Source organism: Aliterella sp. E5.1 (assembly GCF_057473825.1).
This window is the reverse complement of sequence record NZ_JBYCCV010000014.1, coordinates 1-57,671: the sequence shown is the minus strand read 5'-3', so window position 1 is coordinate 57,671 and position 57,671 is coordinate 1. Positions and strand designations below refer to the sequence as shown.

Sequence of the window (57,671 nt, the reverse complement as noted above, 5' to 3'; positions counted from 1 at the left end):
CAAGCGCAGGTATTGCCCCCGCAGCGCCACCGATAACAATATTTTGGCTAGTGTGGCGTTTGAGCAAATGAGTGTAAATAGCAACGTAGAAAACGATGCCAGACATTGCGAGTAGAGCGGTAAGTAAGTTTGCTTTGGCTGTTAGTAAAGTAAAAGAAAGTATGCCAAGAGCGATCGCAAATATCAACGCATCTCGCGGCTGTACCTTCCCTGATGGCAAAGGACGGTGGCGGGTACGTTCCATCGCATAATCAATATCGCGATCGTAAATGCAGTTAATTGTTTGGGCAGCCGCCGCAGCCAATGTACCACCAATTAAAGTCACTAGCAGCAATAGAGGATCTACTTGTCCAGAGCTTGCAATCCACATACTACTAGCTGTCGTAATTAACAATAGCGGAATAATCCGAGGCTTTGTTAACTGGTAGTAACTGCGAATAACTTCGGAAAAATTTTCATGGCGGCGAGAGACGCTAGTCCCAATCATACTCACACTAAGTCCTTAATCATTGAAACAAAATAAATAAAAGGCAAAAAATAATTGGTACATTTCTTACTGCTTTGAGCAAGAAGTTGCCCAATTTAACGATTTGCTTCCACCAAAAAAGCGCGATCGCGCCATCCCAAAACTGTATAAGCTACAAGAGATCCCAGCAATGCTGCTCCTACAGCTTGATGAGCTACGGTGAGCGGTTCTATTTGGAGATGTAAGCGCAAGGTAGCAATCCCTAACAAAATTTGCAATAGTAATAACCCACCCGCCATATTTGCCAAAAGCCGCAAAGCCGGATGCAAAGCCGGAGTCCGCCAAGACATCCACACTACGGCAATAATTGCCAAACTAGGCAGCACTACGCCGCCAATGTGACTGTACATGACACTGCATAAAGCTTTCACTGCCAAGCACTGGTGCAGCGCCCATCGCGACGCAACCAAAGCGCCGAGCAAACTTTGCAAATATACTAAAATTGCCGCCGTCAAGCCGAGCCAAGGTAATTTACCCGCCGTCCCCGTGCCAGTATAGGGAGTAAGGGTTGTACCCATAACTAACAGCGTGCTAAAAAATAATAATGCCGTGCCTAAATGGGCAGTTACGATGTCAAAACGCAGCAATTGTGTAACGGTTAGCCCGCCCAATACGCCTTGAAATACAATTAACCCCAGGGCAAAAGTAGCCGCCCAAGGCAGCCAACTTGGTAATTGACGGCGATTCCACCAGGAGACAACAGCTAAAGAAATTGCTCCTACACCAATTAACGCCGCATCTAAGCGATGAAACCACTCTAAAAATACTTGCAGATTCATTTGCGCTCTTGGCACGAGCGTCCCGTAACACAAGGGCCAATCAGGACACGCCAAGCCTGCATTCATAACGCGGGTAGCGCTGCCAATTGCCATCAAAATTAAAGTAGCAATACACAATTTCCACACCCAGCGCCGGATTTGTTCTTGAGGCTGGGAGCGGTTTTGCGTAGCTATACTTGTTTGCTGAACAATAAATTCTGTCATGGACGACACCTTTTGCCCATCTAAATAAGCCACTAAAGTTGATTATTTTGTGAGTGCTGGCTTCCTTTTACCCTAGCGTATTGTAAACATTAGGGTATAAAAATTGTTTCTACTTTGGATGACCATAAGCTCTTATTTGCAATCGCTCGGCGTTTTTTAAGCTGTACTAATTAAATCGGCTTGCCTTGCTGAGCGCGTAAATAATCTTTACCTTTCTTAACAATAGCTCAAAGCCCGATTAAGCGAACAAGCAACAATCCCAAAGAAAATAAGTAAAAAGTATTTTAACCAACCCATTAAGCTCAATAGCTGCACTAACGTGGTAAGTGAGTAAGACTAGAAATAGTAGTAAATTCATAAACATACGCTGACCCGTGAAAATCCCAGGTTCTATTTGGACTTTACTTATCGGTATCGTACTGACCTTATTCAGCCTTTGGTACGGTCAAAATCATGGTCTATTGCCCGTCGCAGCTACCGATGAAGCCCTATTGGTAGACGGTTTATTTAATACGATGATGACCGTTTCTATAGGGTTGTTTTTGCTAGTTGAAGGCATTTTAATTTTTTCAGCATTCAAATTTCGCCGCCGCGTGGGGGACAACACCGACGCAGCGCCAGTATTTGGCAACGTACCATTAGAAATTCTCTGGACGGCAATCCCAGCGATTGTTGTACTAGGCATTTCAATTTATAGCTTTGAAGTTTACAACTCCATTGGTGGGTTCGATCCCCACGATATGCACGCAGCGATGCAGCCTCAAGCGATGAAAATGCCCGGAAGTGCGATCGCGGCAACTTTGAGCGACAACGTTAATCAACAAAAGTCTGACGAGGCGATGCAAGACCCAGCAACCGCAGCAGTTCGCAACTCAGACCAAATTCCTCAAAAAAATGATGCTCCAGGACTGGGAATTGTTTCGCCCACAATTGGCGCAAGCAAAGATAGAGAAGGAATGTCACCGGAATTTGCCGTTAACGTTACCGGAATGCAGTACGCCTGGATTTTTACTTATCCTGATACGGGAATAGTCTCTAGCGAATTGCACGTACCAATCGGGCGAGAAGTAATCGCCAACATGAGTGCCAACGATGTAATTCATGCGTTTTGGGTTCCAGAATTTCGTTTAAAGCAAGATGTGATCCCCGGTCGTCAAACCACAATTCGCTTTACTCCCCGCGTAGAAGGCACTTATCCGTTAATTTGCGCGGAACTATGCGGTCCCTATCATGGTGCAATGAATACTAAAGTAATTGTGGAAACACAGTCAGTTTTCGACCAGTGGGTGCAAGAGCAGCAAGTAGCCCAAGCAGATACATTAAATAGTGCGATCGCTCTCAACCCTAATGACAAGTCACCCAACGACTTTTTAGCTCCTTACACTAGCGACTTGGGCATTAACCCCCAAATACTAAACCAAGTTTCTAACCATCACCACTAAGCAAAAGCCCCCATTCTCTTTCCCTAATTTCTATGACTCAAGCACAGTTGCAAGAAAGAGCCAATATACCCGCTCATAACGAAGACGTGGCAAATAGAAATTGGCGCGATTTCTTTACCTTCAATACCGATCACAAAGTAATTGGCATTCAGTACATAGTTACAACGTTTGTTTTTTACTGTATTGGTGGAGTTATGGCGGACTTAGTTCGCACCGAACTAAAAACCCCAGACCTGGATTTTGTTAGCGCCGAAGTGTACAACAGCTTGTTTACACTCCACGCCACAGTGATGATTTTTCTGTGGATCGTACCAGCCGGAGCCGGATTTGCCAACTATTTGATCCCGCTCATGATTGGGGCGAAAGATATGGCATTTCCGAAGCTAAATGCTGTAGCTTTTTGGATGGTTCCCCCGGCGGGATTGTTGCTGATGGCGAGTTTAGCAATTGGCGATGCGCCCGACGCAGGATGGACTTCTTACCCGCCTTTGAGCTTAGTAACTGGGCAAGTAGGCGAAGCAATTTGGATTATGAGCTTGCTATTGCTGGGAACATCCTCAATTTTGGGCGCGTTAAACTTCCTAGTGACATTGCTGAAAATGCGGACTCCAGGAATGGGAGTGTTTCAAATGCCCTTGTTTTGTTGGGCAATGTTTGCGACTTCTGCCTTAGTTTTAGTGTCAACTCCGGTACTAGCTGGCGCTTTAATCTTGTTGGCGTTTGACTTGCTGGCGGGGACAATGTTTTTTAACCCTACTGGTGGCGGCGACCCGGTAGTATACCAACATATGTTTTGGTTTTACTCCCACCCCGCCGTTTACATCATGATTTTGCCGTTTTTTGGGGTAATTTCTGAAGTTATACCAGTCCACTCGCGTAAACCAGTATTTGGCTACAAAGCGATCGCTTATTCCAGTCTAGCAATTAGCTTCTTGGGCTTAATTGTCTGGGCGCACCATATGTTTACTAGCGGTATTCCTGGCTGGCTAAGGATGTTTTTCATGATTACCACCATGATTATTGCCGTACCTACAGGGATCAAGGTATTTAGCTGGCTAGCTACGTTATGGGGCGGCAAACTGCGTTTAAATAGTGCTTTGTTGTTTGCCATGGGTTTTGTGGGAACCTTTGTAATTGGCGGGATTAGTGGCGTAATGTTAGCTGCTGTCCCCTTTGATATCCACGTCCACGATACTTATTTTGTAGTCGCTCACTTGCACTACGTCTTATTTGGCGGTAGCGTATTAGGCATTTATTCGGGTTACTATCACTGGTTCCCTAAAGTAACAGGGCGAATGATTAACGAATTTTGGGGTAAAGTCCACTTTGCCTTAACAATTGTTGGTTTAAATCTTGCCTTCTTACCCATGCACAAATTGGGCATGATGGGTATGAACCGCCGAATTGCCATGTACGATCCCAAGTACGAAACGCTGAATTTTATCTGTACAATGGGCGCGTATTTACTCGCAATTTCGACTTTCCCCTTTATCATCAATGCCATTTGGAGTTGGCATTACGGACCAAAAGCTGGCGACAATCCTTGGGAAGCTTTAACCTTGGAGTGGATGACAACTTCACCTCCAGCCATTGAGAATTTTGACAAATTGCCTGTGTTGGCAACGGGTCCTTACGACTATGGTATGAATAACAAAAAAGATGTAGACGTACCTTTAGCTGATGAGCGAGAGCCAGCCTTAGCGGCGGGTCCAAGCTCTGTGCTACGTGCCGAGCCAGACCCCAACGTTGCTGCTAATCCAGAAGACCGCAAATAAACAAAGGCTAAAAGATGATTTGTGCAGAAAGCACTCATCTTTTAGCTTTTTGACTTAATTACTTTATTCTGTAAAAGATTCATGCAAATTCAAACTATAGATCCAGCTAAAACGGCGCTCAACCATCACCATCAGGCGGAAGTCGGAGGACATCACGAAGAACATCCCGACCACCGTATCTTTGGCTTAATTGTATTTTTAGTCGCTGAAGGGATGATTTTTCTGGGAATGTTTGGCGCTTACCTAGCTTTTCGGTCTGTATTACCTGTTTGGCCACCGGAAGGAACACCCCGGCTAGAATTATTACTACCCGGAGTCAACACCGTTTTGCTGATTTCTAGCAGCTTTGTCATGCACAATGCTGATGTAGCGGTGAAGAAAAACGATGTTAAGGGAATGCAAACTTGGTTAGCAATTACCGCCGCCATGGGAGCAATTTTCTTAGCTGGGCAACTTTACGAGTACAGCCATTTAGAATTTACCCTAACTACAAACTTGTTTGCTAGTGCCTTTTACGTGCTAACAGGTTTTCACGGATTGCACGTATTTATTGGTGTTACTGCAATTTTAGCCGTATTGTGGCGCAGTCGCACTACTGGGCATTACAGCAGCGAGAAGCACTTTGGCGTAGAAGCTGCCGAAATTTACTGGCACTTTGTGGACGTAGTGTGGATTATTTTGTTTGGCTTGTTGTACCTACTTTAAGTTTTTTCCTAGCTATGACAAAAGCCTCCAATTGGGGGCTTTTTTAAACCCATAAACCTATAAGAACTTAAAGAAGCTATTTTCAAGGATCTAAAGTTCTGAATCTAAGAAAAAAGGTATTGAAAAATGATGCTGCCTTAATCCGAGAGCAGTATCTTAAAAAGCCTGTTGGTCACTCCAATGTCGGGATCGCGGAACTACATCTTAAAGGAGACATAGCTTTTGGTGCAGGCGCAACCTCTAGAGGAGGTAAGAAAAGTCCAATCCCAGAAGATATACCAAAGTCGAAATCAGCAGGAGGGCAGTTTGAGCCAGCTATTGATACTCGAACACAGCGCCTCATGGATACTGATGCTGAGTACAAAGTTTTATCTGAAATTGCTGCTACCCTTGAAATGTTCTACGATCTTCAAGTACAGGGTAATCTCTACCTCTATACTGAGTTTCAGCCCTGTGAAAGTTGCGATAGTATTTTGAGGCAATTTAAGGAGAAGTTTCCACGTATAGAAATAGATGTTTTTTGGGATTATCCCTATCCACCCGCATCATTCTGAGGCAGAAGTCATGACAATAGCATGGAGCAGGTCGGCAAATAAGAATTTAGCTTTGTTAGATAACATACCTGACTATCTTAGAGTTAAACTAGCCGAGGTAGGGCGGAAGACTTATGCAGAGCTTTATGAACCCATAACAGACCAAGAAACTTCACTTCAAGAGGCATTAGAAGAAATCTTGGCATTATTTTCTGACGGCAACCAGACGGTTGGTCATATTCGTCATGTTTGGATGGCATTAATATTAGCTGTAGTAGTGAAACCGACAATAGAGCATTATCAACCTAACAACTCTCTTACAGATGAAACAATTTTAAAAATGTCACGATGGTTACTAGAAAATATGGAAGCGGCAATTAGTTCTAAAACGCCATCTGTCAAAATCAGTAATTTTGAGCAGCCAGATATATTTAGCTCTTTCTCAGAAAAGTTAGCAGGCTTTCAAATATTGTGTGAAGCTTTGGATGTTTATGTTAATGCAATTAAAACACTTAATAAAGACCAGTCATTAGAAGCATTAATAGATATTTTAGATGATTGTTTAGAAGGCTATGCAATTTTCCCTGGTTCTGATGGGAGACGCGACCTATTAAACTGGTGGTTGTTAGATGTTGTCCCCGCAACTTGGAATTTACTTCCTCCAAATTCTATCTATACAGTTAAGGGTCTACCAAACAAAGAGAAGATAGTATCAAATCAAAGAAAAATATTAGAGGAAATTAGCTCTGCAATGTATTTTTTTATTTTAGAAATTAATAAAAAAAGTAGTCAAAATTTAAAGTCCTTAAATAGAATAGAGTTTGACATTAAAGCGTATGATGAATTTAATTTAGGAAGCAAATTAAGTATCCGTAAAGATAGTATCAAGCAATTTACTCTATGTAGTTAAGACGTAATACAAATGAGCGAACAAGATTCTATAGCAGATTTTCTTGAAAAAGCTATTCAAAAAAATCTTCGGGAGAAAGATTCAAATAACGAAGAAGATAAGAATTATGGAGAAGAATACCTTTATCAACTTAAAACTGCTTGTAGCAGTCTTCTTAAGAAGGAACTTTTTGAAGTTGGACAGATTGTTAAGTGGAAGGAAGGTTTAAAAAATAGACGATTGCCCTACAAAAATCAGCCTGCTATTGTTGTTTCTATATTAGATGAACCTGTTATTAGTAATGAAGACGAATCTGGCAGTCCATATTTTTTAGAGACTTTAGATATTATTCTCGGAATAATTGATGACGGTACTTTTTTTACCTTTTATTACGACAGTAGAAGATTTGAAGCTTATTAACTTAAATATAAAACATATTATGGAGCAAAATCTGCAAGCATTTCTGTTTTGTATTGACTAGGCAACAAAAGTTGAATTTGTAAAACCAAGCAAGTTCAGAAATCTGATAAGTGTTTCTTTTAATCACGTTCAAAAAATTAAGCGGACGTAGCAAATCTATCCCAAACCCAAACAAATCCCGCTCCTACAACTTCCGCCAAAATACTAATTAGACGGTACAAAGCAACTACGCTTAAAATAAGTCCTGGAGAAAATAAAGCTCCAAGTAATGCGGTAGCTGTTGCTTCAAATACTCCAATTCCTCCCGGCGCTCCGGGTACAACTAAACCAAGCAACCAAGCTAGGCTAAAACTACTAATTAAAATAGGAATTTGACTGAGATTTACAGGGTGCAGTGCCAAAAATGTCAAGACAAATCCCGCCCCTCGCAGTCCCAAAAAGCCTAATTCACCTAATAAGGGGAAAAAAGGATAATGCTCGATCTTTTTGAGATTATTACCTTTATTTTTGAGCTTGCTAACTAACTTAATGCCTTGATTGAGAATTAGTGGATGAATCGCAATTAAAATGATCGCTAAACTAAAAAATTGCAACAGTCTATTTTGCGGCGTTCCGACTAAAGCCACAAGTAAAGCGGCGGTGGCGAGTAAAAGCGGTTCTAATAAAACGCTCAAAGTTGCGATGCTAGTAGGAATATCCGCATCCGTTGCTAAACGAATCCGTCCATAATAATGCCAAATATTGCCGGGAATATATTTAGCAATATTTGTTTTTAGGTAAACGCGGACTGCCCAAAAACCGCTAACTTTTTGATTGAGAGTCTGAAAAATCCAACTCCATACCCATCCCGTCCAGATATGGGCGATTAGCGTTACTCCTAAAGCGCTACCCAGGTAAACCCAACCTTGAGGACTAATTTGAATTTGCGCTACTTCTTGCCAATTGTCTTTAAGAGCTTTAGCTAAGAAAAATAGCACCCCGCCCAAAATTAGCCAGCGCACGTAAAACTTTAGCTTCATTAATTGCTCTGAAGACAGCGAATTGCGTCTATTAGACCTCTAGCTTTATTTAAGGTTTCTGCATATTCTTTTTGGGGGTCAGAATCTGCCACTATCCCCGCCCCGGCTTGGACGCTGACAGTGCGATCGCGCAGTACCATAGTCCGTATTGCGATCGCGCTATTTAACTGTCCTTCAAAGTCGTAGTAGCCGTAAACCCCCGAATATACACCGCGTCTGCTTGTTTCAAGTTCGTTAATAATTTCCATAGCTCTAATTTTCGGTGCGCCGCTCACTGTACCCGCCGGAAAGCAAGCTTTCAGCAAGTCCCAAGCGGTTTTATCGGGAGCTAGTTGTCCGACTACATTACTAACAATGTGCATAACGTGAGAATAGCGCTCGATTACCATCAATTCGTCAACTTTAACAGTGCCAAAAATACAGGCTCTACCCAAATCGTTGCGCCCCAAGTCAACTAACATCACGTGTTCGGCGATTTCTTTGGGATCTTGCAGCAATTCTTGAGCAAGTAGCACATCTTCCTGGGGTGTTTTGCCACGGGGACGAGTACCAGCAATGGGGCGCAGAGTGGCTAGAGTTCCTCCCATCGGGTCGATTTCAGCTTTTACCATTACTTCAGGACTAGAGCCGATAATCTGCCAAGATTGGAAATTAAAATAAGCCATGTAAGGCGAAGGATTAATTAGCCGTAAAGAGCGATAGAGATCGAAAGGTTCGCCCTCGTACCGTGCTTTTAGTTGCTGAGATAAAACAACTTGAAAAATATCTCCAGCTTTGATGTAATTTTTGGCAGTTTGGACATTGACACAAAAATCTGCTTCAGAAATATTACTAATGTACTCTAGAGGTTGAGAAGCACTTTGCGGCGGAGTCCAGTCTAAAACAGTATCTTGGCTATTTAGGGGCGATTGCAGCTTGTTAATTAGGGCGGTAACGCGATCGCACGCTTGCTTGTACGCCTGCTGCAAATCCACATTGGGATCGCGCAAATCCGCGTAAGAAATTGCCCAAATTTTCCGCTTTACCTGGTCAAAAATCAGTAATTGGTCGATTTGCATCCATAAGCCATCGGGCAAATCGTTTTCTGTCGCGGGATGAATGGGGACGCGATTTTCCATCCACTTAATTAATTCATAACCCCAAAAGCCAAACAAGCCCCCGATTCCGGGCGGTAGTTGCGGCAACTTAACTGGGTGAAAAGATTTGATACATTGCGCCAAAGTTACAAATGGATCGCCCGTAAACGTCTCCACAGAACCATCTCTATGAGTTTGCGTCGTGAATCCGCTTCTATTTTCTAAAATCCACAATGGATCGCAGCCCAAAAAACTGTAGCGCCCGATATTTTCCCCACCTTCTACCGATTCCAACAAAAAATTATAAGGCTGCCCAGCACAAACTTTATACCAAGCCGAAACCGGGGTATCCAAGTCGGCGACCCATTCTTGATACACAGGAATAAAGTTGCCTAAAGTAGCCAATTGTGAAAACTGAGAAAAATTAGGGAAAATCATGAGGTTTTTTGAATGCAAAAAATCCAATAATTACAAAAAAATCAGCCTCGGTAATAGAACACCGAGACTAATTTAAACTATCCAGGTATTTGCTACTAAAACTTTAGGAACCAGCTTTTTTAGCTTCTGGTGATTTTGGTAGTTCTACATCATAGTTATACATTCCGCTAAACTTCAACTTGGCTGGATCGGGATTTCTGCCAATATTGCGGTCTACGTAACGGACTTTTTCGCGACCTGGATTTACTTTCTCAGGGAATACACCATCTTTTGGATGTAAGTATTCCACTTCGCCGCTAGGATAAATCCGGTAGATTTTGTAGTCCGTAATTTTGAACTTTGTCCGCAATTGTTGACCGCCGAGCGCAATTCCATACTCCTTACGAGCCAAGTATAAAAGGTTTTTACCTTGCCGCATGATGGCAGAACCACCAGTCGGCATTTCAAATACTTGCTCTTTGGGGCTAGTCCAAGTGATAGCGTACTTTTCTTCTCTGTCCGCCTTAGTTAGCAAGCCGCCAGTGCTGCCGCCAAATATCGGAGTTTGTCCAGAAAGTTCTTCTGCCATAAATTACTCTCTCAAACCGTTTTAGGGCATCGTATCACCGCGATCGCGCTTATATTACGACTATGTTAGGAACTGTAACAGTTTGACCAATTACTTCCTCACTTTTTTGCTACTACGTGGCGTTGCGAGCTTAGTAATAGCAATCGGAATAGTAAAATGAAATTCACTGCCGCGATCTTTCCCCTCAGACTTTGCCCAAATTTGACCGCCCCACCCATTGACAATTTGGCGACAAATCGCCAATCCCAACCCTGTACCGCCTACAGTCCGGCGCAAAGAACCTTCTTCTTGATAAAAGCGATCGAATACAAGTTCTAGGCGCCCATTTTCAATGCCGCGTCCGGTATCGGTTACTGTAACTTCGAGGGTTTGCTCATCCCGGCAAGCGGCGCTAATAGTAATTTCTCCCTGGGGGGGAGTAAATTTACTAGCATTATCTAACAACTTAGATATTACTTCTACTAGCCAATCTCCATCGGCTCTAACTAAAGGCAAATCCTCTGATACTAAACTTGTAATTTTGGGTTGGGCTGCCATCGCCGCGCGGCTACGAGTCCGACTTAAGGCAAGTTCGACGCATTCTTCCAAAGACAACGATTCGGGATGCCACTGGACTTGTCCGCTTTCAAGAGACGAAAGAGTTAAAAAGTCCTGTACCAGTTTTCGCATCCGCTCCGAGTCCGATAAAGCGGTACTGAGCATGACTTGACGCAATTCCCAGGGCATATCTGGCTCGGTGGCGAGGCTTTCTAGGCAAACTTGAATTGTAGATAAAGGAGTACGCAATTCGTGACCTGTAATGGCTATTAAGTTGCTGCGAGTGCGATCAAGGGCTTCTAGTTGCCCGTTGAGGTCTTCTAAATTAGCATACGCCTCGGCTTGAATTAAGGCGGCTCCGATTTGAGTTGCAACTTTTTCTACTAATGCCACTTCATTTTCTTGCCAGGGGTAGGGCGGATCGCTGCAATGATGCAACTCTATTATTCCGAGTAGCTTAGACTGGTACAGCACGGGAACCATAAGCCAAGAACGAACGGCAAAGCGCTGGACAAGCCCTTGTAGAGCCACAGAATTGGTAGCGCGATCGTCGATTTGGGTATCGGAAATCGCAATACTTTCTTGTTGCTGGATTATTTCTTGAAATAAAGGGTGCTGTTGCAGTTGCAAAGCTTGCCCAGCAACGGATGGGACTGAAGAATTTAAAAACTCATGAGTAATAGTTGCTGTAGTTTCCGTTGCTCCCGCGCGGTAGATCAAACAGCGACACACCAACAGCGCTTGTCCTAATTCTTCCACCGCCACCGAGAGAATTTCTTGGGGATGCAAAGGTTGACCGTTGTTGCTTCCGCGCCGGATAGCTGCCGTAATTGAGTTGACTAGGCGCTCTTTACGTTCTTGCTCGGCGATGGAACCGTAAGCTTTTAATAACTTATATTGTCCTGCTTGCAGGTAAGTAACCAAACGCTGTACGAAGGGATCGGGGTCGATATTCGAGAACCCAAGTTCTGGTGCAGTTTTAGACAATAATGAGGCTTTATTAGAATTTCTTAGCGATTTACGCTTATTAGGACGCTCTAAACCAAAACTCTCCCGTACTTGCTCAACTTTGCTGGCTAATTCTGGTCGATAGCTCAATATTCTTGCTAATAATAATTCTGCGGCTTTAAAACTAACTTGGCGATCGCTCGTCCATATACCTTCAAATTGGCGCGAGGGATCGACATCAAAACTACCGGGCAAAGGCGACTTTTTTTTTGTCGGATTCATAAACCGCTCCCTGCATACCAAGCAAGTGGCGTATTGCTTACCAATTATGATCAAATGCCATTCTTGACTCAAAGCATCTTTCAAGTCAAAGGCGATCGTCTCATAAAAACCCGAAGCATTAGTAAAATCAGTTTCTAATGCTGATAGCACGTAAACTTGATCTGTTCTTTGGGCAATTCGCTTATAACGATGAGCTTCTTGGCGATAGTAACGTTCGCGTTGAAAACTCGCAATTACTAAAGGATGGTCTGTCGTAGCGGCTAACACCTGGTCTTCCATTGCATGGGAGAGAGCGGTTAAGGAAGCCTTGAAATAAAGCTGAGGTCGAAGTTGGGGTATGGCGTTTAGCAGATCGCTCAACACGGAAACCGTAGAAATGCTCATAGCTGTCTTTAATTCTTTGCATCTAACTACTTTCCAGTTGCCGATCGCGCCAAGTACAGCAAAGAACTTGCTTTACTTGTTATAGCCATCTGGAATCGGAAATCATGGCGGCTAGGAATACAAAACCGCCATAAATAATCTTCTTTATTTATCCTACCTAAGAAGCGTAAAGTCTTTTACCTTTGCTCCATAGGCAATAAATTCTCAAATTCAATCTAAAATCTATATTTGCTATACCCGTCAATGTTATATCTTCTGTAAGGAATTGCTGGCGATTAGCTTTTTGCGGGTAGCCAATTTTATTGACCCCCCCTTGCGAGTATTTGCGATCTCAAAAGAAACAGCTATAGCTTTAGTAAAGAGGGTTTCTCTAACCTAGGGCAACACTATCGCAGGCAGTTCACGATCAAAAGCAAGAGTTTTAGCTAAACAACTTTTGCTATTTTTTGTCTCTATTAAAATATGAAAATTGCTCAAATTGCTCCATTGTGGGAGCGCGTCCCTCCTTTTCGCTATGGCGGTATTGAACTGATTGTCAGTTTGCTTACCGATGAATTAGTCCGCCGGGGTCATGAAGTTACTTTGTTTGCTTCTGGAGACTCAATTACAACAAGCAAGCTCAAATCCGTCCACGAACAAGCTCTGAGGCTCGATCCTAGCATTAAAGAGCCAGGACTTTACGAACAAATGATGCTGTACGAAGTGTATAGACAAGCACATCACTTTGATATTATTCATTCCCATGTTGGCTGTGCGGCACTTCCCTATAGCAGTTTTGTCAAAACTCCTACGGTTCATACCATGCATGGTATATTTACCCCGGACAATGAAAAAATGTTTCGTCAGTTTGCATGGCAGCCTTATATCAGTATTAGCGAAGCACAAAGAGAACCTCGTCTGGGCTTAAACTATATTCATACGGTTTACAACGGCATTGATACTAAAGCTTATCCTTTTTCTCCCCAGCCTACCCAACCTGCCTATCTTGCTTTTGTAGGCAGGCTTTCGCCAGAAAAAGGACCTTTGCAAGCAATTGAAATTGCTCGTGCTAGTGGTCTGCCATTAAAAATGGCAGGTAAGATTGATGCAGTCGATCGCGTTTTTTACGCCGAACAGTTAGAATCGCACATTGACGGCGAGCAAATTCAGTATTTGGGGGAAGTTTCCCACGATGAAAAAGTTGCGCTTTTAAGCGGTGCTACGGCGACTTTGTTTCCAATTACCTGGCGCGAACCTTTTGGGCTGGTGATGATTGAATCGATGGCAACGGGTACGCCTGTAATTGGGATGGCGCTGGGTTCTGTTGCCGAAGTTATTGCCCACGAGAAGACAGGTTTTGTTTGTCATTCTCTAGAAAAAATGATTGAGTCCGTTCCCTTAGTTAGTAAAATAGATCGTCAAACTTGCCGGGATTATGTTGTCAATCATTTTAGTGTGGAATCGATGACTGACGAGTATATCAGAGCTTTTGGCATGGTACTAACTCCATCATCTAAAAACTAGAAAAGTAAGCTCAAAAAACAGGATATCTGTTTGAGCCTAGGAGTAGGAGCGAATCTATTACTATTCCCTACTCCTTACTTTGAACAGAGGTTAAAGCTAAGACTATTGCCAACTTTTGACTATTTGTAAAAAGTTGACAGGTTGTGTATAAATATTAAACATCTTTACAATAGTTTGTAAGCTTTAATTTAGAATGACGGACTGGCGTAGAGTAAAAGCTTCAGTACGTAAGAGAAATCAAGCTGGAGGTAGCCCAAAAAACTTAAAAACTTAACTTTTGATCATGAAAAAAAATGTAGATTTTTTACTTATCCTGATAAGAAGTAAAGATTACTAAACTTGGCACTTATCAAGATCTGAAGACAAGAATTTTACTTTCAATTTTTAAGTTGTTAACAGTGTAGAGCTTTGCTCCCCTAGTTCAGCGAAGGAAAAACCAACCCTAGAAAGCGGAAATCTTGGCAATGACAGCAGATACGCTCATGACACCAGAGAAAATTACTATTGACGGTCTTACTTTTGTCCCTGCTCAGGAAGCACCGATTACCGAGTGGCCCTGCGTAATCAGCGAACGACCGCAGCCGACACTGACAATCAAAGATGACGATATATTTTTAGTTACGGATACGCTAGGGAATATTTCTGGCTGTTTAATGGACGATCGCACCGCTAGTATGGGGCTATTTTGCAACGATACTAGGTTCCTTAGTCGATTGGAACTGCAAATAGAAGGGCGAAGTCCAGTATTGCTCAGCAGCACTGCCGAAAAAGGATTTTTACTATCGATTCTCTGTACAAATCCCCATATCGAAGATCGCTTAAAACCAGATACCCTAGGGATTCGCCGCGAAATTGCTGTTAGTGGAGCGCTATTTGAAGAAATAGAAGTTTCAAATTACAGTACAAGTCCAGTTAGCTTTGAAATTAGCATTAGTTTCAACGCCGATTTTGTTGATTTATTTGAAATTAGAGGCGCTCACCGAGAAAAACAAGGAAAACTCCTAAGAGCAGTCCCCCCAAGCTATGAAGACAACGGGCTGCCTAACCTTACAGAACTAAGGCTTGCTTATCAAGGCTTGGACAAATCGTTGATGCAATCAGTTGTTGAGTTTCAGCATCGCCCGCCCGATCTCTTTAAAGGCTATACAGCGCTGTGGCAAATTGAACTAGGTTCTCACGAAACGCAAAAATTGGGTTACAGATTGCGAATGTTACTCAATAATGCTTCCGCATCGACAATTGCGATCGCTCCTGTCACCCTAGGACAAGCTAAAGCGGCAGAATCTTTAGAAGAAAAGCATTGGGACGAACAAATTACGCAAATTCGCTCCGACAAAGCCACTTTTAACCGCGTAATTGAACGGGCAGAACAAGACTTGTATCTGCTGCGTCAAAGTTTTGGCAAACATAAAACCGTAGCCGCCGGAGTACCCTGGTATTCAACATTGTTTGGCAGGGATTCTTTAATCACCGCCTCGCAAACTTTGATGCTCAACCCAGAAATCGCCAAAGAAACTTTAACTCTATTAGCTGTTTATCAAGGCAAAGTAGAAGACGAGTGGCGCGAAGAAGAACCTGGTAAAATTCTTCACGAATTGCGCCAAGGAGAAATGGCGCGTTGCCAAGAGATTCCTCACACGCCCTATTACGGAACCATTGACGCTACTCCTTTGTGGTTGATGTTATACGCGGAGTATTACGCTTGGACCTATGACAAAGAGACTTTAGATAAGTTGTGGAGTAATGCAATTGCCGCCATGGACTGGATTGATCGCAATAGCAAAGAAACAGGCTACCTTGGCTACTTGCGTAAATCGCGGCGCGGACTTGCAAACCAAGGATGGAAAGATTCGGGAGACTGCATTGTCAATCGCCAAGGCGAACTTGCGACTGGACCAATTATCTTGTCTGAAGTGCAAGCTTATACCTATGCTGCCAAAGTTCGACTAGCAGAAATTGCCCGGATGAAAAAGCGCATCGACTTAGCTGATCGCTGGTTGGACGAAGCTAAAGAACTTAAAACCCGATTTAACCGTGACTTTTGGATGGAAGACCAACATTTTTGTGCGTTGGCTTTAGATGGAGAAGGACATCAAGTAGACAGTATTACATCAAATCCCGGTCACTGTTTGCACTTGGGCATTCTTACTGACGAAAGAGCGCGTAGCGTAGCTGAAAGACTAAGAGCGCCAGATATGTTTAATGGTTGGGGCATTCGGACGCTAAGTAGTTTGTCTCCAGCTTATAACCCCATGGGCTACCATATCGGTTCGGTATGGCCTCACGATAATTCCCTGATTGCAATGGGATTGCGGAGTTTAGGACTTATCGAACAAGCTTTAGAAGTATCGCAAGGATTGCTAGACATGACTTTAGCCCAGTCTTACGAGCGTCCTCCAGAATTATTTTGCGGCTACAAGCGTAACGGAGATAATACTCCCGTGCAGTATCCTGTTGCCTGCACTCCCCAAGCGTGGGCTACCGGGAGTATCTTTCAGTTGTTGCACATGATGGTGAACTTAGTGCCGGATGCGGTAAATAACTGCTTGCGGATTATTGACGCGGCGCTACCGGAATCGATCAATCAGTTGTCTGTACACAACTTGCGCGTTGGCAATACAATCCTTGACTTAGAATTTGAACGTTCCGGCAGCACCACCGCCTGTCGCGTTGCTAGAAAACGCGGAAACCTGCGCGTCGTCATTGAAGCCTAAAGAAAGAGCAGATAAAATTTCTCAAACCCTATCTGTTGCGTTTTGTAAACTTTTCGCAACAATAGGCAAGAAATTTAGCTTCGAGGGAATGCTAAAAAAGCAATCTTTACACTAAACAAATTACTTAGTGAGATATACAAGTCATGGATCGAAACGCTTGGAACGTCATTGAAACAGAATTTTCGTCATCAGAATTACACCATAAAGAAACGCTGTTTACTATTGGAAACGGCTACCTAGCAACGCGCGGTACTTTTGAGGAAGGCTATCCCGGCGCAAACGTTACTACATTTATTCATGGCGTGTACGATGACGTTCCTGTCGTTTATAGCGAGTTAGCTAATTGTCCTGACTGGCTCTCACTCCAAATTACAATTGCTGGCGAAGTTTTTAGCCTCGCCCAAGGCGAAGTGTTGGAATACACGCGCCAATTAGACTTGCACTGGGGCATATTAAGCCGCTATGTACTGTGGCGCAGCCCCGCAGGCAATACCGTGAAGCTGCATTTTGAGCGCCTCGCCAGCATGGCAGACGAGCATTTGCTAGTGTTGCGCTGCCAAGTGACACCGATAGATTTTACGGGAGTAATAGAAGTAAACGCTAGTCTTAGCGCCTCTCCTGACAATCAAGGAGTCAAGCACTGGGAATTGTTGGACGCAGGAGGAGCAGACAATAGTACATGGTTGCATTTGCGCACTCTGAAGTCTGAGATAGAACTTGGCATGGCAACAAAACTAAATTGTTCGGCGGCTACAAGTGTAGAAGTAAGACTAGAACCAAAAGGCAACCCAGGGGTGCAGGCAAAATTTACTGCCCAAAAAGGTCAAACTGTTACTTTAGAGAAAATAGTTACGGTTTTTACCTCTAGGCAGGTTGCTCAGCCGACTCTAGCCGCTAAAGAGCGCCTAGCAAGTCTCAAGAGCTATACAACTTTGTTGGCGGCTCATGGAGCCGTGTGGGAAGAACTATGGCGCGATTGCGATGTCATAATTGAAGGCGATCGCACGGCTCAACTTGCTATTCGCTACAACTTATTTCAACTCCTGATTGCCGCACCCCGTCACGACGATAGAGTCAGCATTCCTGCCAAAACTTTATCTGGCTACGCATATCGCGGTCACGTATTTTGGGATACCGAAATATTTATTGTCCCTTTCCTTACCCTCACGCAACCCCAAGTAGCGCGAAATTTGCTCTCTTACCGCTACCACAATTTAGATGGCGCTAGACGTAAGGCTGCCGAAGCAGGCTATGAAGGCGCAATGTATCCTTGGGAGAGTGCTGGTACGGGAGATGAAGTAACTCCCCGATGGGTAACAGGTCCCGAAGGCGAGCCTGTACGAATTTGGTGCGGCGATATTGAGTTGCACATTACAACGGACGTAGCTTATGGAGTCTGGCAATATTGGCAAGCAACAGGCGACGAGCATTGGATGCAACAACAAGGAGCCGAAATTATCCTCGATACTGCCGTATTTTGGGGTAGCCGCGTTGAATGGAATAGGGAGCGTCAATGTTATGAAATTCGCGATGTCATTGGCCCTGACGAAAACCACGAACACGTAGACAATAACGCTTTTACTAACCGCATGGTGCAGTGGCACATGGAAACTGCTATGGGGGTATTAGATTGGCTGCAAGCAAACTATCCGTCCAAAGCAACAGAGCTAGAACTAAAACTAAATCTCAACCCCCAACGCTTGGAGCGCTGGCATCACATCGCTCAACACCTAGTCGTACTGCACGACCCCGAAACTGGATTAATCGAGCAATGTGAAGGATTTTTTGACTTAATAGATGTAGATTTGTCTGAGTATGAAGGGCGAAATACATCAATGCAAGCACTTTTGGGTATTGAACCAACCAACCAACGGCAAATACTCAAGCAGCCAGATGTGTTGATGTTGCTATACTTACTACGCCAACTACCATTAAAAACACCCCTTGCAAATCGAGAAGATCGCGCTCTACTTCGTACCAACTGGGATTACTACACCCCTCGCACCGATCACACCTACGGATCTTCCCTAGGTCCTGCAATCCACGCTATTTTAGCTTGTGACTTGGATCTGTGTACCGAAGCCTACGAGCATTTTATGCGGGCAGCTTTAGTAGATCTTAAAGATGTACGGGGCAACGCTCACGAAGGCATTCACGCCGCTTCTACGGGTGGCGCTTGGCAGGCAGTAATTTTTGGTTTTGCGGGAGTACGTTTGACCCAAACTGGACCAATGGTTGACACTCCCCACTTGCCCCCTGGTTGGACGCGCTTGAATTTTAAACTCCACTGGCACGGGCAGTGTTATGAATTCGACTTATCAAATACCGACGGCATAACAAAGGTAAAAGTGGTAAACATCAATAACAGTGAAGAATCGATCCAAGTTGGTAACGAAAAGCTACCAGAGACTTTGAGCAATGTAGAGACACCTGCTTTTACGGAATTACCAATTAAAGGTGTAATTTTTGACTTGGACGGCGTGTTGACAGATACTTCTGAGTATCATTATCGGGGCTGGAAACAGTTGGCAGATGAAGAAGGTATTGCTTTCGATCGCCAAGCTAATGAAGCGATGCGCGGTTTGGCAAGGCGCGATTCCTTACTGCACTTGCTAGGAAGTCGCCCTGCTAGTGAAGACCAAATTCAGGCGATGATGGCGCGGAAAAACAGCTACTATGAGGCATTTATTCAAGACTTGAGTGCGGCGGATTTACTACCCGGAGTATTGCCTTTACTAGATGAATTACACGCTGCGGGGGTGAAAGTAGCAATTGGATCTTCAAGTAAAAATGCTCATTTGGTAACTCAGTTATTGGGAATTAGCGATCGCATTCACGCAATTAGTGATGGCTACAGTGTCGAGCGCCACAAACCCGCACCCGATGTATTTCTTCATGCTGCTATGCAGCTAGGACTAGATCCATTAGAATGCGTAGTTGTAGAAGATGCGGCAGCAGGCGTTGAGGCTGGTTTAGCGGCGGGGATGTTGGTTGTAGGACTTGGACCTGTAGAGCGATTTGCCGCCGCCCACGTTATCCGCGATAACTTGGTTGGCTTTTCTTGGAGCGATTTATTAGTGTCACTGGAAGCAACTAAGATTATTTGCTTACCAATGGCTGTTAGCTAATAATTACACTGAATTGCCTACCAAAACTACTAATGTTTTGGTGGGTATTGCTAGATCGAAGTTTATTTTTACAATGAATTTAGTTGCTTGCGGCGGTTTGCCTTACGTTGCAAAGCACCACCTACAAATAAACCACCAAAGGCTGCTACACCTAACATAGAAGAAGGTTCGGGAACAGGAAAATTGGCAGTGGTAAGGTAGGTAGGTCTATCTAAACCCCCACTACCAGCAGCAATAAAGTCTCCCAAATAGTCCCCGGTATCACCATCGTACTGTTTGACACTATCAGTCCCGAAGTTACTAACGAATAAGTTGCCATTTTCTCCAATAGCTACGTCTTGAGGACTGCTCAATCCACCGCTACCACTGTCAACAAATGATGTATCAGCAGTTCCTGTAGCCAAATCGATTCGACCGACGGTGGAAAAATCAATAAATCAATATAGAAGATATTGCTACCAGTCGCAGCTATACTTCTTGGGCTAAGAAATTGGACTTGGATAGGAAGACCGCGCACAAACTCTCCTGTTGTTAGATCGTACTCAGAGATACCACCACTATTGAAGCGAGTGCTAGATGAACTGATGAAAAGATTGTTATCTGGTCCCCCAATAGCTACATCGACAGGTTGAGGTCCTGATATTGTAGAACTTATAGGACCAGTAGATATAGTATTTAGCAGTTCTCCGGTAGTGGTGTCATATTGCAACACACCGCTACTTCGTCCCCCTGGAACTCCGGGTACTTCTGAACCAGGGAGATTACTGCTGACCACAAATAAACTACCATCTGTACAAAAGTTAAACCTTGGGGAGAAAGTAACCCGCTAGTAGACGTTGCAAAATCGCCAATATACTCGCCTGTTGAGCCGCTATACTCCTTAATACTGTTAGTGCTTTGGCTACTAACAAAGAGATTCCCGTTTAGTCCTACAGCCAAACCTTGAGGATTTGACAGTCCACCACTACCAGGAATGACGAAATCTCGGATATATGCCCCGGTTGTTTCGTGATAGTGTTTGATAGAGTTATCACCACCGCTACCTACAAGTAAAGCTGCTTAGGCAGGTATAGTAGCTGCGCTAATTGCCGCTAAAATAGCCAGTGTGATTGAGGACTTACCTAAGTCACTGAGCATTGGGGTGTTCTTAAAATTTGTGGTTAATGTTTACATGAGCCAAATTTAATGCACTCGTCCAGTACAAAGTACCAACCATTAAATATTTTTGTCAATAAAGTTTAAGGTAGATTTTTTAATGATTAAATAAGGCTTATTAGGAGCTAAAGGAAAATTGCGATCGCACTTGTATCAATCTAGAGATGCCTGAGTCACTATAGTTCTTGAGTAGCAGTAAGCCCGGTCAATTGACTCAGGGCTAGGGCTAACTTATTTGGTTCGATGGGCTTAGAAAGATGCTTTTGGAAACCTGAAGATATTGCGCGGTGACAGCTAGAGTAAACAATTAAATAGGCAAAAAATATCAGGGTAAAACTCCTAACCTATGGCTCAACAATTGGAACCAACCTTTAAGTAGGAAGATGATTTATGGTGCATCGCTACATCCGAGTTCAAGACTTGCAGGGACGAATTTATTATGGCTTATTGCAACTTAACCAAAGCGTACAAGTATTAGACGCTCCGCCGTGGTTGCAAGGACAACCTATAGACTTAGAATTAGAACCAGAGCGCTATCAAGTTCTCGCTCCCTGCGCTCCTTCAAAAATCGTTGCCGTTGGTAAAAATTATGTAGACCACGCCGCCGAAATGGGTACAGCTGTACCTAAAGAGCCTTTGTTATTTTTGAAGCCCTCTACAGCGATTATCCCGACAGCTACAGCTATTGTGTATCCGCCTCAATCCCAAAGGGTAGACTACGAGGGAGAGTTGGCATTAGTAATTGGCGATCGCACGTCTTTCTGTACCCCCGCCGAAGCTCATAATAAAATCTGGGGTTATACCATTGCTAACGATGTGACCGCGCGGGACTTGCAGCAAAAAGATAGCCAGTGGACAAGAGCTAAAGGCTTTGATACTTTTTGTCCTTTAGGACCCTGGATTGTCCGCGAATTGAATGCTGCTGCTACTTTACAAACTTTTCTCAACGATAATCCGCAGCCCGTACAATCATCCTCCATTGAGCGGATGGTATTTTCCCCTGACTTTTTGGTTGCTTATATCAGTCAAGTCATGACCTTACTACCAGGAGATGTGGTGATTACAGGTACGCCGTCAGGAGCCGGCGCATTGCAAATAGGCGATCGCATCCGTGTAGAAATTGAAGGAATTGGGCGCTTAGAAAATACTGTGATTCGCCAACGCCCCGGAGTTTTTGTTTAGCGCACTTGCATATAAACCGCTTCTGAAATTACGGGAACTTCCGCGTAACGACCTAACGCTGATTGGACGATCGAATAGCCAACGGCGGCAACTAAACCTATAAATATTGTATTGCTGAGAATTTCGCCAGCAAAACTAGCCCCAAAAATTTGCAAGCCGAAGCTACACAAAACCAAGACAATATCAATAAGAATTGCCTGCATTGTATTAAAACGAATGAAATGAGCAATAGATTCGTTTCGCACCACTAACAAAAACAAGGCAAAAAAGACTATTAAGCCAGCAAAAGGAACGCTTGTATAGATTTGGATTAAAGGAAACAGAGGTGTAAACGCTAAAGTTAACGCCGGAACCTGCTGAAATAAATAACTGCCAAAGGTTAATCCTTCAACTAAAGGCAGTAAATAAGGTAAGCAGGCAAAAATACGCTCTTTGATTGTTGTAGATCCGCGCAAACTCATTGTTGCGTTCTCCTGAAAATTATGTCTAATAAATTTAGGATAACGCAGATAATCAATGGCTTTGTGCGTTTTGGAATTCGCCTTATTCAATATTAGCGATGCGAAAACCCATTAAGCACTGATATTGTTCTGGCTGCTCGACAGCGACTTTACTTATAGCTCGACCGCAGCGCAAAATACCATTACTCCAACGGGGCTGACCCGTGCGATCGGCAAGCAAACAGCTTGGACAAACGTGCTGAGGAGCAAGGATTTGATTTTCCATCAAAATCACTAACATCCCAATTTCTCCAGTATGATCTTAACTCCAGTTAAGTCTATTTTAGGGTAATGACCAAAATAGATTGTGAGAAAAAATACATACTTTAATATGCTTAGGGCTTGACGAATAAGCATTGGTAGCCTAGAAGAGCGCAAATTAACAGGTTATGATGAATTATTCGGCAATGTAGAATTGGTGGTTGGCTGCGATTACTTTTTGCCTTGCTAAAAAAATTAAACCTTTGTGAAATTTCTAGGGATAGCCCCAGTGAGCCTAAATAACTTAGATATTCTTGCCCAAACCGATAGTGCGATCGCCAATTTAATTAATGAAGAACTCCAACGTCAGCGCGACCATTTGGAGCTAATCGCCAGTGAAAATTTTACCTCGTCGGCGGTACTTGCTGCCCAAGGTTCCGTACTCACAAATAAATACGCGGAAGGCTTACCAGGGAAGCGCTACTACGGTGGCTGCGAGTACGTAGATAAAATTGAACAGATAGCCATCGACCGAGCCAAGCAGCTATTTGGAGCCGCTCATGCCAACGTGCAGCCTCATTCAGGAGCGCAGGCAAATTTTGCCGTCTTCCTGACGCTGCTAGAGCCTGGAGATACAATTATGGGCATGGATTTGTCCCACGGCGGACACCTCACCCACGGCTCTCCTGTAAATGTATCAGGGAAGTGGTTTAAAGTTTGTCACTATGGCGTAAACAAAGAAACCGAACAGCTAGATTACGAGCAAATTCGGGAACTAGCGTTGCAACACCGCCCCAAACTATTAATTTGCGGTTATTCAGCTTATCCCCGGATTATTGACTTTGCCAAGTTTAGACAAATAGCTGACGAAGTAGGAGCTTATTTACTAGCCGATATTGCTCACATCGCTGGCTTGGTAGCGAGCGGGCTTCATCCTAACCCCATCCCTCACTGTCATGTTGTTACCACTACTACCCACAAGACTTTACGAGGACCTAGAGGTGGTTTGATCTTGACGGGGGATGAGGAATTGGGTAAGAAGCTAGATAAATCAGTTTTTCCCGGCACTCAGGGAGGGCCTTTAGAACACGTTATTGCTGGTAAAGCGGTAGCTTTTGGCGAAGCTTTGAGCAAAGATTTTAAAGTTTACTCCGCTCAAGTAATTGACAACGCTCGGACTATGGCAACTCAATTACAACAAAGAGGCTTCAAGATTGTTTCTAACGGCACGGACAATCATTTGATGTTAGTTGATTTACGCTGCATCGACATGACAGGGAAAGAGGGCGACCGATTAGTTAGCGGTGTCAATATCACTGCAAATAAAAATACCGTTCCCTTCGATCCGCAGTCGCCTTTTGTGACAAGTGGCTTGCGCCTAGGTACGCCTGCTATGACAACTAGGGGCATGGGAACAACTGAATTTGTAGAGATTGCCAATATCATTAGCGATCGCTTGCTCAATCCCCAAGACGAAACTGTAGCTCAAGATTGCCGAAATCGGGTAGCCGCACTATGCGATCGCTTTCCCTTATACCTCCACCTGACAATTCCCGTACCTGCTTTGGTCTAAGCTTTGAGACGTTCCTAGGGAACGTCTCTCTACAATTTTATTGAAGCAAGGCAGTATCTTAGTGCCTTAACTGTAGTAAAATGATGGCAATTTTGCCCAAAAATCCTATATCGGCAAGTCATTGGTAGCAGATGCCTTATCAGTTCTATCATCTCATTGCCTTTCTCGTCTCTGCCTTAGTAGTAATTTGGACTACACCCGTAGTCAAAACTATTGGGATCAAAAGCGGCAAAGTTGACGTACCAGGCGATCGCAAAGTTCATCAGCGTCCTATGGTGCGTTTGGGGGGCGTATCAATCTTTCTTGGCTCCCTAATTGCCCTACTAATTGTCTGGTGGTCTGGAGGCTTTGGGATTCTCCCCCCAGAAACTGAGTGGGAAATCTGGGGCGTTACTCTGGGGGGATTAGCTTTTTTTGCAATCGGCTTAGCTGACGATTTATTTAACTTATCGCCTTTCTTGCGCCTGCTATTGCAAATTATCTTTGCTACTTTAGCTTGGGCAATGGGTGTACATATTGACTTCCTCAGCATTCCTTTTGTTGGGCTAGTACAAATGGGCTGGCTGAGTTTGCCCATTACAGTAATTTGGCTTGTAGGCATGGCAAATGCCATTAATTGGATTGATGGCTTAGATGGATTGGCGGCAGGAGTATCGGGTATTGCGGCGGTAGTAATGTTGATTGTGACCCTATCTATGCAGCAAAGCGCGGCGGCATTAATTGCAGCAGCTTTAGCTGGGGGAGCATTGGCATTTTTGCGCTACAACTTCAACCCCGCGCAAATTTTTATGGGCGATGGTGGAGCTTACTATATGGGCTTTACCTTAGCTGGAGTAGGAGTAGTAGGATTAGTTAAAGGCACGGCGGTAACGGCGGTACTACTGCCCTATGTAATTTTTGCTGTACCGATTGTAGATATGTCTACCGTAATTTTTACTCGGCTGCGTAAAGGAAAATCACCTTTTCTAGCAGACAAAACCCATCTCCATCACCGTTTGCTGCAAGCTGGTTTGTCTCATCGTTTAACTGTGTTATTTATTTATGCCTTAACTTTGTGGGTTGGTAGTTTGGCGTTAGCCTTTGCTGGTATACCGAGCGGCATTGCTTACGCCTTGGCTGCAACTTCCTTGCTTAGTTACGCTAGTTGGCACGCTTGGCGGCACGCTCGGCAATCTTAACTATTGGTATTACCTAGCCAAATTCAGCTAAAAATTATTTATGAGCGCGGAAATTATTTGTGTGGGAACGGAGTTATTGCTAGGCAGCATACTTAATAGCAACGCTCAGTTTTTAGCTACCGAATTAGCACTTCTAGGTATTAGTCACTACTACCAAACAGTAGTTGGCGATAATCCAAGTAGAATCAAGCAGGTTATAGAAACTGCAATTTCTAGGACAGAAGACGCTTCAAAACAAGCCCAAGTGCTAATTTTTACGGGTGGACTTGGACCAACCCCCGACGATCTTACCCACGAAACTCTAGCAGATTTTTTTGGCGTAGCTTTGGTAGAACATCTCGAAATTGTTGCCGATATTACTAATAAATATGCCCAGCGCGATCGCCAAATGACCCCTAGCAACCGCAAGCAGGCGTTGCTACCTCAAGGCGCGGAGGTTTTGCCCAACCTGAGCGGAACCGCCCCTGGAGTCATCTGGGAACCCCGTCCTGGACTAATTATTTTTACCTTCCCTGGCGTACCTTCAGAAATGCGCCAGATGTGGACGCAAAGTGCTGTTCCTTATCTGCAAAGTCGCGGCTTTGGTCAACAAATTATTTACAGCCGGACTTTGAAGTTTTGGGGCATTACCGAATCGGCTTTAGCTGAAAAAGTTGCGCCCTTTTTTGACTTATCTAATCCTACGGTTGCCCCTTACGCCAGTTTGGGAGAAGTAAAATTGCGGGTTTCTGCCCTTGCCCCTTCTATCTCCCAAGCGCGGGAAATAGTGCATCCGGTAGAAGAAAAATTAAAGTTAATTGCTGGAAAATACTACTTTGGCGCAGACGATGACACTCTAGCATCGGTTATTGGGCAATTGCTCCTTGCCTCTAGTCAGACTCTAAGCGTCGCAGAGTCTTGCACGGGCGGCGGACTAGGACAAATGTTAACTACTGTACCTGGAAGTTCGCAGTATTTTCTCGGTGGCGTAATTTCTTATGACAATCAGGTAAAAACTTCTTTGCTCAAAGTTGATAGTCAAGACTTGGCAGCAAATGGCGCAGTGAGTGCTGTGGTTGCCAAGCAAATGGCGTTGGGAGTAAAAAATCTGCTGGGTACTACCTGGGGCTTGAGTATTACGGGCATTGCAGGTCCCGATGGTGGTAGCGACAATAAGCCAGTGGGGCTAGTATATATCGGGTTAGCAACAGAAAATACTACAGTAAAAAGCTTTGAATTTCGCTTTGGGGCAACAAAAGACCGCGCTTTGATTCGTCATCTCAGTATTTGTAGCGCCCTCGATTGTCTGCGTCGTCAACTATTAAGAGCATAATTTCCCTTAATAGTTTAAGATATATGTATAAATGTTAAAAAGATTAATTTTAAATTTATTTGCCTATCTTTAGCGAGATGAACTTGCTCAAGAGCCGGATGATAAGCTTAAGATAATCTAATGTGTCGTAAGATTTCGTTATTTTTGACGTAGATTAGAAAACTAAACAGATTTTGTAGGAGCGATCGCTACAATGGACTACATTGAAAAGGTACTGGAAAAAGTAAAAGACTGGGCGCGGAAGCTGATAGAAACCTTATTGGGACCAGAAGCAGAGCCAGAACCAGAACTTATCCCCATTCCTGTAAACGACAGGGTGCGTCGTCGTTAGTGTAGTATTGTGCAGGCAGAACAATTACTGTTTAGTATTTTAGTGCTACATGGACCCAACCTAAATCTTCTGGGCAAACGCGAACCAGGGATTTATGGGGTAGTAACCTTGGACGAAATTAATCGCTTGTTAGTTGCTGAGGCATCAACGTTGCAAGCGAGGGTTTCTCCTATGCAATCAAACCATGAAGGCGAACTAATTGACGCTATTCATAACGCCAACGAACATCAAGGAATTGTAATTAACGCTGGTGCGTATACCCACACCAGTGTAGCGATTAGAGATGCAATTTCCGCCGTCAAGTTGCCTACGGTAGAAGTGCATTTGAGTAATATCTACCAGCGCGAAGCTTTTCGCCATCACTCGTATATTGCGCCCGTCGCCATTGGACAAATTAGCGGATTTGGCGCAGAAAGTTATCGTTTAGGATTGCAAGCACTGATTAATCATTTAAAAGCACAACAAGCCGCAGAAAATAATAAGTAAATTTGCTTAATGCTGATAATTTGACGCTCAACTACAAGTTTTGGTAATTTGACCCTATGCGTTACTCAATAACTAGCCGATTTTACGGCACTTTATTAGGCGCAACTTTGGGAGAACAGATTAATCAGTCAAACATCGCCAAAGTAATCGTTTCAGGAGTGCAAAGTTTGGTAGAACTAGGCAGATTTGAGCGCGAAAGCTGGCTAGAAAAGCTTTCACTACCACAATTAACGCCCTTGCAAACTATTATTGCAACTCTACCCTTAGCTCTTTTTTACCACGATAACAAAATTAAATTGCGGCAAAACTTACTGTCTGTAGCAGGTAGTGAGCAGAAGCAACTCATTATTCAACAGAGCATATTAGCTTTAGGGTACGCGATCGCTCAAGCTTTGACAGAGCAACTTGTGCCACGTAAATTAATTCCTCAGATAGTTACATATATAGACGCTCCAAATACTGACTTGACAGACAAATTGATGCAAGTGCAGGTACTATTAGAGCAAAAAGCCGGAATAGACAAAACTATTAACCAAATAACGCCAAATAGCGATCGCCTAACTATATCCATCGCCTTAGCATTTTATTATTTTTTGAGTACAGTAGAAGACTTTTACCTAAGTGTAAACAGGAGTAGGAAATCGCCCTGGACAAGCAGTGCTATTGTTGGCGCACTCTCCGGCGCTTACAATAGCGCCTTAAATATTCCTGTTAGTTGGCAAATAACACTTTTAGCCTCCCAACCTAGTGCTAAAACAGAAATGTTACAATTATCAGATTCTCTATTTGCTGTATGGTCAGGAGCATACGACAGCAAAGCAAAACTAATATCCACGGCAGTTGCTGCACCGCGCGTTATTCGGTTTCGTTAAGCAACTTATATTGAGAAAGAATGTAATTTTAGTAAAGCGCGATCGCAATTAGCGTGCCTAGCTATAGTGTTACTACCAGAACCAATAACCAAAAATTTCTGTTTACTTTTTAGTTGCTGATGGCGATTTTAGTTGATGAAAAAGCTGCGCTTGTTTGAATTTCAAAAGCACAAAAGGCGACAACAACAGTTGTTAGTCCAAACAAGTGTAAGCACAGACCAAAAGACAAAAAGATTGACATTTTGGGTTCCTACCGTTGCTGCTTGGTTGAAACTATGGCAGGGGCTAAAAAAGTATCATGCTACAGTGATTTTTTGTTTAGCGGCGATCGCCATAACTACAGTTTTGGGGCATAGATTTTACAATCAACCGAAATTAGCGATAGGAACAATTGCCCCGCAGACAATCACCGCCCCTTATAGCGAGCGCGTCGAAGATATTGAAACAACAAAAGCCGAACGCAAAGCTGCCCGAACTGTCGCCACACCCATATTAAAGCTCGATCGAGCCGTAACCCAGCAAATTCAAACCCAACTGCAAGAGGTTCTCGATAGAAGTAACGAAAGTCGGTTGACCGCAGGGAACTTTCCTTTTGTAGAAAGATCGGTATTATCAATTTCAGTGCAACGATATCTGCGTAGCTGTCCAGACTCTGAGTGGAAATTAGTATTAACAACTTTTAAAGCTCAAACATCTGCCAAAAATAAGCCAATAGTGCTAGGAGAAAAAGCAAATAACACCGCCGCCGAAGCCGTTATAGAACTGCAAGCCTATAGTTGGAGAACTACACCCGCAACGGTTGACAAGTTAATTGGAAAAATAGCTCAAATCCGTCAGCAGTACGCTCAAGCAAAAACAATACTCGCTCAAAATCCTAGCAATATCAATTTATTATCAGACAACTTGCTGCTGTCATTGTCCGATGACGAATGGAAAAAAATGCGATCGGCAATCAATAGCAGTGCAGAACGCATCTTAACGCAAGGAATTGCCCCAGGACTACCGCCAGACATTATCAAAGCAACAATAGATGTCCAATTGCGATCGCTAGATACTAATGAAACATCATTACCAAAACAACCCGCCGAATTATGGGCAAGGGAACTGCTAATTAGTGTTTTGCAACCAAACTTGGTTGAAGACATTGCCAAAACAAAACATCAAGCCGAGCAAGCTGCCTTAGCTGTAAATACCGTAGTGATAGAAGTACAGCAAGGGGAAACTATTGTCAAAGCCGGGCAAAAGATCGACCACACAGCCTTTGTGTTGTTAGATCGTTTTGATTTGAGTCGGCGGGAAATTAACTGGTATGGCTTGCTCCAACTGGGAAGTTTTGTAACTGGAGCGGTAGGCTTTTTTGCCCTGATCGAACGACAACTAAGTTGTAATTTGCACGATCGCGACCGCATTTTAATATTGTTGCTAACTTTAAGTACCATTGCCCTGACAACTTTAGGCGTAGACTACACAAGCTTGCCAGCAATCGGCTTGTTATTAGGTAGCTTTTACGGGGGTTGGTTGGGGTTTACAGTTACCGCTTTAGTAACGTTATTATTGCCAGGAAGCTTGGGCATCGATCTAGATTATTTGCTGGCTGGAGCCGCCGGGGGCGCACTTGCTAGTAGTGTGGCAGGAAAAATGCGATCGCGCGAAGAATTAGCTTTGTTAGGGGTTGCCGTTGGTTTAATTGAATTTGCCGCCTTTGTGCTGATAGATTTTATTTTTAATGAAAATAATATTGGCTGGTACGCGCGATCGCAACAAGCGGGATTAGTCGGACTTTCGGGATTAGCGTGGAGTATTGTCGCCATTGGCTTAAGCCCTTACCTAGAGTATCTTTTTGATCTGGTAACTCCTATTCGCCTTGCAGAACTTGCCAACCCCAATCGACCGCTTTTAAAACGTCTAGCAACTAACGCTCCTGGTACTTTTCAACATACTTTATTCGTATCAACTTTAGCGGAGGCGGCAGCCAAAGAACTCTGTTGTAACGTTGAATTAGTTAGAGCAGGTACGTTTTATCACGATATTGGCAAACTACATGACCCCCAGGGATTTATAGAAAATCAAATGGGTGGACCAAATAAGCACGACCAAATCAATAACCCTTGGTCGAGTGCGGAAATTATCAAAAAGCACGTCAGCGAAGGCTTAGTTATGGCAAAGAAATATCGTTTGCCCAAAGCCGTCAGGGCATTTATTCCCGAACATCAAGGCACAATTTTAATTGCTTATTTTCACTACCAAGCGCAGCAATTAGCCGCCGCCGAAGTAGATAACCCGTCGGTCGTTGTAGTAGACGAACAAGATTTTCGTTACGATGGACCTATTCCTCAATCGCCAGAAACTGGGATTGTGATGTTAGCAGACGCTTGCGAAGCGGCTTTGCGCAGTCTAAAAGATGCAACTTATGAAGAAGCCTTAGCAATGGTTAATAAAATTTTGCGATCGCGCTGGCAAGATAATCAAATGCTAGATTCGGGGCTAACCCGCGCCCAAATGTCTCGGATCGCCGAGGTTTTTGTTGAAGTTTGGCTGCAATTTCATCACAAGCGGATTGCCTACCCCAAAGCCTGCGATCGCTGAGTAAATGGTAGTTTTCTGCGCTCTATAAAATACTAAATTTCTTTCCCCCCTTGCCAACTGCCCCGCACAGTCAGACACTAAACTTGGGAGTTGATTGGCAGTAGGAGAAGTTATTTGTGAAAAAAGTATTATCGATCATTTTAGGGGGCGGTGCAGGCACTCGGCTTTCCCCCCTCACCAAGCTCCGCGCCAAGCCCGCCGTACCGCTCGCAGGCAAATATCGCCTCATTGATATTCCTGTTAGTAATTGCATCAATTCCGAAATTTACAAAATCTACGTACTGACGCAATTTAACTCCGCTTCTCTCAATCGCCACATTGCTCGTGCTTATAGCTTTGCTGGCTTTACAGAGGGCTTTGTTGAAGTATTAGCCGCCCAGCAAACTCCAGAAAACCCTAATTGGTTTCAAGGTACAGCCGATGCGGTGCGTCAGTATATTTGGCTATTGGAGGAGTGGGATGTTGATGAATACCTGATTTTATCGGGAGATCATCTGTACCGCATGGATTACCGCTTATTTGTGCAACGCCACCGCGAAACGAAGGCTGATATTACCCTTTCCGTTGTGCCTATCTCTGAGCGTTTGGCTTCCGACTTTGGGTTAATGAAAATTGACGATGCTGGGCGAATAATAGACTTTAGCGAAAAGCCCAAGGGTGACGATTTGCGCCAAATGCAGGTCGATACAACAATTTTGGGCTTGACTAAAGAGCAAGCGCAGCAAAAACCCTATATCGCTTCTATGGGGATTTATGTCTTTAAAAAAGAAGTTTTAATCAACCTTTTGAAAGTATCTTTAACTCAAACCGATTTTGGCAAAGAGATTATTCCGGCGGCAGCAAAAGATCTTAACGTTCAAGCTTACTTGTTCAATGGCTACTGGGAAGATATCGGGACAATAGAGGCATTTTATGACGCTAATTTGGCGTTGACAAAGCAACCACACCCACCATTTAGCTTTTATGATGAGGAAGCCCCAATCTATACTCGTTCGCGTTATTTGCCCCCTAGCAAGCTGCTAGATTGCCAGGTGACGGAATCAATTATTGGGGAAGGGTGTATTTTAAAAAGCTGCCGAATTCAGCATTCAGTGCTAGGAGTGCGATCGCGCGTAGAAGAAGGTTGTACTATTGACGATTCTCTAATTATGGGAGCGGACTATTATCAACCTTTTGCCGAAGAACAATCTCAATGCGAAAGCACTCAAGTTCCGTTAGGGATTGGTTCAAATAGCACTATTCGCCGCGCCATAATTGACAAAAATGCGCGTATAGGCTGCGACGTACAGATAATTAATAAAGATCGCGTCGAAGAAGCTGAAAAAGAAAGTCAAGGTTTCTTTATTCGTAGTGGCATTGTAGTGGTGCTAAAAAATGCCGTAATTGCGGATGGTACAATTATCTAAGACTTAGGACTAGAGGGAATATCGCTCTAGTCCTATCAATCGTTCTCCAGATGTATGTTGCAAGCTCCAGCAACCGCAGTAGAATCGCACTATAGGCGATTGTGGCAGGGCTGAGGCGATGCAAATAGTAGATAGTTCTCTTTTATCAGAGCAAGAATTAAAGTTTCGCCAATTGCAGGCAAGTTTGCGCGAGTTCTGGGACACGGTAGAGGACTTTGATCGCAGCGATGGAGATATTTTAGTTATTCCTTCCCTTAGCTTAGATCGGCGGGAATTGCTAAAAATAGACGGAGTTCACCACTACGAAGAAAGACTGCTATTTTCTTTAATTCGCCTGCAAAACCCGCGCACGCGACTTATTTATGTTACGTCTCAACCCCTGCATCCGAGCGTAATTGATTACTACTTGCAGTTATTACCAGGGATACCTTTTTCTCATGCGCGCGATCGCTTATTATTGCTTTCTACTTACGATTCTTCCCATAAGCCCCTAACTCAAAAAATCTTAGAACGCCCCCGATTGATGGCGCGGCTGCGTCAGGCATTACGCCCCGGAAAGTCTTTTATGATTTGTTACAACTCCTCGTCTTGGGAGCGAGATTTATCTGTGCAAATTGGCGTACCGTTGTATGCGTCCGATCCCAGCTTGCAAATTTGGGGAACAAAAAGCGGTAGCAGACAAATCTTTGCTGAAAGTGGCATTCCTTACCCGGATGGCACTAACGAAAGCTTGTGGAATGTAGAGGAATTAGTTGCAGCCATTGGCGAACTATGGGAACGAAAGCCGCAGTTAAAACGCCTGGTAGTTAAACTCAATGAAGGAATTTCTGGGGAAGCTAATGCAATATTTGATTTAAGACCAATTCAAAATATTGCTTCCCCCCAAGAAAAGCAAGCAGCAATTAGACAACAGTTACAGCAAATGCGCTTTCAAGCCAAATCAGAGAATTGGGATAATTTTTCCGGGCGGATTCCTGAAATTGGCGCAATAGTTGAGGAATTTGTCGAAGGAGAAGAAAAGCGCAGTCCTAGCGTTCAAGGTAGAATTACCCCCAACGGGGAAGTAGAAATATTATCTACCCACGACCAAATTTTAGGCGGTCCCGACGGGCAAATTTATCTTGGTTGTCGCTTTCCCGCCGACATTGCTTACCGCTTGCGGATCCAAGATTTGGGCTTGAAAGTTGGCAGAGTTTTGGCAGAAAAAGGCGCATTAGAGCGATTTGGAGTTGATTTTATTGCCGTTCGCCAGCCAGGAATTGAGGGCGATAAGTGGGATATTCAGGCGATCGAAATCAATCTGCGTAAAGGCGGTACTACCCACCCATTTATGACCTTGAAGCTGTTGACTAACGGGCGTTACGACCTTTCGACAGGACTATTTTACAGTCAGCAGGGACGAGAAAAATATTACACGGCAACCGATAACCTGCAAAAAGAACGCTATAAGGGACTCTTACCCAACGATTTGATGGATATTATCGCCATTCATCGGCTGCATTTTGACTCTGGCACAGAAACGGGTATAGTTTTCCATTTAATGGGTTGCCTTTCGGAATTTGGCAAGCTTGGAGTTACAAGTATTGGCGATTCTCCCCAACAGGCGCAGGAAATTTATAACCGCTTAGTCAAAGTGCTAGATGAAGAAACGCGCAGCTTTAGCGAACCAGACTTGACTTTTAATCATAATTTTGTCTGAAACTACAAAATTGGATTGTGGACAGTAACTAATTTTGTTCCATCGGGAAAAGTTGCCTCTACCTGTACGTCGGCGATCATTTCTGGCACTCCTTCCATTACCTGATCGCGGGTGAGTAAAGTTGTGCCATAACTCATTAATTCTGCAACAGTACGCCCGTCTCTAGCGCCTTCTAAAATGGCTGCGGAAAGGTAAGCTACAGCTTCGGGATAATTCAGCTTTAAGCCTCTTTGCTTGCGTCTTTCAGCGACCAAAGCCGCCGTAAAAATTAGTAATTTGTCTTTTTCTTGGGGTGTAAGTTGCATAATTCCTTTATCGTTGCCAAACTCTGGGGAGGCAAATAGATCGTCCTAAAAATGACGATCGCAATAATTGCCAGACATCCGTAAACCAGTTTCGCACTTCTGTTGCCCTCGCTCCACGATAACGGCACAATAAGCCCGTTGGCAAGCGAGTTACTCCCCCTTGATTATTACTATGCTTGGGAAACAAAACCCTTACTTTCTCTACTATTTCCGGTTCTACCGCTTGCCCAATCCAAGCTAAACTACCCACAATTGGTAATCCTGCTAAACCATGAGGACTATCAATAATTTTTTCTCCGGCGGGTAGCCATTGCCTATCGATCCACAACGGTAGTCCTTGCTGCCAAACTTCTGTATGCGACTTCCAATCGCCATGTAAAAACCTCTCTCCCCTAGCTGTGCGCCCAAAGCGAGTAATTTCCCAACCCAGCCACTTAGCGCCCGGTGCTAACTCAACGTGCAAGTTTTGACGATATATTGCCCCATCAAATACAATCGTTTCTTGTGGCAACCATTCTAAGCAAGCATCCGTGTCTACTTGCATCTGCATACTTTGAATTGCTTGCAAGCCATTACTGCGATAAATTTTACTTGCCGTTGCGGTCGTAATCAAGGCTTGGGCGTGGGGTTGGAGGTGAAAAAATAGATTATTGCGATCGCCTCCAACAATTCCCCCCGCCGTATGCAGCACTACGCTATGACAAATCCCGTCTTCTGGATAAAAAGGACGCTGTACTTTTAGCGGCGCTTTCATTTGACTATGAATTATCTGAGTTTTCCCCTGATGCTGGGCATAAACTAAGTCAAGGCTGCCATGCCAGCTATTAGATTGGTTCACACTAAATTTAATTACCAACAATAATTGTTATGAAAGGCAAAATTAAACTGCCTATGCCGTAACCATTTCAGGTGTTGAATTAGGAGATGATGGCTCAAAACGCAACACCATAATTTGACCTAAGCGTAAACCAATTGATTCGTAGGTGCGTCCGTTGCGATCGCTAAATTCTACTTCAAAGGCAGCACCATTAGCCAATATTTCCACCACTGTACCAACCTGTCCGCGCCACAATTTATATTCGGGAAGATCTACTGTAAGTGCAACTATATCTAATAATTTGACTTCATTTGCTGTCATAATCTTGTACCTCAAGCGTTACAAAGGGTAGCAGGTAGTTAATTTAGGAATATCAGAGCCATCTTCGATCATCCAGCCACTACGAATAAATCCACTTCTATCTTGCCATTCAAGCCATAAATCTAAAGTGTAGCGTTGTCCAAATTCATCTTGTCGCCCTAACTTGGCTTCGTGAGTTTTGACAACTTCTAGAAGAATTTGGCGCAAGTCTTCAGCATCCTTAGCCGTCATCCCAAATACTCTAGAAAATAATAAAGCTTTGTGTTTTCCTTCCTCATGCTCAAGGTTCAGGCAATAATCGCGCAGCTTGCGAATATCAACTATTGCATTCTCGGCATTTGGAATTAGCATTAGAAAAACCAGTTATATTCAGTAATCACCTTACTTTAGTTTTAACTGTTCAACTTTCTGCTGGATTAATTTTTCAATTGCCTCAACTTCATTGGGTGATTGAGGTACAGCAAAGGTTTCTGAGGATGCGTTAGCTGTAAAGCGATCGACAAAGGCGTAAAATGCAGAGCGATCGCGCCGATGAGCAACTACATAAGCCCGGATTTCCACTTTAGTCATTGTAGTAAAGTTAGGCTTCATGGTAAGAATCTCCAACGACCATTACGATAAATTTCTATGTTATCGCCAGCCAAAATAAAAACATTACCCGTTCGTTCATCTAGACGGATAACGAAAATAGGCATAAAAGTATTCGTTAAGGATTGGCACAAAATAATCCAAATGATTCCTTGTTCGGCGGTTGGTAAAATCGTTTTGCCTCACAATCAAATAATTTTGCTTTAGATTATCAGACAACAATTAACAATAATGGAATTGTTAGGAATTAATAGCGTTTTCAATCTTACAATCCTTGGACAAATTCTTGATAAAATTCTGCATGAGAACCTGTAAAATTGCTCATCCCCTCTTTCGTCAAATACCCACTGTTTTTATTTGTGTGCGGATCTTTTATGTAGCTATAGATAGACTTAGGATGGTTTGGATTCTCATGCCAACTAATGTTAAAGGCTGCATACTTAGGGAAAAATGTTAAATCGGCATAACTAGGAATGCGATCGCAAATCCACCAGGCTAAAGCCGTCCAGTCTCCTGTTTTTTCGTATTAAGGAATAAACGAAGTGACAATAATGCAGGCTGTCGCGCCCATATAACCGTTTGTATCTCTAACATCCCAAATATGTTTGGCATAGTTTGATTCATTCTTTGCACAGTTGTATTGATTTTTGTTTTCTGCGCCTTTGCTTTGCTGTTTACTTCCCGCGAACGGTAAGCTGAACGAATACTGATATCTTCCTAGCTGCTGTTGGATTGGTTCTAATACTTTTTCGCACAAGTTTCTGCCAGATGCGATCGCTAATTCTGGATTTTCGGGCATATTACTTATGTTTTCTATTTGAGAAATTTCTGAATAAAGGAACTCCCGCATAAAAAAGCTTGGAGAAAGTTGAACTCGACCTAATTCTTCTAATGCTTTTACCGTTTGCGGAGTTTTCATAAAAATACCTTTGTATTTGCGGCGGTGCAATCCAAAGTTTAGATAGATAAGGACTTCTGACGCAAGCTTTGAATAATGTTAAGTTTTGTATAGTACGCTTTCATTATTCATCTATGCCTAGCCCAGCAAAAAGTAATAAATCCCGTGTAGTCGTTATTGGCGCGGGAATTGGCGGTTTAACGGCGGGGGCATTACTAGCACATCGCGGCTATGAAGTCATAGTTTTAGATCAAGCTATAGTCCCTGGTGGTTGTGCTTCTACCTTTAAACGCCAAGGATTTACCTTTGATATGGGTGCAACGCAAGTAGCTGGTTTGGAACCTGGGGGGATTCATCACCGCATATTTGCAGAATTAGAGATAGATTTACCTACAGTTAATTTGGAGATAGCAAGTTCCCATTCATATCTAAAGAAAGTGCGATCGCTCTGAAGTTATCTAAGGCAGCTTCTAGGTTTTCCACAATTTCGGCGGCGAGTAAATCGGGGTCTACAAGGCTATCGAGATCGGTGAGGCTTTGGTCTTTGAGCCAAAAGATATCGAGGCTAGTTTTGTCTCTAGCTATTAGCTCGTCGTAGGTAAACTTGCGCCATCTTCCTTCGGGGTTTGCTTCCGACCAAGTTTGCGTGCGCTCGTGGCGATTGGCGGGGTTATAGCAGTCAATAAAATCTTGCAAATCTTCCCGCTTCATAGGGTTGGCTTTCAAAGTAAAGTGGATATTGGTGCGAAAGTCGTAGTACCAAACTTCTTTTGTCCAAGGATCTTTAGCGGCGGGTTTGTTGTCAAAGAAGATAACGTTTGCTTTTACTCCCTGCTTGTAGAAGATACCTGTAGGTAGACGCAAGATGGTATGTAGGTCGATGCTTTCTAGAAGTTTTTTGCGTACCGTTTCCCCTGCACCGCCTTCAAATAGGACGTTATCAGGAACGACTACGGCGGCTTTTCCTGTAGTTTTCAAGATGGTATGGATATGCTGGACAAAGTTTAGTTGCTTGTTAGATGTCGTCGCCCAAAAATCTTGACGATTGTAGGTTAAGTCTTCGGTTTCTTGTTCCCCTTCTTGATTGGTAAACGTCATGCTGCTTTTTTTGCCAAAGGGGGGATTTGCCAGCACGTAATCAAATCGCTCTCCAGAATCGCCAATTAGTGCGTCTTGAGCGGAAATTGTACTGTCACCGCTAATATCGCCGATGTTGTGCAAAAACATATTCATCAAAGCAAGGCGGCGAGTATTGGCAACAATCTCGTTACCTGAAAAGGTACGGTGTTTGAGAAATTCTTTTTGCTCTTTGTCTAATTGGTGATTTTTGACTAAAAAGTCATAAGCTGCCAAAATAAAGCCCCCAGTACCGCAGGCGGGGTCTGCTAGGGTCTTTTTGGGTTCGGGGCGAATGCTACCATTGCCCAGATGAGGGCACGGGGGGTGAAGTATTGTCCTGCGCCGCTTTTGGTGTCTTCGGCGTTTTTCTCTAGCAGTCCTTCATAGATATCGCCTTTGACATCTGCGCCCATCATTACCCAACTTGCTTTATTGATGGTATCGATTAGGCTGTAGAGTTTGGCGGGGTCTTGAATTTTGTTTTGGGACTTGGTGAAGATTTGACCGAGCATTCCTGTCTGTTGTCCTAGTTCCCGCAAAATGCTGATGTAGTGGCTTCTAGTTCTGCGCCGCGCTTTGTTATCAGGCTTTCCCAATTATAGGTTTGGGGAATATTTACCGTGCGATTGTAAGGAGGTTTGCTGTACTCATCTGCCATTTTGAGAAACAAGAGATAGGTAAGCTGTTCGAGGTAATCGCCGTAGCCTACTCCATCATCTCGCAGGACATTACAGAAGCTCCAAACTTTAGAAACGATCGCGGCGGTGCTGGACATAGTAAGTTTTTCGTAGTGGTAGTTTTAGGGCGATCACGCGATCGCAAATACTGCAATAATGAACCTTGCTCATTTTAGAGATAAAATGCTACTACGCAAACAATCCTGACTGTGCACGAGTGAACTACTAACTATTTGTACACCATACGAGCTAATGGGAGAGTAAAAATGTGGAAGGATGAAGTTCTCGACGAAATTTACAAGATTCGAGAAGAACACACCAAATCTTTCAATTATGATTTACAGGCAATTTGTGAGGATTTGCGTAAAAGGCAGGCAGAAAGTGGAAGGCAGGTAATCTCAAAACCTCTCAAACAACATAGTCAGCAGCCCAACAAATCCCTGTACCCGACCACCTAAAGGGTTAGCTATTGGGCGTTTTAAAGCTTTCATGGGATCGCGCAAGGAGGTTAGCTAAAGGAATAATGGAGAAATAGTGCTAACAAACCTCGGTGCATGAAGGGAAATATCTTCTAGAACTTCCTGTACGCTCATAGGTGGATCGACCAAATCTTGTGCCTGTTCGGTTAAGATTTTTACCATGTACTTAGGACTCAAGTCAAAAAGATGGGTGAGAAAATCATCTGGTGTTTGAGCCTCAATCCCAAAAGGAGCTAACGCTGTGTCGGGAAAGTCTTTGATGTTGCTTGTGACAATTACTTGCGATCTGGACATCACAGCCACCGCCAGTACATGACGGTCTTTCTCATCGTTGGTCATACATGGGATTAACGTCTCAAATCCTCGGACAAAAACCTCTGCAAAAAACTCAGACATCACATCAATGAGTTCCTGAGCGTCTACAGAGCTAGTCATGTCCCTTTTGATAAGATTGCGTTTGACTTCTTCTAAAATCAGTTCGCTCCAGTGTAATCGATACATTCCTAGTTCAGCCGCTCGTAACAAAGTATCTCGCAAGGGAGCAGGGATAAGTACACACGCATCCAAAACTACTCCAAACGTTGACACAGGTAACTCCTCATGAATCCCATTAACTGTGTCTTGTCTTTATTCATGCTCTGCACTTTTGGACGACTTACCATATAGTCCCAGTTTTTGGCTTTTCTTTGTCAAGCGCGATAAACCCTCACGTCGGCTATGATCACGGCTCTCTTTGTAATCTATTAGATCGCCAAAACGGATACGACGATGCGTACCTACCAATGTGAAAGGGATAGCTCCTGCGGACAATAACTCAACTAAATACTGACGCGAAACATTCAGAATATCGGCGGCTTCTTGAGTTGTCAATTCCTTATGTACAGGAACAATCGTGACGCTATTTCCTTGCGCTAAGTCATGCACTAGCTGACGTAGAAGATGAAATACTGACTCAGGTAAATCGATCGCTTCACCTGCTGAACTTACAAGGCGAGGGAGGGAAGGCTTGTACTCATTATCTAGACGAGTAAAAAAGTCTTCTACCTTGGCTATATTTGGTCGCTCCTGCTCTGTAGCAGCGATTGGCTCACGAGCTAAAACCGATGGCATCTGTTTGTTCCTTAACTCTATGTTTTTCAGCGTAGCAAACTAAACGCTATAAACGCAACCATTTAGTTAGATACTGCATTCAGCTTTTTTCCCGATAATAGCTCTAAATCTCGCTGCAAACGGGCTTTTTTTTATTGATAAAATAGAATCTAGCTTAAAGTCCTTCTACCTCGCCGTTATGCCAATTAGTAATGAAGCTCTCAAGCAAGACCTCGATCAGCTTACAAAGAGGCAACTTCAGCAAGTAGCTGACTTTATTGCCTTCCTCAAATTTCGGGATAAACGCCGTCATGTTGTCCTAGATCCTGCTAGGTTGGCAACCCTTGCGACGGAGTTTGCAGAAGAAGACCATTTTCTTGCTGAAGCAGGAATGACTGATTATGCAGCAATACTGAATCACGAAGATCGGCAATGAGCGATCGCCAGTTTAAACGGGGGGAAGTTTGGTTAGCAAATCTCAATCCAACTCAGGGTTCTGAGCAAGCGGGTACTCGTCCTGTTATCGTGTTTCAAAATGAAATTGTTTCCCAGTTTTCCACAACAATTATTGCAATTCCCCTAACTACGAACCTACGCCGCGCCTCATTACCAATTTGTATAGTGATCGCCCAAGGAAATAGCGGGTTAGCTCAGGATTCCGTTGCACTATGTTTTCAGATGCGCGTGCTAGATAAAACTCGGTTAATTCAGAAGTTGGGACAACTCAATACTGAAACGATCGCTCAATTAGAAGAAGTAGTGTTGCTAACGCTAGGATACGAGTTTTGAAGGGAGCAGATAAATCGCTCTTTTTACATATCTCTAGCTTATTCAATCTTTCCATCAACAAAGATTTCAAGCTCTAGCTGTTTTCCATTTTTACCGTTCAGCTTTTCTTGTCTAATTCGTTCTATTAGTTGCTCTGCTGGCTCATCGTTGGGATCTTGGGGGACAAGTTTACCCTCAAATGCTTGTTTGAGAATGCTTTGACGCAAGGCTTCGGCTCTTTGCAGGTTTTCAGTAATAGTTGCTTCTAGGCGATCGCATATTGAAAGCCGAAACTCAATTTCTTGAACTATTTGATGTTGTTCGGCAAAGCTTGGCAAAGGAATCGGGAGGTTGTTAACTGTTGCCTTATTAATCTTGGGCATAGTTCCAGCCGTGCCAGTTGCTCGCTCTTTAAAGAAAGTTCGCGCTCGCTGACTATTTATCACTAGATGAAAGTAGTCTGTATTCAAACTCTCAGCAAACTGGATTTTCATCATCAGATCGGGATAGATGAACTCGCTAGAGTCTCCTTTGTATTTTGCCGCTATACCCACATATTCAATCGTATTACCTCGTTGAATTAAAACATCTCCCGGTTTTAGCCATAAGTAAGAATCGACAGCTATTTCCTCATCAATATATTTAAAGTATTGTCGATCAAATTTTCCTGATGTTGTAGCGCTTAAGCTAAGACTTTTTACACCTGTAGGGTAACTTACGGGCTTAGGTGAATATCCATTTCTAGGACTAAACATGGTCAGATTTCCCAGTTTTGCCCACATCCAGCTATCAGGCAACACAGATAGCGCTTCGATCTGGCTATCAGTAAAGTGAGATATACACTCGACCTTCCTCGGCTTCCCTGGCTTCTTCCCCTGTTTTCCATTCGCTTCCCAATCCTTAACCGCCTCGTTCCATTCTTGTAGCTGCTGGAGATCGCGTTTCTCTCGTTCTGCTTTAATCTGAACTAAAAGCTCCCCCGCACTTTTAAGCTCTCCCTGTTGCTTTTTTTCTTCACGCCACTTCGCTGTAAGTTTTCCCTCAAATGCCCATTTCAGAACGGCTTGGCGATAAATCTTCAGTTGTTGCTGAGTAGTTTTTAGGCTCTCAACTCCTTTGTCAAGGTCAGAAAATAATTCTTCGATTTTCTCAACGATACGATGTTGTTCAGAGAGTGGCGCAACTTTAATTTGTATATTTTTTAATTTTGATTGATTAATTGACGATTGATTAACTGCTCTTTGTGCAATCTTAATAAAGACACCGCTAACACGAAGATATTTTAGTTGATAATTTAAGTAGTCAGAATATATATATTCAGATGAGCGAAGTAATAGTAAATTCATTCCATGAATCAATACCTGGGGTTTACCTCTATAAATGGCAGTCTTTCCTAGATGTAAATCGCTGTTAATATGACTCAATAAAATATCTTGATACTCAATCGAATATTTTTCAACAAATTCTTCACTTGACTCGAAAATATATCTAACGCGGGACTCATCAACGATTTCATTTGAGATAGTCTCGATCCTTGTAATTGGAAAACCAACCTTCTCTTTGTATTGCGTTACATTTGCGCCATTAGAGAGTCTTGTTAGTAAATCTCCTAGCGAACAAAACGCCCACTGTTTAGGTAAGTTTTCTTTCCCACAAATAGAATTTAATTGTTCTGAATTAGAATCTATAGACATACTTACACCGCCAATGCCTCATTCATTTCCTGAACGATCGCATTCATATCATCCCCAAAAAGCTGATACATTTTCCCTAACCCACCTCTAGCATCAAAGGGTGCATAATCTAAGTCTTCTGGCTCAAGATGAAACGAACTAACAATATGCTCCTTAATCATCCTTAGCCACTCCATTTGTTCTTCGCTAAACTTCAATGCTCCCGCCTGTTTCTTAAATACCCACGCCTGAAAATTGCGATTTACGGTATTTTCATAGCTAGTCAAAGTAGCATCAATCCCCACCACACGCCGAATCAACGCCACCAACGCCGTTAACTCGTTAAGCGGATTTTTACCACTTACTTGCTCTATCTGCTCGTAGGCTTGCCATACTCGCAACGGCGCAAGCTGCGGCTTATTAAGAGTAATAGTTTCTAACAGTTCTCGAATCGTCTGATAACTAACCGTCCGTTGCTGGTAAGGCAGATTGTAAAAGATTTTCAGCGCTGTAATCTCATCCTTATTAGCCTCAATATACGTTGTAAAATCCCTTACCAGACTTTCCGCCTGCTCTAGTGCCTGCACATTCCAGCCTGCAAACTGCACCGCGTCTATATTCACTGTGTCAATAATCTGTTCGTGAACTTGCCGCACCTTATCCAAATAATCAATTATCTCTCCTGTAAACACCCGACTCGCCGAGCTAATCAACTCTTGCTGTACAGCCTCCATTTGCCCTTTGCTAGGAACTTCAACCCCCAAAAGCTGGTTGTCTTGCCGTGCCTTTTCAGTTATTTTGTCAACATCGTAGGCATTTAACAGAGATTTAGCAATTTCTCCCAAAGTCTGCCCATTAGTCAAACTACATAGCTTTTCCTGCTCTTGAGGAGTTATTTGTCTTTCCAAACGCACCAAACGCCCCGCTAAAGATGTAAAAGCATCCTCATCCTGTGCGCCCATCATAATCCCCATCATCAAGTCTTTAATCGCTACAGTGCGCTTGCGCTCCAAAGGGCGACTATCGGTCTTTAAAGACTTCGTAACCCCCACAGCATCGACAATTACAAAATGGGTTTTAGCTGAAGCAGCCGAAGGAGTAACCTTTTTTAGGTCATCTTGTCCCAAAGTCCGCGTCCCTCGTCCTTTCATTTGCTCAAAATAGTTACTCGCTTTCACATCTCGCATAAAAAGCAAGCATTCCAAAGGTTTAACATCTGTACCTGTGGCAATCATATCGACGGTTACAGCAATTCGGGGATAATAATCGTTGCGAAACTGTGCCAATACGGACTTAGGATCTTCTGCTTGATACGTTACCTTTTTGCAAAAAGCATTACCTTCGCCAAACTCCTCCCGGACAATTTGAATAATATCTTCAGCGTGACTGTCGGTTTTAGCAAAAATCAGCGTTTTAGGTACTTCTTCACGATGGGGGAAAATTTCGGGAAGTTTGTTTTTAAAGGTGCGGATAATATTGCGGATTTGGCTAGGATTAACTACATCTCTATCCAACTGCTTGCTAGAGTAGCTATAAGTTTCATCCAACTGTTCCCAGCGATGCTGACGAGTCATCTTATCTCGCTTATCTACAAACTCTTGAGCAACAATTTCGCTGCCTCGATTAGTAATTTCCGTCTCAATAGTATAAACGTCATAACCAACGTTCACGCCGTCGGTTACAGCATCCTCATGGGAATATTCGCTAACAATGTTCTCATTAAAAAAGCCAAAGGTGCGTTTATCTGGGGTTGCAGTTAAGCCAATCAAAAACCCATCAAAGTAATCAAGTACCTGTTTCCAAATGTTGTAAATAGAGCGGTGACACTCATCAATGACAATAAAATCAAAAAACTCAATAGCAATCCTGGGATTGTAAACTACAGGCATTGGCGCTTTAATCTGTACCAACTCGTTAGGATTTTCTTGTTCTGCTCTTTCATCCAACTCCTCACCTTTGAGAATCGAATACAAGCGTTGAATAGTGGTAATACACACCTGGCTATCGGTTGCTACATAACTTGATTTCAACCTTTGGACGTTGTACAACTCCGTAAACTTGCGATTATCATCATTGGGCGTATAACTCAAAAACTCCTGCTCGGCTTGCTCTCCCAGGTTTTTGGTATCAACTAAAAATAAAACCCGCTCCGCCTTAGCGTATTTAAGCAACCGATAAACAGCAGTAATTGCTGTAAAAGTTTTACCGCTTCCCGTCGCCATTTGAATCAAAGCACGGGGACGACTTGCTTTAAAAGATGTTTCTAGATTATTCACAGCGCGGACTTGACAATCTCGCAGCTTGTCAGGATTAAGAGCAGGAATATCGAGCAATCGCGTCCTTAAAGACGTTTCTTGCTTTAACCAAGAAAGGAATGTTTCGGGACGGTGGAAAGAAAAAACCGGACGGGAGCGGGGCTTAGGATCGCGTCTATCGGTAAAACGAATCAAAACTCCCGTACTTTCATAAACAAAAGGCAGAGGCTTGTTTTTGAGGTATTTGAGCTTACTTTCAGCGTATCCTCTTGACTGTTCCTCAACTACTGTCAGGCGATGCCCTTCTTCCTCGCGTTTAGCTTCTACAATTCCTATAGCTTGGCGATCTACAAATAGCACATAATCAGCAATTCCTGAATCGGTGGGATACTCCCGAATCGCAACGCCGACACTAGCCGCTAAATTAATCTTGTCCTTATCTTGAATACTCCAGCCTGACGCTCTCAAAAGCTTATCAATGAGATCGCGCGCTTGCTGTTCTGGGTTTTGATTAATCCATGTCATAAAAACTCTATTGATGACTCAAGCTTAGTATGCCCAGACTAGGCAAAATTAACACTAAAAAGTTTTGTCAAAAATAAAGCTGCTAAAAAAGGCAAAGTTACAGAAGCTATTTTTAATTGCTACCAGAGCTACCAGATGCGATCGCACTTTTCAGCGCTTTTCTAAAAAATGTTAAGTTTTATATAGTACGCTTTCATTATTCATCTATGCCTAGCCCAGCAAAAAGTAATAAATCTCGCATTGTCGTTATTGGGGCGGGAATTGGCGGTTTAACGGCGGGGGCATTACTGGCACATCGTGGCTATGAAGTCATAGTTTTAGATCAAGCTATAGTCCCTGGTGGCTGTGCTTCTACCTTTAAACGCCAAGGATTTACCTTTGATGTAGGTGCAACTCAAGTTGCAGGCTTAGAACCTGGTGGGATTCATCACCGCATATTTTCGGAATTAGAGATAGATTTACCCGCCGCTACACCCTGCGATCCGGCTTGCGCGGTATATTTACCAGGGGAAAGCGAACCAATTAATGTATGGAGAAGCCGCGAAAAGTGGCAAGAAGAACGCTTACGACAGTTTCCTGGTAGTCAAGACTTTTGGAAATTGTTAGAGGATTTATTTAAGGCTAGTTGGGCATTTCAAGGACGAGATCCGGTACTACCTCCCCGCAATTTGTGGGATTTGTGGCAGCTAACGCAGGCTGTACGCCCTGGAACCTTAATTACCTTACCCTATACCTTTTTCACCGTAGGAGATGCGCTACGAAACTGTGGGTTAGAACGCGATCGCCGTTTGCGGACTTTTCTCGATTTGCAACTCAAGCTTTATTCTCAAGTAGATGCGGAAGAAACACCACTACTGTACGCTGCAACAGCTTTGAACGTGTCGCAATTGCCCCAAGGATTGTTTCACTTGCAAGGTAGTATGCAGGTATTGAGCGACTTGTTAGTAAAAGCTTTAGAACGAGACGGCGGTAAGCTGTTGATGCGTCACACTGTCGAAAGTATTGAGGTAAAAGATGGTACTGCGGGGGTTGTAATTCGCAATCAAAAAAATGGTGAAGTTTGGACGCAAATCGCCGATGAAATAGTTGCTAATGTCACTGTGCAAAACTTGGTGCAGCTATTAGGCGAAAACGCTCCTCAAGGTTACACTCGCCGCGTAGAAAAACTCCCCCAAGCATCCGGGGCTTTTGTTGTGTACTTGGGTGTAAAACAAGAGGCAATTCCAGCAAATTGTCCGCCACATTTACAATTTCTCTATGATCGCGAAGGAATTATCGGCGAAAATAATTCTTTATTTGTCTCCGTCAGTCATCCTGGCGATGGACGCGCCCCCGATGGATTTGCCACAATTATCGCATCTTCCTTTGTCGATCCTCACCCTTGGTGGCGGGGCGATTACGAGGCAATGAAGCAAGAATATACTGAAAGTGCGATCGCACATTTAGCGCAATTTTTCTACCTCACTCCAGAAACAATTAAGCATCAAGAAGCTGCAACCCCTCGCACTTTTGCGCGCTATACCGCCCGTGACTTAGGCATTGTGGGTGGAATTGGGCAAAGAGTACCGACTTTTGGTCCTTTTGGTTTTGCTAACCGCACCCCGATTAAGCATTTGTGGTTAGTTGGTGACTCTACCCATCCTGGTGAAGGAACCGCCGGAGTTAGTTATTCGGCTTTGACAGTAGTTAGACAAATTGAAAACTTAAATAGTAGATAGAGACGTATTATTAACGCCTCTATCACCTAAAACTCTACCTAAGTTTATCGCTTAGATTGCTGATATTGGGAGAAAGATTGATAGCATTCTTCCTCGTCGTAAAGATGACATTTATCTGTAACGTCCTTAATCAACGCCCAGGAAAATTTGCACTCATCATGCAGATACGCCGCCCAATTTTCTTGGATACTGCGATAAGCTAACCGCAAATTGTAAGACGGAATCGCTGTAGAAATATGATGGGGTACGTGGACGTTGATATCGTGACAGAGAAATTCTACCCAACGTGGATAGTTACAGTGGATAGTACCTGATAATTGCGCGATCGCAACTTGCCATTTACTATCTTCTACAAATGGGACATCCGATGCTGTGTGGTGAAAATAAGTAAAGGTACTCATCCAGAAATGGTATACCAGCCAAGGCATTAACCAAAATTTGACAAAACCCCAGATTCCTGTAGTGGCAATTAGTAGTGGAAAAGCGATCGCCGCAAAAACAACTACGACGGTAACTGATAGCTTAATATACGAGCGTTCTTTGGGCTGATATTTGGACAAATCAAAGTGCGTTACCGCCCAATGTGCAATAGAACCTACCCACCAAAAACGATTTTTGGCGAATCCCTGAAACACCGACTGTCTAAAACTTCCCCAATCTTCGTATTTTTCGGGGGTAATTGGTCGCCAAGCATTATCTTGTTCGAGGTGATTGGTGTAAGCATGGTGATGATTATGCTTAATTCTCCAGCCGTGAAAAGGGTAGATTAACGGCATCATAAATATATGCCCTACCAAATCGTTTACCCAACGGCGTTTTGCAAAAGAACGATGTCCGCAGTCGTGAGCAATTACAAAAAATCCTGTTAGCCCTGTACCCGTAAAAACCCATAATAAAGGCAAGAAGTACCAGGGAGCAAAAGCAAGTCCTACATAGCCCAAGCCAACCATAAACACGTTTGCGATCGCTCTAGACCAAGCTTTGGCGCGATTTTGCTGGAAACACTCTTTTGGTAAGGTTTTGATTATATCTTTGAGAGTAAGATCTGACTTAGAAGCAGATGGTATTGTCTGAAAATTGATTTCTGATGTAGTCATGAATACCTAAAAAACACCTTAAGCAAGTCCCTTGCTAATAAAATTGGCTGTAGCAGAAGCTTCTTGAAGTGGAACCACCACAAGTTAAAGCTGGGGAGTGTCAGTCCCAATCAGCAATTAAAACGGGTAATTAGTTTAAAAAGAACTTCTATTAAGTTATTTTAAGTTATTTTACGACCCATAATTAATAAATCGCGCTCAATTGCGTCCAACTTAGCGACTTGAGGCAAATGTCCCCAAGTTTGAAAGCCAAATAGCTCAAATAATTTTACGCTAGGCTGATTGTGAGCAAAAATAAAACCTAAAAGAGTGTTTAAGCTTAAGCTAGGACTAAGAGAAATCGCCCTAGTAAGCAGCTTGTACGCCACGCGCTGGCGTTGGTAGGTGGGGGAGACGTAGATACTAATTTCTGCTGTTGCTTGATAGGCTGGTCGTCCGTAAAACGATTGAAAACTCAACCATCCCAGGATAACTTGCTTTGTTTCCATTACTAAGATTGGGCGGCTAGTAGAGGAATGCTGGTAAAACCAATCAAGGCGACTTTCCACCGATACGGGATTGAGATCGGCCGTTGCTAGACGGCTAGGAATAGAAGCATTATAGATACTAACGATCGCACTCAAATCGGCTGCCACCGCATTTCTGATATACATAACTTAGGTTTATACCTTAAGAACCCTTATGAATAGTAATGCCCAACAATGGAATGCCAACTTATACGATAGTAAGCACAAATTTGTCTCCTCGCTGGCTACAGATTTGGTAGAATTATTATTGCCAAAAGCAGGAGAGCGCATACTAGATATTGGTTGCGGTACAGGGCATCTGACTCAAGACATTGCAAATTATGGCTCAGAAGTTTTAGGGATTGACAGTGCGGAAACAATGATTTTGCGATCGCGTCAAAATTACCCTAACTTGCAATTTGCAGTCATGGACGCAGCAGAACTAGAATTTATTGAAGAATTTGATGCAGTTTTTTCTAATGCCGTGCTGCACTGGATCAAACAGCCAGAAAAAGTTATTACAGGTGTTTGGAAGTCGCTTAAACCCGGTGGGCGTTTTGTTGCAGAATTTGGCGGTAAGGGAAATATTAATTTAATTCAAACGGCGCTAAATCGGGCAATTGAGCAAGAAAATTCTGCCCTTGAAGAACTGGTAAACCCTAATTACTTTCCGAGTATTGCGGAATATGGCAGTTTATTAGAAAAGCAAGGTTTTGAGTTGACTTTTGCGACATTATTTGATCGTCCTACTCCTTTAGATGGGGAAGCAGGAATAGTTAATTGGCTCAAAATGTTTAGAAATAGTACATTAGCTGCTTTTTCTGAAGATGCGCAAACAAGAATTTTGGCTAATGTCGAAGAACAGTTGCGCCCAACACTATATAAAAATGGTACGTGGTTTGCAGATTATCGCCGTTTGCGAATAGTTGCAGTTAAAGACTAATGGGGCAAAAATTAATTTTATACTTAAGTGCGATCACATTACTCTCTATTTTACTGATAAGCTGCGCTCAAACCTCTCCACAACCTACTTTGACTGTATCGGCGGCGGCTAGTCTGCGAAATGTAATGGAAGAAATACAACAAGACTATGCCCAATTGCAGCCAGGGGTAAAAATTATCTATAATTTCGGCGCTTCGGGGGCTTTACAGCAACAAATTGAGCAAGGAGCGAATGTAGATGTATTTATTTCTGCTGCTAGTAAACAAATGGATGCTTTGCAGAGCAAAAACTTATTGCTTGCAGATACTCGAAAAAATCTGTTTGGCAATCAAATTGTATTGATTGTACCGAAGAAGGCTGAGAATATTTCTAGCTTTGCAGATTTAACAGGCGATCGCATTATAAAAATTGCTTTGGGCGAACCTAATAGCGTCCCGGCGGGAAAGTATGCTCAAGAAGTTCTAAATTATTTCAAAATCTTTGATGCTACCAAATCAAAGTTTATTTTTGCTAAAGATGTTCGTCAAGTTTTAAGTTATGTAGAAACAGCAAATGTTGATGCAGGTATTGTTTACGCTACTGATGCCAAGCTATCAAAATCAGTGAAAATCATCGCAACGGCTCCACTAAAATCTCATTCTCCAGTAGTATATCCTGTCGCAATTATTCAAAGCAGTAAAAATATTACTCAAGCTAAAAATTTTATAGGTTTTTTGGCAAGTCAAAAAGCTAATGATACTTATAAAAGATATGGTTTTACAAAAGCTTATTAAACTCGCGTAGTTAACATTTATATTTAATGAATTTAGATTTATCTCCCCTTTGGATATCTCTTAAAACTACTTTTGCAGCTACAGGGATTACATTTTTCTTAGGAATTGCTGCGGCACAGTGGATATTTAACTATCGAGGCAAAGGTAAAAATTTAATAGATGGCTTATTTACGCTTCCGCTAGTTTTACCGCCTACAGTAGTCGGTTTTTTCTTACTATTATTACTAGGTAAAAATGGTTTGGGGCAACTACTGCAACCATTAGGAATTACAGTAATTTTTACTTGGTATGCAACAGTAATTGCCGCTATTATAGTTTCTTTTCCGTTGATGTACAAAACAGCATTAGGAACATTTAAACAAATAGACGCAAATTTGCTTGCAGCCGCACGGACATTAGGCGCATCAGAGTGGCGGGTTTTTTGGCAAGTTACTTTACCCTTAAGTCAGTCAGGAGTTATTGCTGGAATTATACTAACTTTTGCTCGTGCTTTGGGCGAATTTGGGGCAACTTTGATGCTAGCGGGTAATATTCCTGGAGAAACTCAAACTGTTCCCATTGCAATATTTTTTGCGGCGGAAGGTGGAGAAATAGATAGCGCTTTGATTTGGGTTGTGGTAATTGTCGCCATCTCTTTTGCTGCAACATTTGGATTGAATTATTGGGCAGATTTGCCGCAGTTAAAATTAACTTCTTCTCAGCATCATGAAGGAAACTATTTAACTCCTCCTATTGTTGCTTTTAAGGAGAGTAAAAATAATTTGCTAGTAAATATCCAAAAATCTTTGCCTAATTATACTTTGATAACTAACTTTACTGCTGACAACTATCCCCTCGGATTATTGGGAGCTTCAGGAGCAGGTAAAAGTATGATTTTGCGCTGCATTGCGGGATTAGAAAAACCTAACAGTGGCTGCATTATTCTCAATGGACGAGTGCTATTTGACGAGCAAAAACAAATTAACTTACCTGTACGCGATCGCCATATTGGTTTTGTCTTTCAAAATTATGCCTTGTTTCCCCACCTAAGTGTTGCTCAAAACATTGCTTTTGGATTGCAAAACTTGTCACCCCCAAACCGAAATCGGCGCGTAAACGAGCTAATTACCCTCATGCACCTGCAAGGACTGCAAAACCGCTATTCAAAGAACTTATCGGGCGGACAACAGCAGCGAGTAGCCTTAGCGAGGGCCTTAGCAGTGCAACCAGAGGTACTTTTACTAGATGAGCCATTTTCTGCTCTAGATACTCACCTCCGCAGCCAGCTAGAAAAACAGCTAATTGCAATTGTCAGCAACTACCAAGGTGTAACGCTATTTGTTACCCACAACTTAGAAGAAGCTTATCGAGTTTGTAAAAATCTTTTGGTACTGTCTGGAGGCAAAACCGAGGCTTACGGAACTAAAGAAAGCATTTTTGAGCGTCCCCGAACATTTACAACGGCTCAAATCACTGGATGTAAAAATTTCTCCCGCGCTCAAATTATTTCACCCCAAAAAGTTCGAGCCATAGATTGGGATTGTACTTTGCACGTTACAGAATCTATTTCAAACCAACTCCAACATATCGGTATTCGCGCCCATCAACTAATTTTTAGAGATGCCCCAAAGGAAAATACTTTCCCTTGCTGGGTTGTGCAAACTAGCGAAACACCCCATCGCATGACAATTTATCTCAAATTACACAAGCCACCCACTCAAATTAACGATTACCATCTGCAAGCAGAAGTTTTCAAAGAAAAGTGGGCGGTGTTAAAAGATCGTCCTTTTCCTTGGCTTGTGCAACTAGATCCCGTGCGACTATTTTTGATGGATAGCTAAATTCATGAAGCATTTTTCAAGTTTCTAACTGTTGTTGCGCCTGAATTGCGATCGCTTTATTGTGGCTAATTTCCGCTTCTTCTTGTCGCCCAATTTGTTCTAAGGCTACGCCTCGGTTAAACCATCCCCAATAGTCATTGGGTGTCAACTCTAGCACTCGATCAAAAGCGGCGATCGCTTCTTCGTAACGTTCCATTTTTCCCAAACTCAATCCTAAGTTGTACCAAGTTTGATTGCACTCTGGTTGAATATCTAACGCCCGATAAAAACTAGCTAAGGCTTTCTCATGCTTTCCCCAATCACTTAAAATCAAGCCCCGGTGATACCAAGCAAGAAAGCCATCGGGTCTAAACTCAATCGAGCGATCAAAGCTATTTAAAGCTTCGTCGGTACGCTGCAATTGTTTTAAAGCCGTACCTCGGTTGTACCACGCCCAATAAGCATTGCTTTGTAGTTGCAAAACGCGATCGAAACTGGCAATCGCTTTTTCAAAAGCGCCGTAGTCGCTCCAGGTAATGCCTCGATTGTGCCATACTGTCGCACCATCGGGGTTAAACTCCAAAGCCCGATCGAAGCTATTAATTGCCTCAATGTAGCGCCCCAACTTACCTAGGGCAATGCCACGATTGTGCCACAACCAGTAAGCATCAGGGCGAATCAGTAGCGCTCGGTCAAAAGAAGCGATCGCATCCTCATGTCGTCCTAAACTACCCAAAGCAAAACCTCTTTGGGACAAAGCCTCGCTATAATCTGGTTTATATCTCAAAGCGCGAGTAAAACAAGAAATCGCGGCTTCGTATTTTTCTGCCTTGACTTGGTGTACTCCTTGGTGAAATAAAAATTCTGCTTCTAAACTGGGGATTCTCATCATAATATTTGGCATCATACCTAAGACTGATTTTATATTTAAAGTTCCCAAAAAATGACTAAGATCGATCATCAAAGTATTGAGTTTCGTGTCGAACGCGATTCAATGGGCGAACGGCAAATTCCAAGCAGTGCCTACTACGGCATCCAGACTTTACGAGCAATAGAGAATTTTCCGATTAGTGGAATTAAGCCTTTACCCACTTATATAGATGCTTGCGTGACGATTAAAAAAGCTACAGCCCTTGTAAATGGAGAACTTGGCTGCATCGATCGAGATATTGCTGAGGCAATTGTCAAGGCGGCAGATGAAGTAATTGCAGGCAATTGGCGCGATCAATTTGTAGTAGATATTTACCAAGCTGGGGCGGGTACTTCGCACCACATGAATATAAATGAAGTATTAAGTAATCGCGCCTTAGAGATTTTGGGAGATGAAAAGGGCAACTATCAAAAAGTCAGCCCCAACGATCATGTAAATTACGGACAGTCTACTAATGATGTAATTCCAACAGCAATTCGGATTGGTGGGTTGTTGGCACTAAAGCGTAGTTTGTATCCAGCCTTAGATAAAGCAATTTCAGCCTTGAATGTTAAAGCTGAAGAATTTAAGGGTATTGTCAAATCGGGCAGAACTCACTTACAAGATGCGGTTCCCGTAAGACTGGGCGAAAGTTTCCGCGCATGGGCGCAAATTCTCAGAGAACACAAAACCCGCCTAGAACTAGCGCAGACAGATTTAACTCGGCTAGGATTGGGAGGCAGTGCAGCAGGTACAGGGCTAAATACCCATCCTGACTATAAAATGCGCGTTGCTCAAGTATTGTCTGAGTTACTAAACCAGCCTTTACAGAGTGCGCCCCATATGATGGCTGCAATGCAAAGTATGGCTCCTTTTGTCAACGTTTCGGGAGCAATTCGTAACTTAGCTCAAGATTTGGTCAAAGTTTCTCACGATTTGCGGTTGATGGATTCAGGACCAAAAACGGGGTTAAAAGAAATTCAATTGCCACCCGTACAACCAGGTTCGTCAATTATGCCAGGAAAATATAACCCTGTAATGGCAGAAATGACAGCAATGGTATGTTTTCAGGTGATGGGCTACGACAATGCAATTACTTTCGCTGCCCAAGCAGGGCAACTAGAATTAAACGTGATGATGCCCTTAATTGCTTACGACTTAATTCACTCCATTGAAATATTGGGAAATACAATTGCAGCGCTAACTGATAGTTGTATTGTCGGAATTACCGCCAATCGAAGTCGCTGTCAAAGCTATGCTGAAGGTAGTCTTGCCTTAGTTACGGCTTTAAATCCTCATATTGGCTATCTAAACGCCGCCGCCGTAGCAAAGGAATCTCTAGAAACAGGTAAATCTTTGCGGCAAATTGTTAAAGAAAGGGAGTTGATGACGGAAGAACAATTAGCCCAAGTATTAAATTTAGAACAAATGAGCGCTATGCCATAGTTTGTTACTTAAAAAGCCAAAGAGATTGCCATTTTAGAATTTATGTAATTTGTGTAACAACTACGGTACTCAATCGTCTGATTTACTTAATGTAGAATCTGAGGTTTATTGAGATCATGATTGGTTTTAAAGGGTATATTCTCAGTCTGGTAAATCCACGATTTATCCTAACAGGCGTAAAAACAGCGCTATTTGTCGGTTCTCTACTCTTTTTAGTCAATCACGGACTTGCCTTTGTACGTGGAGAAATGACTAGCGATCGCTGGATTTCTGTAGTTTTGAGTTACATAATGCCTTATTTAGTCAACGTGCATGGTCAATATAGCTCCCGGCGCAAACTGATTGCAGATAAGTCTTAATTTTAAGAACAAGACAATTTTAAACCCCGTACTGCTTAAACCAGGCTTGGAGGCGTTGCCAGCCAAGTCTTGCTTCTTTCTGGCGGTAGGAGGGGCGATAATCAGCAAAGAAGGCGTGGGGCGCATCAGGATAAACAATAATTTGCGACCTACTACTGCTAGTTTTTAATCCTGCACGCATTTGCTCTACCGTTTCTAGGGGAATGCCTGTATCTTTGCCGCCGTATAGTCCCAGTACAGGGACTTTTAAGCTAGGCGCAATATCGACAGGATGATTTGGAGTCAAATTAGTTTTATTCCCCACCAATCTCCCGTACCATGCCACACCAGCCTTAACTTGGGGATTGTGGGCGGCGTACAGCCAAGTAATACGACCGCCCCAACAAAAGCCTGTAATTCCTAATCGTTCACCATTACCTTTTGCAGACTTTATAGCCCAATTTACCGTTGCATCCAAATCCGACAAAACTTGAGCGTCGGGTACTTTAGCAACTACTTTGCGGATTTTGTCAACGCTATTTAACTGCAAAACATCGCCTTGACGGACAAATAATTGCGGCGCGATCGCACTGTATCCAAGTTTAGCAAAGCGACGGCAGACATCTTGTATATGTTCGTGTACGCCAAAAATCTCTTGAATTACTAAGACTACTGGGAAATTTGCACCCGTGCTAGGCATTGCTCGATAAGCCGGAATTTCGCCATCTTTGACCGGAATTTTTACCATCCCAGCAACCAATCCTTTTGAATCCGTAGTAATAACTTTGGCAGAAATAGGTTGTACGGCTAAAGCAAAACCTGTTGCTATCGTGGCAGTAGTAATAAAAGTGCGGCGTGTTACTTTTTTCATGATTTAGGGAAAATAATTTTATTAGGAAATATTCAAAACAGTTTTTAGTTACGGCGCTTGGGCGATCGCCTAAAATTACGATTAGTTCAAGTCTCTAGGAGAAAACAAGCGGTATGGATGTAGATAAAACACCTGGTAATCAATCTAATCCACTCCTAGAAGATAAAAATGATGCAACTCCTAATATTGGCGGTGGTTTACCAATAATTGAATATTGGGCAAAGCATACGCTGCCACCGGAAGGAACAAAACTGTGGAAAACCTTACTCCATAAAAGCGCTTGCTTGTCTTGCGCGTGGGGGACGGGCGGTCAAAAAGGCGGCTTTACCAATGAAAATGGTGAAAAACTCCAGCGCTGTATGAAAAGTGTAGAGGCAATCTCTGCAGAAATTAAACCGCCCGTCCCTGCTTCTATTTTCACAGACAATACCATCGAACAGTTGCAAAAGCTGACTTCGCAGCAAGCTGATAGATTGGGAAGATTTAGCTTTCCGATGATTTTGCGCGAGGGACAATCTCATTACGATCGCATTTCTTGGCAAGAAATCTATAATATCGCTATCGACGCTTTTCAACAGCCACCAGAAAGAGTAACGTCTTATAGTTCGGGACGATCTTCTAATGAAGCGGCGTATTTGCTGCAATTGATGATGCGGGTGCTTGGTTCCAATAACTTGGCAGATTGTTCGGATTTGTGTCACGCGCCTTCAACTACTCGACTCAAACAAATGTTTGGTTCTGGTACTTCTATGGTGAGTCTAGAAAACTTAGAAAAGTCTGATTGTTTAGTCTTAACTGGTTCCAACCCCGCCTATAACAATCCGCGTTTGATGAACGAGCTAATTAAGTTGCGCGATCGCGGTGGTAAAGTAATTGTCATTAATCCCCTTGTTGAAATTGGTTTAGTTAAGTTTGGTTCCCCAGCTTTTCCTCTAAAGTAGTTGATTACAGGCTCAGATATAGCAAATTTCTACTTACAGCCACTTCCTGGTAGCGATGTTGCTTTATTTGTCGGTATCCAGAAATATATTATCGAGCAAGGCTTAGTTCAAAGTAATTACTTGCAAGCTCATACTGAAGGCTGGGAAGCAGTAATTGAAAGCGCTATTTCTACCAGTTGGGAAACTATTACTACTACTTGTGGCGTAGCTAGAAGCGAGATTGAAGCCGCCGCCAAATTAATTACAAGTTCTCAGGCTGTAGTCTTTGGTTGGGCAATGGGGGTTACTCACCAAGCAAATGGTGTAGATAATGTATTTAGTATTGCTAATACTGCCTTACAGCAGTTCCTGATTGAATATAATACAGTTAAAGAGTAAACTTGAACGGAAACTAAATGAAAGCGTACTCTGTAGACCTGCGCCAAAAAGTCATTGATGCCGATAACCAGCGAGAGGGGTCACAG

At 43.1% G+C, this 57,671-nt stretch carries 52 protein-coding genes and 4 pseudogenes (1 of these 56 running past the window's edge); 30 read left to right on the top strand and 26 right to left on the bottom strand.

Features of this window, described 5'->3' with window-relative positions; genetic code table 11:
- Positions 1 to 487, bottom strand: partial view of a heme o synthase gene (locus AC2VE5_RS07730; RefSeq protein WP_486887205.1) — the 5' portion only. The gene continues 470 nt to the left of window position 1, outside the view; the window shows 487 of its 957 coding nt (coding positions 1–487); it begins with the start codon at positions 485 to 487; the stop codon falls past the left edge of the window.
- A gap of 95 nt (positions 488 to 582) precedes the next feature.
- On the bottom strand, positions 583 to 1,509 hold the full coding sequence (locus tag AC2VE5_RS07725) for a COX15/CtaA family protein (RefSeq protein WP_486887188.1): 927 nt from the start codon (positions 1,507 to 1,509) through the stop codon (positions 583 to 585).
- 374 nt (positions 1,510 to 1,883) lie between these two features.
- Between AC2VE5_RS07725 and AC2VE5_RS07720 the strand changes: the two genes are divergently transcribed.
- The 6 genes from AC2VE5_RS07720 (at position 1,884) to AC2VE5_RS07695 (ending at position 7,273) form a co-directional block, all read left to right on the top strand.
- Positions 1,884 to 2,951 (top strand): cytochrome c oxidase subunit II, encoded by a 1,068-nt coding sequence (locus AC2VE5_RS07720; protein WP_486887187.1) that lies wholly within the window; start codon positions 1,884 to 1,886, stop codon positions 2,949 to 2,951.
- 32 nt (positions 2,952 to 2,983) lie between these two features.
- Positions 2,984 to 4,726, top strand: coding sequence for a cytochrome c oxidase subunit I (ctaD, locus tag AC2VE5_RS07715; RefSeq protein WP_486887186.1), 1,743 nt, complete (start codon positions 2,984 to 2,986; stop codon positions 4,724 to 4,726).
- Positions 4,727 to 4,807: 81 nt separating this feature from the next.
- Complete coding sequence (locus AC2VE5_RS07710; protein WP_486887185.1) at positions 4,808 to 5,431, top strand: cytochrome c oxidase subunit 3; 624 nt, start codon at positions 4,808 to 4,810, stop codon at positions 5,429 to 5,431.
- A gap of 119 nt (positions 5,432 to 5,550) precedes the next feature.
- Positions 5,551 to 5,985 (top strand): deaminase domain-containing protein, encoded by a 435-nt coding sequence (locus tag AC2VE5_RS07705; RefSeq protein ID WP_486887184.1) that lies wholly within the window; start codon positions 5,551 to 5,553, stop codon positions 5,983 to 5,985.
- A 10-nt stretch (positions 5,986 to 5,995) separates the two neighbouring features.
- Positions 5,996 to 6,874 (top strand): hypothetical protein, encoded by an 879-nt coding sequence (locus tag AC2VE5_RS07700; RefSeq protein ID WP_486887183.1) that lies wholly within the window; start codon positions 5,996 to 5,998, stop codon positions 6,872 to 6,874.
- Between the two features lie 12 nt (positions 6,875 to 6,886).
- Positions 6,887 to 7,273, top strand: coding sequence for a hypothetical protein (locus AC2VE5_RS07695; protein WP_486887182.1), 387 nt, complete (start codon positions 6,887 to 6,889; stop codon positions 7,271 to 7,273).
- 137 nt (positions 7,274 to 7,410) lie between these two features.
- Here AC2VE5_RS07695 and AC2VE5_RS07690 read toward each other — a convergent pair whose 3' ends face one another.
- The 4 genes from AC2VE5_RS07690 to AC2VE5_RS07675 form a co-directional block, all read right to left on the bottom strand.
- Entirely contained in the window at positions 7,411 to 8,292 is an 882-nt protein-coding gene (locus AC2VE5_RS07690; protein WP_486887181.1) for a lysylphosphatidylglycerol synthase domain-containing protein, read from the bottom strand.
- Entirely contained in the window at positions 8,292 to 9,806 is a 1,515-nt protein-coding gene (gene trpE / locus AC2VE5_RS07685; protein WP_486887180.1) for an anthranilate synthase component I, read from the bottom strand. Before trpE ends, AC2VE5_RS07690 begins: the two co-directional genes overlap by 1 nt.
- A 103-nt stretch (positions 9,807 to 9,909) precedes the next feature.
- Positions 9,910 to 10,374 carry a photosystem I reaction center subunit II gene (gene psaD / locus AC2VE5_RS07680; RefSeq protein ID WP_486887179.1) on the bottom strand — a complete coding sequence of 155 codons (465 nt, stop codon included), beginning with the start codon at positions 10,372 to 10,374 and terminating at the stop codon, positions 9,910 to 9,912.
- Positions 10,375 to 10,464: 90 nt separating this feature from the next.
- Positions 10,465 to 12,525 carry a DICT sensory domain-containing protein gene (locus tag AC2VE5_RS07675; RefSeq protein ID WP_486887178.1) on the bottom strand — a complete coding sequence of 687 codons (2,061 nt, stop codon included), beginning with the start codon at positions 12,523 to 12,525 and terminating at the stop codon, positions 10,465 to 10,467.
- Positions 12,526 to 12,987: 462 nt separating this feature from the next.
- Here AC2VE5_RS07675 and AC2VE5_RS07670 point away from each other — a divergent pair, with 462 nt between their 5' ends.
- From AC2VE5_RS07670 to pgmB, 3 genes are all read left to right on the top strand, one after another.
- Positions 12,988 to 14,028, top strand: coding sequence for a glycosyltransferase family 4 protein (locus AC2VE5_RS07670; protein ID WP_486887177.1), 1,041 nt, complete (start codon positions 12,988 to 12,990; stop codon positions 14,026 to 14,028).
- A 464-nt stretch (positions 14,029 to 14,492) separates the two neighbouring features.
- Positions 14,493 to 16,742: an amylo-alpha-1,6-glucosidase gene (locus AC2VE5_RS07665; protein WP_486887176.1), complete on the top strand. Its 2,250-nt coding sequence runs from the start codon at positions 14,493 to 14,495 to the stop codon at positions 16,740 to 16,742.
- Between the two features lie 143 nt (positions 16,743 to 16,885).
- Positions 16,886 to 19,870, top strand: a complete 2,985-nt coding sequence (gene pgmB, locus AC2VE5_RS07660; protein WP_486887175.1) for a beta-phosphoglucomutase — start codon at positions 16,886 to 16,888, stop codon at positions 19,868 to 19,870.
- A gap of 68 nt (positions 19,871 to 19,938) precedes the next feature.
- Here the strand turns inward: pgmB and AC2VE5_RS07655 are convergent, their stop codons facing one another.
- Together AC2VE5_RS07655 and AC2VE5_RS07650 are read right to left on the bottom strand one after the other, a co-directional pair.
- A complete protein-coding gene (locus AC2VE5_RS07655; protein ID WP_486887174.1) occupies positions 19,939 to 20,223 on the bottom strand; it encodes a hypothetical protein in 285 nt (94 codons plus the stop codon).
- Entirely contained in the window at positions 20,220 to 20,645 is a 426-nt protein-coding gene (locus AC2VE5_RS07650) for a YncE family protein (RefSeq protein ID WP_486887173.1), read from the bottom strand. The genes AC2VE5_RS07655 and AC2VE5_RS07650 overlap by 4 nt, the downstream gene beginning before the upstream one ends.
- 770 nt (positions 20,646 to 21,415) lie before the next feature.
- On the opposite strand from AC2VE5_RS07650, the gene AC2VE5_RS07645 reads away from it, so the two are divergent.
- Positions 21,416 to 22,207: a fumarylacetoacetate hydrolase family protein gene (locus AC2VE5_RS07645; RefSeq protein ID WP_486887172.1), complete on the top strand. Its 792-nt coding sequence runs from the start codon at positions 21,416 to 21,418 to the stop codon at positions 22,205 to 22,207.
- Here the strand turns inward: AC2VE5_RS07645 and AC2VE5_RS07640 are convergent.
- Together AC2VE5_RS07640 and AC2VE5_RS07635 are read right to left on the bottom strand one after the other, a co-directional pair.
- Positions 22,204 to 22,668, bottom strand: coding sequence for a Tic20 family protein (locus tag AC2VE5_RS07640; RefSeq protein WP_486887171.1), 465 nt, complete (start codon positions 22,666 to 22,668; stop codon positions 22,204 to 22,206). The two genes, AC2VE5_RS07645 and AC2VE5_RS07640, sit on opposite strands and share 4 nt — an antisense overlap.
- 82 nt (positions 22,669 to 22,750) lie before the next feature.
- On the bottom strand, positions 22,751 to 22,948 hold the full coding sequence (locus AC2VE5_RS07635; protein ID WP_486887170.1) for a hypothetical protein: 198 nt from the start codon (positions 22,946 to 22,948) through the stop codon (positions 22,751 to 22,753).
- 249 nt (positions 22,949 to 23,197) lie between these two features.
- Here AC2VE5_RS07635 and glyA point away from each other — a divergent pair, with 249 nt between their 5' ends.
- From glyA to AC2VE5_RS07590, 9 genes are all read left to right on the top strand, one after another.
- Positions 23,198 to 24,481 (top strand): serine hydroxymethyltransferase, encoded by a 1,284-nt coding sequence (gene glyA, locus AC2VE5_RS07630; RefSeq protein ID WP_486887169.1) that lies wholly within the window; start codon positions 23,198 to 23,200, stop codon positions 24,479 to 24,481.
- A 131-nt stretch (positions 24,482 to 24,612) separates the two neighbouring features.
- Positions 24,613 to 25,659 (top strand): glycosyltransferase family 4 protein, encoded by a 1,047-nt coding sequence (locus AC2VE5_RS07625; protein WP_486887168.1) that lies wholly within the window; start codon positions 24,613 to 24,615, stop codon positions 25,657 to 25,659.
- A gap of 40 nt (positions 25,660 to 25,699) precedes the next feature.
- Complete coding sequence (locus AC2VE5_RS07620; protein WP_486887167.1) at positions 25,700 to 26,971, top strand: competence/damage-inducible protein A; 1,272 nt, start codon at positions 25,700 to 25,702, stop codon at positions 26,969 to 26,971.
- A gap of 193 nt (positions 26,972 to 27,164) precedes the next feature.
- Positions 27,165 to 27,302, top strand: coding sequence for a hypothetical protein (locus AC2VE5_RS07615; protein ID WP_486887166.1), 138 nt, complete (start codon positions 27,165 to 27,167; stop codon positions 27,300 to 27,302).
- A gap of 9 nt (positions 27,303 to 27,311) precedes the next feature.
- Positions 27,312 to 27,788: a type II 3-dehydroquinate dehydratase gene (gene aroQ / locus AC2VE5_RS07610; protein WP_486887165.1), complete on the top strand. Its 477-nt coding sequence runs from the start codon at positions 27,312 to 27,314 to the stop codon at positions 27,786 to 27,788.
- Positions 27,789 to 27,844: 56 nt separating this feature from the next.
- Positions 27,845 to 28,660, top strand: a complete 816-nt coding sequence (locus AC2VE5_RS07605) for an ADP-ribosylglycohydrolase family protein (protein ID WP_486887164.1) — start codon at positions 27,845 to 27,847, stop codon at positions 28,658 to 28,660.
- Between the two features lie 135 nt (positions 28,661 to 28,795).
- The gene (locus AC2VE5_RS07600; protein WP_486887163.1) at positions 28,796 to 31,246 is read left to right on the top strand and encodes an HD family phosphohydrolase; all 2,451 of its coding nucleotides are present in this window, start codon (positions 28,796 to 28,798) and stop codon (positions 31,244 to 31,246) included.
- Between the two features lie 116 nt (positions 31,247 to 31,362).
- Complete coding sequence (locus AC2VE5_RS07595; RefSeq protein WP_486887162.1) at positions 31,363 to 32,652, top strand: glucose-1-phosphate adenylyltransferase; 1,290 nt, start codon at positions 31,363 to 31,365, stop codon at positions 32,650 to 32,652.
- Between the two features lie 118 nt (positions 32,653 to 32,770).
- Positions 32,771 to 34,351 carry a peptide ligase PGM1-related protein gene (locus tag AC2VE5_RS07590; protein WP_486887161.1) on the top strand — a complete coding sequence of 527 codons (1,581 nt, stop codon included), beginning with the start codon at positions 32,771 to 32,773 and terminating at the stop codon, positions 34,349 to 34,351.
- A gap of 2 nt (positions 34,352 to 34,353) precedes the next feature.
- Here the strand turns inward: AC2VE5_RS07590 and ureA are convergent, their stop codons facing one another.
- The 7 genes and pseudogenes from ureA to AC2VE5_RS07555 all read right to left on the bottom strand — a co-directional run bounded on the left by ureA (position 34,354) and on the right by AC2VE5_RS07555 (position 37,301).
- Positions 34,354 to 34,656, bottom strand: coding sequence for an urease subunit gamma (ureA, locus tag AC2VE5_RS07585; protein WP_486887160.1), 303 nt, complete (start codon positions 34,654 to 34,656; stop codon positions 34,354 to 34,356).
- A gap of 7 nt (positions 34,657 to 34,663) precedes the next feature.
- Positions 34,664 to 35,494 (bottom strand): urease accessory protein UreD, encoded by an 831-nt coding sequence (locus AC2VE5_RS07580; protein WP_486887159.1) that lies wholly within the window; start codon positions 35,492 to 35,494, stop codon positions 34,664 to 34,666.
- A gap of 51 nt (positions 35,495 to 35,545) precedes the next feature.
- Complete coding sequence (locus tag AC2VE5_RS07575; RefSeq protein WP_486887158.1) at positions 35,546 to 35,794, bottom strand: DUF4926 domain-containing protein; 249 nt, start codon at positions 35,792 to 35,794, stop codon at positions 35,546 to 35,548.
- A gap of 18 nt (positions 35,795 to 35,812) precedes the next feature.
- The gene (locus AC2VE5_RS07570; RefSeq protein WP_486887157.1) at positions 35,813 to 36,145 is read right to left on the bottom strand and encodes a DUF6883 domain-containing protein; all 333 of its coding nucleotides are present in this window, start codon (positions 36,143 to 36,145) and stop codon (positions 35,813 to 35,815) included.
- A gap of 30 nt (positions 36,146 to 36,175) precedes the next feature.
- Complete coding sequence (locus AC2VE5_RS07565) at positions 36,176 to 36,385, bottom strand: DUF6887 family protein (RefSeq protein ID WP_486887156.1); 210 nt, start codon at positions 36,383 to 36,385, stop codon at positions 36,176 to 36,178.
- Complete coding sequence (locus AC2VE5_RS07560; RefSeq protein ID WP_486887204.1) at positions 36,382 to 36,555, bottom strand: DUF6888 family protein; 174 nt, start codon at positions 36,553 to 36,555, stop codon at positions 36,382 to 36,384. Before AC2VE5_RS07560 ends, AC2VE5_RS07565 begins: the two co-directional genes overlap by 4 nt.
- A gap of 92 nt (positions 36,556 to 36,647) precedes the next feature.
- A pseudogene (locus AC2VE5_RS07555) lies at positions 36,648 to 37,301 on the bottom strand (peptidase M15).
- 113 nt (positions 37,302 to 37,414) lie between these two features.
- Between AC2VE5_RS07555 and AC2VE5_RS07550 the strand changes: the two are divergent.
- Positions 37,415 to 37,672, top strand: a pseudogene (locus AC2VE5_RS07550) (FAD-dependent oxidoreductase); the annotation flags it as partial.
- 4 nt (positions 37,673 to 37,676) lie between these two features.
- Here the strand turns inward: AC2VE5_RS07550 and AC2VE5_RS07545 are convergent.
- A pseudogene (locus AC2VE5_RS07545) lies at positions 37,677 to 39,174 on the bottom strand (class I SAM-dependent DNA methyltransferase).
- 168 nt (positions 39,175 to 39,342) lie between these two features.
- Here AC2VE5_RS07545 and AC2VE5_RS07540 point away from each other — a divergent pair.
- Positions 39,343 to 39,534, top strand: coding sequence for a hypothetical protein (locus AC2VE5_RS07540; RefSeq protein ID WP_486887155.1), 192 nt, complete (start codon positions 39,343 to 39,345; stop codon positions 39,532 to 39,534).
- A 54-nt stretch (positions 39,535 to 39,588) separates the two neighbouring features.
- Here the strand turns inward: AC2VE5_RS07540 and AC2VE5_RS07535 are convergent, their stop codons facing one another.
- Together AC2VE5_RS07535 and AC2VE5_RS07530 are read right to left on the bottom strand one after the other, a co-directional pair.
- The gene (locus AC2VE5_RS07535; RefSeq protein ID WP_486887154.1) at positions 39,589 to 40,143 is read right to left on the bottom strand and encodes a PIN domain-containing protein; all 555 of its coding nucleotides are present in this window, start codon (positions 40,141 to 40,143) and stop codon (positions 39,589 to 39,591) included.
- A 39-nt stretch (positions 40,144 to 40,182) separates the two neighbouring features.
- A complete protein-coding gene (locus AC2VE5_RS07530) occupies positions 40,183 to 40,665 on the bottom strand; it encodes an excisionase family DNA-binding protein (protein ID WP_486887153.1) in 483 nt (160 codons plus the stop codon).
- 178 nt (positions 40,666 to 40,843) lie between these two features.
- On the opposite strand from AC2VE5_RS07530, the gene AC2VE5_RS07525 reads away from it, so the two are divergent.
- Positions 40,844 to 41,080 carry a hypothetical protein gene (locus AC2VE5_RS07525; RefSeq protein WP_486887152.1) on the top strand — a complete coding sequence of 79 codons (237 nt, stop codon included), beginning with the start codon at positions 40,844 to 40,846 and terminating at the stop codon, positions 41,078 to 41,080.
- Complete coding sequence (locus AC2VE5_RS07520) at positions 41,077 to 41,433, top strand: type II toxin-antitoxin system PemK/MazF family toxin (RefSeq protein ID WP_486887151.1); 357 nt, start codon at positions 41,077 to 41,079, stop codon at positions 41,431 to 41,433. The genes AC2VE5_RS07525 and AC2VE5_RS07520 overlap by 4 nt, the downstream gene beginning before the upstream one ends.
- A 38-nt stretch (positions 41,434 to 41,471) precedes the next feature.
- Here AC2VE5_RS07520 and AC2VE5_RS07515 read toward each other — a convergent pair whose 3' ends face one another.
- Both AC2VE5_RS07515 and AC2VE5_RS07510 read right to left on the bottom strand, forming a co-directional pair.
- On the bottom strand, positions 41,472 to 43,106 hold the full coding sequence (locus tag AC2VE5_RS07515) for a restriction endonuclease subunit S (protein ID WP_486887150.1): 1,635 nt from the start codon (positions 43,104 to 43,106) through the stop codon (positions 41,472 to 41,474).
- Between the two features lie 2 nt (positions 43,107 to 43,108).
- Positions 43,109 to 45,865, bottom strand: a complete 2,757-nt coding sequence (locus AC2VE5_RS07510) for a type I restriction endonuclease subunit R (protein ID WP_486887149.1) — start codon at positions 45,863 to 45,865, stop codon at positions 43,109 to 43,111.
- 206 nt (positions 45,866 to 46,071) lie between these two features.
- On the opposite strand from AC2VE5_RS07510, the gene crtD reads away from it, so the two are divergent.
- Positions 46,072 to 47,583 carry a C-3',4' desaturase CrtD gene (gene crtD, locus AC2VE5_RS07505; protein WP_486887203.1) on the top strand — a complete coding sequence of 504 codons (1,512 nt, stop codon included), beginning with the start codon at positions 46,072 to 46,074 and terminating at the stop codon, positions 47,581 to 47,583.
- Between the two features lie 44 nt (positions 47,584 to 47,627).
- On the opposite strand, the gene AC2VE5_RS07500 is transcribed toward crtD, so the two are convergent.
- Together AC2VE5_RS07500 and AC2VE5_RS07495 are read right to left on the bottom strand one after the other, a co-directional pair.
- On the bottom strand, positions 47,628 to 48,680 hold the full coding sequence (locus AC2VE5_RS07500) for a fatty acid desaturase (protein WP_486887148.1): 1,053 nt from the start codon (positions 48,678 to 48,680) through the stop codon (positions 47,628 to 47,630).
- 161 nt (positions 48,681 to 48,841) lie between these two features.
- On the bottom strand, positions 48,842 to 49,333 hold the full coding sequence (locus tag AC2VE5_RS07495; protein ID WP_486887147.1) for a GNAT family N-acetyltransferase: 492 nt from the start codon (positions 49,331 to 49,333) through the stop codon (positions 48,842 to 48,844).
- A gap of 28 nt (positions 49,334 to 49,361) precedes the next feature.
- Here AC2VE5_RS07495 and AC2VE5_RS07490 point away from each other — a divergent pair, with 28 nt between their 5' ends.
- Genes AC2VE5_RS07490 through modB form a run of 3 tightly spaced genes read left to right on the top strand, consistent with a single transcriptional unit; the run spans position 49,362 to position 52,722 of the window.
- Entirely contained in the window at positions 49,362 to 50,129 is a 768-nt protein-coding gene (locus tag AC2VE5_RS07490) for a class I SAM-dependent methyltransferase (RefSeq protein WP_486887146.1), read from the top strand.
- Entirely contained in the window at positions 50,129 to 50,902 is a 774-nt protein-coding gene (gene modA, locus AC2VE5_RS07485; RefSeq protein ID WP_486887145.1) for a molybdate ABC transporter substrate-binding protein, read from the top strand. The genes AC2VE5_RS07490 and modA overlap by 1 nt, the downstream gene beginning before the upstream one ends.
- Positions 50,903 to 50,928: 26 nt before the next feature.
- Positions 50,929 to 52,722, top strand: a complete 1,794-nt coding sequence (gene modB, locus AC2VE5_RS07480) for a molybdate ABC transporter permease subunit (RefSeq protein WP_486887144.1) — start codon at positions 50,929 to 50,931, stop codon at positions 52,720 to 52,722.
- Between the two features lie 16 nt (positions 52,723 to 52,738).
- On the opposite strand, the gene AC2VE5_RS07475 is transcribed toward modB, so the two are convergent.
- Positions 52,739 to 53,608, bottom strand: a complete 870-nt coding sequence (locus AC2VE5_RS07475) for a tetratricopeptide repeat protein (RefSeq protein WP_486887143.1) — start codon at positions 53,606 to 53,608, stop codon at positions 52,739 to 52,741.
- 36 nt (positions 53,609 to 53,644) lie between these two features.
- On the opposite strand from AC2VE5_RS07475, the gene AC2VE5_RS07470 reads away from it, so the two are divergent.
- Both AC2VE5_RS07470 and nrtS read left to right on the top strand, forming a co-directional pair.
- Positions 53,645 to 55,057, top strand: a complete 1,413-nt coding sequence (locus tag AC2VE5_RS07470) for an aspartate ammonia-lyase (RefSeq protein ID WP_486887142.1) — start codon at positions 53,645 to 53,647, stop codon at positions 55,055 to 55,057.
- A gap of 116 nt (positions 55,058 to 55,173) precedes the next feature.
- Positions 55,174 to 55,416, top strand: coding sequence for a nitrate/nitrite transporter NrtS (nrtS, locus tag AC2VE5_RS07465; protein ID WP_486887141.1), 243 nt, complete (start codon positions 55,174 to 55,176; stop codon positions 55,414 to 55,416).
- Between the two features lie 19 nt (positions 55,417 to 55,435).
- Here the strand turns inward: nrtS and AC2VE5_RS07460 are convergent, their stop codons facing one another.
- Entirely contained in the window at positions 55,436 to 56,266 is an 831-nt protein-coding gene (locus tag AC2VE5_RS07460) for a dienelactone hydrolase family protein (RefSeq protein ID WP_486887140.1), read from the bottom strand.
- A 113-nt stretch (positions 56,267 to 56,379) separates the two neighbouring features.
- Between AC2VE5_RS07460 and AC2VE5_RS07455 the strand changes: the two are divergent.
- Positions 56,380 to 57,546, top strand: a pseudogene (locus AC2VE5_RS07455) (molybdopterin-dependent oxidoreductase); the annotation flags it as partial.
- Between the last annotated feature and the right edge of the window lie 125 nt (positions 57,547 to 57,671).

Excerpts from the sequence above, each read along its gene's own strand:
- AC2VE5_RS07665 (WP_486887176.1), top strand. The coding sequence starts at position 14,493 with ATGACAGCAGATACGCTCATGACACCAGAGAAAATTACTATTGACGGT.
- AC2VE5_RS07515 (WP_486887150.1), bottom strand. The coding sequence starts at position 43,106 with ATGTCTATAGATTCTAATTCAGAACAATTAAATTCTATTTGTGGGAAA.
- AC2VE5_RS07470 (WP_486887142.1), top strand. The coding sequence starts at position 53,645 with ATGACTAAGATCGATCATCAAAGTATTGAGTTTCGTGTCGAACGCGAT.
- modB (WP_486887144.1), top strand. The coding sequence starts at position 50,929 with ATGAATTTAGATTTATCTCCCCTTTGGATATCTCTTAAAACTACTTTT.
- AC2VE5_RS07510 (WP_486887149.1), bottom strand. The coding sequence starts at position 45,865 with ATGACATGGATTAATCAAAACCCAGAACAGCAAGCGCGCGATCTCATT.
- AC2VE5_RS07460 (WP_486887140.1), bottom strand. The coding sequence starts at position 56,266 with ATGAAAAAAGTAACACGCCGCACTTTTATTACTACTGCCACGATAGCA.
- AC2VE5_RS07615 (WP_486887166.1), top strand. The coding sequence starts at position 27,165 with ATGGACTACATTGAAAAGGTACTGGAAAAAGTAAAAGACTGGGCGCGG.
- AC2VE5_RS07645 (WP_486887172.1), top strand. The coding sequence starts at position 21,416 with ATGGTGCATCGCTACATCCGAGTTCAAGACTTGCAGGGACGAATTTAT.
- AC2VE5_RS07620 (WP_486887167.1), top strand. The coding sequence starts at position 25,700 with ATGAGCGCGGAAATTATTTGTGTGGGAACGGAGTTATTGCTAGGCAGC.
- AC2VE5_RS07670 (WP_486887177.1), top strand. The coding sequence starts at position 12,988 with ATGAAAATTGCTCAAATTGCTCCATTGTGGGAGCGCGTCCCTCCTTTT.
- ureA (WP_486887160.1), bottom strand. The coding sequence starts at position 34,656 with ATGCAACTTACACCCCAAGAAAAAGACAAATTACTAATTTTTACGGCG.
- AC2VE5_RS07725 (WP_486887188.1), bottom strand. The coding sequence starts at position 1,509 with ATGACAGAATTTATTGTTCAGCAAACAAGTATAGCTACGCAAAACCGC.
- AC2VE5_RS07710 (WP_486887185.1), top strand. The coding sequence starts at position 4,808 with ATGCAAATTCAAACTATAGATCCAGCTAAAACGGCGCTCAACCATCAC.
- AC2VE5_RS07690 (WP_486887181.1), bottom strand. The coding sequence starts at position 8,292 with ATGAAGCTAAAGTTTTACGTGCGCTGGCTAATTTTGGGCGGGGTGCTA.
- nrtS (WP_486887141.1), top strand. The coding sequence starts at position 55,174 with ATGATTGGTTTTAAAGGGTATATTCTCAGTCTGGTAAATCCACGATTT.
- ctaD (WP_486887186.1), top strand. The coding sequence starts at position 2,984 with ATGACTCAAGCACAGTTGCAAGAAAGAGCCAATATACCCGCTCATAAC.
- AC2VE5_RS07695 (WP_486887182.1), top strand. The coding sequence starts at position 6,887 with ATGAGCGAACAAGATTCTATAGCAGATTTTCTTGAAAAAGCTATTCAA.
- AC2VE5_RS07640 (WP_486887171.1), bottom strand. The coding sequence starts at position 22,668 with ATGAGTTTGCGCGGATCTACAACAATCAAAGAGCGTATTTTTGCCTGC.
- AC2VE5_RS07575 (WP_486887158.1), bottom strand. The coding sequence starts at position 35,794 with ATGACAGCAAATGAAGTCAAATTATTAGATATAGTTGCACTTACAGTA.
- AC2VE5_RS07495 (WP_486887147.1), bottom strand. The coding sequence starts at position 49,333 with ATGTATATCAGAAATGCGGTGGCAGCCGATTTGAGTGCGATCGTTAGT.
- AC2VE5_RS07600 (WP_486887163.1), top strand. The coding sequence starts at position 28,796 with ATGAAAAAGCTGCGCTTGTTTGAATTTCAAAAGCACAAAAGGCGACAA.
- AC2VE5_RS07540 (WP_486887155.1), top strand. The coding sequence starts at position 39,343 with ATGTGGAAGGATGAAGTTCTCGACGAAATTTACAAGATTCGAGAAGAA.
- AC2VE5_RS07635 (WP_486887170.1), bottom strand. The coding sequence starts at position 22,948 with ATGTTAGTGATTTTGATGGAAAATCAAATCCTTGCTCCTCAGCACGTT.
- trpE (WP_486887180.1), bottom strand. The coding sequence starts at position 9,806 with ATGATTTTCCCTAATTTTTCTCAGTTTTCACAATTGGCTACTTTAGGC.
- modA (WP_486887145.1), top strand. The coding sequence starts at position 50,129 with ATGGGGCAAAAATTAATTTTATACTTAAGTGCGATCACATTACTCTCT.
- AC2VE5_RS07675 (WP_486887178.1), bottom strand. The coding sequence starts at position 12,525 with ATGAGCATTTCTACGGTTTCCGTGTTGAGCGATCTGCTAAACGCCATA.
- AC2VE5_RS07500 (WP_486887148.1), bottom strand. The coding sequence starts at position 48,680 with ATGACTACATCAGAAATCAATTTTCAGACAATACCATCTGCTTCTAAG.
- AC2VE5_RS07605 (WP_486887164.1), top strand. The coding sequence starts at position 27,845 with ATGCGTTACTCAATAACTAGCCGATTTTACGGCACTTTATTAGGCGCA.
- AC2VE5_RS07625 (WP_486887168.1), top strand. The coding sequence starts at position 24,613 with ATGCCTTATCAGTTCTATCATCTCATTGCCTTTCTCGTCTCTGCCTTA.
- AC2VE5_RS07530 (WP_486887153.1), bottom strand. The coding sequence starts at position 40,665 with ATGCCATCGGTTTTAGCTCGTGAGCCAATCGCTGCTACAGAGCAGGAG.
- AC2VE5_RS07570 (WP_486887157.1), bottom strand. The coding sequence starts at position 36,145 with ATGCTAATTCCAAATGCCGAGAATGCAATAGTTGATATTCGCAAGCTG.
- AC2VE5_RS07525 (WP_486887152.1), top strand. The coding sequence starts at position 40,844 with ATGCCAATTAGTAATGAAGCTCTCAAGCAAGACCTCGATCAGCTTACA.
- AC2VE5_RS07520 (WP_486887151.1), top strand. The coding sequence starts at position 41,077 with ATGAGCGATCGCCAGTTTAAACGGGGGGAAGTTTGGTTAGCAAATCTC.
- AC2VE5_RS07565 (WP_486887156.1), bottom strand. The coding sequence starts at position 36,385 with ATGAAGCCTAACTTTACTACAATGACTAAAGTGGAAATCCGGGCTTAT.
- AC2VE5_RS07490 (WP_486887146.1), top strand. The coding sequence starts at position 49,362 with ATGAATAGTAATGCCCAACAATGGAATGCCAACTTATACGATAGTAAG.
- crtD (WP_486887203.1), top strand. The coding sequence starts at position 46,072 with ATGCCTAGCCCAGCAAAAAGTAATAAATCTCGCATTGTCGTTATTGGG.
- AC2VE5_RS07590 (WP_486887161.1), top strand. The coding sequence starts at position 32,771 with ATGCAAATAGTAGATAGTTCTCTTTTATCAGAGCAAGAATTAAAGTTT.
- AC2VE5_RS07475 (WP_486887143.1), bottom strand. The coding sequence starts at position 53,608 with ATGATGCCAAATATTATGATGAGAATCCCCAGTTTAGAAGCAGAATTT.
- AC2VE5_RS07700 (WP_486887183.1), top strand. The coding sequence starts at position 5,996 with ATGACAATAGCATGGAGCAGGTCGGCAAATAAGAATTTAGCTTTGTTA.
- psaD (WP_486887179.1), bottom strand. The coding sequence starts at position 10,374 with ATGGCAGAAGAACTTTCTGGACAAACTCCGATATTTGGCGGCAGCACT.
- pgmB (WP_486887175.1), top strand. The coding sequence starts at position 16,886 with ATGGATCGAAACGCTTGGAACGTCATTGAAACAGAATTTTCGTCATCA.